47 protein-coding genes and 1 other annotated feature are annotated in these 50833 nt (G+C 41.8%); of the genes, 2 read left to right on the top strand and 45 right to left on the bottom strand.

Translation table 11 applies throughout. The features are described from left to right. Positions 1–143 precede the first annotated feature (143 nt). Entirely contained in the window at positions 144–1859 is a 1716-nt protein-coding gene (locus CHI10_RS00235) for an Rqc2 family fibronectin-binding protein (protein ID WP_095242304.1), read from the top strand. A gap of 42 nt (positions 1860–1901) precedes the next feature. Here the strand turns inward: CHI10_RS00235 and pyrE are convergent, their stop codons facing one another. From pyrE to spoIIGA, 24 genes are all read right to left on the bottom strand, one after another. Next, the gene (pyrE, locus tag CHI10_RS00230) at positions 1902–2537 is read right to left on the bottom strand and encodes an orotate phosphoribosyltransferase (protein WP_095242303.1); all 636 of its coding nucleotides are present in this window, start codon (positions 2535–2537) and stop codon (positions 1902–1904) included. Continuing rightward, on the bottom strand, positions 2527–3243 hold the full coding sequence (gene pyrF, locus CHI10_RS00225) for an orotidine-5'-phosphate decarboxylase (RefSeq protein ID WP_095242302.1): 717 nt from the start codon (positions 3241–3243) through the stop codon (positions 2527–2529). Before pyrF ends, pyrE begins: the two co-directional genes overlap by 11 nt. Continuing rightward, positions 3215–4156, bottom strand: coding sequence for a dihydroorotate dehydrogenase (locus CHI10_RS00220; protein WP_095242301.1), 942 nt, complete (start codon positions 4154–4156; stop codon positions 3215–3217). The genes pyrF and CHI10_RS00220 overlap by 29 nt, the downstream gene beginning before the upstream one ends. Then, positions 4153–4929, bottom strand: coding sequence for a dihydroorotate dehydrogenase electron transfer subunit (locus tag CHI10_RS00215; protein ID WP_286136554.1), 777 nt, complete (start codon positions 4927–4929; stop codon positions 4153–4155). The genes CHI10_RS00220 and CHI10_RS00215 overlap by 4 nt, the downstream gene beginning before the upstream one ends. After that, positions 4929–8141 carry a carbamoyl-phosphate synthase large subunit gene (carB, locus tag CHI10_RS00210; protein ID WP_095242299.1) on the bottom strand — a complete coding sequence of 1071 codons (3213 nt, stop codon included), beginning with the start codon at positions 8139–8141 and terminating at the stop codon, positions 4929–4931. The genes CHI10_RS00215 and carB overlap by 1 nt, the downstream gene beginning before the upstream one ends. Then, positions 8120–9226: a carbamoyl phosphate synthase small subunit gene (locus CHI10_RS00205; protein WP_095242298.1), complete on the bottom strand. Its 1107-nt coding sequence runs from the start codon at positions 9224–9226 to the stop codon at positions 8120–8122. The genes carB and CHI10_RS00205 overlap by 22 nt, the downstream gene beginning before the upstream one ends. Next, on the bottom strand, positions 9223–10509 hold the full coding sequence (locus CHI10_RS00200) for a dihydroorotase (protein ID WP_095242297.1): 1287 nt from the start codon (positions 10507–10509) through the stop codon (positions 9223–9225). Before CHI10_RS00200 ends, CHI10_RS00205 begins: the two co-directional genes overlap by 4 nt. Continuing rightward, positions 10472–11410 carry an aspartate carbamoyltransferase catalytic subunit gene (locus CHI10_RS00195; protein ID WP_095242296.1) on the bottom strand — a complete coding sequence of 313 codons (939 nt, stop codon included), beginning with the start codon at positions 11408–11410 and terminating at the stop codon, positions 10472–10474. Before CHI10_RS00195 ends, CHI10_RS00200 begins: the two co-directional genes overlap by 38 nt. Before the next feature lie 150 nt (positions 11411–11560). Further along, on the bottom strand, positions 11561–12865 hold the full coding sequence (locus CHI10_RS00190) for a solute carrier family 23 protein (protein WP_095242295.1): 1305 nt from the start codon (positions 12863–12865) through the stop codon (positions 11561–11563). 138 nt (positions 12866–13003) lie between these two features. Further along, positions 13004–13549, bottom strand: coding sequence for a bifunctional pyr operon transcriptional regulator/uracil phosphoribosyltransferase PyrR (gene pyrR / locus CHI10_RS00185; RefSeq protein ID WP_076255660.1), 546 nt, complete (start codon positions 13547–13549; stop codon positions 13004–13006). 190 nt (positions 13550–13739) lie between these two features. Beyond that, positions 13740–14651 (bottom strand): RluA family pseudouridine synthase, encoded by a 912-nt coding sequence (locus CHI10_RS00180; RefSeq protein WP_095242294.1) that lies wholly within the window; start codon positions 14649–14651, stop codon positions 13740–13742. Further along, entirely contained in the window at positions 14623–15120 is a 498-nt protein-coding gene (gene lspA, locus CHI10_RS00175; protein ID WP_095242293.1) for a signal peptidase II, read from the bottom strand. Before lspA ends, CHI10_RS00180 begins: the two co-directional genes overlap by 29 nt. 79 nt (positions 15121–15199) lie before the next feature. Further along, positions 15200–15487 carry a hypothetical protein gene (locus CHI10_RS00170; RefSeq protein WP_095242292.1) on the bottom strand — a complete coding sequence of 96 codons (288 nt, stop codon included), beginning with the start codon at positions 15485–15487 and terminating at the stop codon, positions 15200–15202. A gap of 173 nt (positions 15488–15660) precedes the next feature. Further along, a complete protein-coding gene (ileS, locus tag CHI10_RS00165; RefSeq protein WP_095242291.1) occupies positions 15661–18432 on the bottom strand; it encodes an isoleucine--tRNA ligase in 2772 nt (923 codons plus the stop codon). 94 nt (positions 18433–18526) lie between these two features. Further along, positions 18527–18792: a binding site (T-box leader), on the bottom strand. 50 nt (positions 18793–18842) lie between these two features. After that, the gene (locus CHI10_RS00160; RefSeq protein WP_035328829.1) at positions 18843–19361 is read right to left on the bottom strand and encodes a DivIVA domain-containing protein; all 519 of its coding nucleotides are present in this window, start codon (positions 19359–19361) and stop codon (positions 18843–18845) included. A 397-nt stretch (positions 19362–19758) separates the two neighbouring features. Next, positions 19759–20532 (bottom strand): YlmH family RNA-binding protein, encoded by a 774-nt coding sequence (locus tag CHI10_RS00155; RefSeq protein ID WP_095242290.1) that lies wholly within the window; start codon positions 20530–20532, stop codon positions 19759–19761. Between the two features lie 65 nt (positions 20533–20597). Further along, positions 20598–20861: a YggT family protein gene (locus CHI10_RS00150; RefSeq protein WP_095242289.1), complete on the bottom strand. Its 264-nt coding sequence runs from the start codon at positions 20859–20861 to the stop codon at positions 20598–20600. A gap of 6 nt (positions 20862–20867) precedes the next feature. Then, entirely contained in the window at positions 20868–21314 is a 447-nt protein-coding gene (locus tag CHI10_RS00145; RefSeq protein ID WP_048007904.1) for a cell division protein SepF, read from the bottom strand. 1 nt (position 21315) lies between these two features. After that, positions 21316–22005, bottom strand: a complete 690-nt coding sequence (locus CHI10_RS00140) for a YggS family pyridoxal phosphate-dependent enzyme (protein WP_095242288.1) — start codon at positions 22003–22005, stop codon at positions 21316–21318. After that, entirely contained in the window at positions 22006–22833 is an 828-nt protein-coding gene (pgeF, locus tag CHI10_RS00135; protein ID WP_095242287.1) for a peptidoglycan editing factor PgeF, read from the bottom strand. It lies immediately after the preceding gene. Positions 22834–22902: 69 nt separating this feature from the next. Then, complete coding sequence (locus tag CHI10_RS00130) at positions 22903–23172, bottom strand: YlmC/YmxH family sporulation protein (protein WP_095242286.1); 270 nt, start codon at positions 23170–23172, stop codon at positions 22903–22905. A gap of 94 nt (positions 23173–23266) precedes the next feature. Beyond that, positions 23267–24046: an RNA polymerase sporulation sigma factor SigG gene (gene sigG / locus CHI10_RS00125; protein ID WP_026041699.1), complete on the bottom strand. Its 780-nt coding sequence runs from the start codon at positions 24044–24046 to the stop codon at positions 23267–23269. Positions 24047–24214: 168 nt separating this feature from the next. Then, positions 24215–24934, bottom strand: a complete 720-nt coding sequence (sigE, locus tag CHI10_RS00120; RefSeq protein WP_095242285.1) for an RNA polymerase sporulation sigma factor SigE — start codon at positions 24932–24934, stop codon at positions 24215–24217. A 44-nt stretch (positions 24935–24978) separates the two neighbouring features. Further along, complete coding sequence (gene spoIIGA / locus CHI10_RS00115) at positions 24979–25917, bottom strand: sigma-E processing peptidase SpoIIGA (RefSeq protein ID WP_095242284.1); 939 nt, start codon at positions 25915–25917, stop codon at positions 24979–24981. A gap of 296 nt (positions 25918–26213) precedes the next feature. Here spoIIGA and hmpA point away from each other — a divergent pair, with 296 nt between their 5' ends. Beyond that, positions 26214–27443: an NO-inducible flavohemoprotein gene (hmpA, locus tag CHI10_RS00110; RefSeq protein WP_095242283.1), complete on the top strand. Its 1230-nt coding sequence runs from the start codon at positions 26214–26216 to the stop codon at positions 27441–27443. 118 nt (positions 27444–27561) lie between these two features. Here the strand turns inward: hmpA and ftsZ are convergent, their stop codons facing one another. The 21 genes from ftsZ to CHI10_RS00005 all read right to left on the bottom strand — a co-directional run bounded on the left by ftsZ (position 27562) and on the right by CHI10_RS00005 (position 50668). Further along, complete coding sequence (ftsZ, locus tag CHI10_RS00105) at positions 27562–28707, bottom strand: cell division protein FtsZ (protein WP_095242282.1); 1146 nt, start codon at positions 28705–28707, stop codon at positions 27562–27564. 148 nt (positions 28708–28855) lie between these two features. Further along, entirely contained in the window at positions 28856–30142 is a 1287-nt protein-coding gene (ftsA, locus tag CHI10_RS00100) for a cell division protein FtsA (protein WP_095242281.1), read from the bottom strand. Between the two features lie 123 nt (positions 30143–30265). Continuing rightward, positions 30266–30634 carry a small basic family protein gene (locus CHI10_RS00095; protein WP_019381715.1) on the bottom strand — a complete coding sequence of 123 codons (369 nt, stop codon included), beginning with the start codon at positions 30632–30634 and terminating at the stop codon, positions 30266–30268. Beyond that, on the bottom strand, positions 30634–31365 hold the full coding sequence (locus CHI10_RS00090) for a DUF881 domain-containing protein (protein ID WP_095242280.1): 732 nt from the start codon (positions 31363–31365) through the stop codon (positions 30634–30636). Before CHI10_RS00090 ends, CHI10_RS00095 begins: the two co-directional genes overlap by 1 nt. A gap of 69 nt (positions 31366–31434) precedes the next feature. Further along, the gene (locus CHI10_RS00085; RefSeq protein ID WP_095242279.1) at positions 31435–32166 is read right to left on the bottom strand and encodes a DUF881 domain-containing protein; all 732 of its coding nucleotides are present in this window, start codon (positions 32164–32166) and stop codon (positions 31435–31437) included. After that, the gene (locus CHI10_RS00080) at positions 32114–32905 is read right to left on the bottom strand and encodes a cell division protein FtsQ/DivIB (protein WP_076255631.1); all 792 of its coding nucleotides are present in this window, start codon (positions 32903–32905) and stop codon (positions 32114–32116) included. The genes CHI10_RS00085 and CHI10_RS00080 overlap by 53 nt, the downstream gene beginning before the upstream one ends. 192 nt (positions 32906–33097) lie before the next feature. Next, a complete protein-coding gene (gene murB, locus CHI10_RS00075; RefSeq protein WP_095242278.1) occupies positions 33098–34006 on the bottom strand; it encodes a UDP-N-acetylmuramate dehydrogenase in 909 nt (302 codons plus the stop codon). Positions 34007–34072: 66 nt separating this feature from the next. Continuing rightward, positions 34073–35176 (bottom strand): undecaprenyldiphospho-muramoylpentapeptide beta-N-acetylglucosaminyltransferase, encoded by a 1104-nt coding sequence (gene murG, locus CHI10_RS00070; RefSeq protein ID WP_095242277.1) that lies wholly within the window; start codon positions 35174–35176, stop codon positions 34073–34075. A 284-nt stretch (positions 35177–35460) separates the two neighbouring features. Next, a complete protein-coding gene (spoVE, locus tag CHI10_RS00065; protein WP_048007890.1) occupies positions 35461–36561 on the bottom strand; it encodes a stage V sporulation protein E in 1101 nt (366 codons plus the stop codon). Between the two features lie 170 nt (positions 36562–36731). Then, on the bottom strand, positions 36732–38084 hold the full coding sequence (murD, locus tag CHI10_RS00060) for a UDP-N-acetylmuramoyl-L-alanine--D-glutamate ligase (protein ID WP_095242276.1): 1353 nt from the start codon (positions 38082–38084) through the stop codon (positions 36732–36734). Continuing rightward, a complete protein-coding gene (gene mraY / locus CHI10_RS00055; protein WP_095242275.1) occupies positions 38085–39059 on the bottom strand; it encodes a phospho-N-acetylmuramoyl-pentapeptide-transferase in 975 nt (324 codons plus the stop codon). It abuts the gene before it with no gap. A gap of 2 nt (positions 39060–39061) precedes the next feature. Continuing rightward, positions 39062–39511 carry a hypothetical protein gene (locus CHI10_RS00050; protein WP_095242274.1) on the bottom strand — a complete coding sequence of 150 codons (450 nt, stop codon included), beginning with the start codon at positions 39509–39511 and terminating at the stop codon, positions 39062–39064. A 1-nt stretch (position 39512) separates the two neighbouring features. Further along, entirely contained in the window at positions 39513–40973 is a 1461-nt protein-coding gene (locus tag CHI10_RS00045) for a UDP-N-acetylmuramoyl-L-alanyl-D-glutamate--2,6-diaminopimelate ligase (protein ID WP_095242273.1), read from the bottom strand. A 236-nt stretch (positions 40974–41209) separates the two neighbouring features. Continuing rightward, positions 41210–43126, bottom strand: coding sequence for a stage V sporulation protein D (locus CHI10_RS00040; RefSeq protein ID WP_095242272.1), 1917 nt, complete (start codon positions 43124–43126; stop codon positions 41210–41212). A gap of 98 nt (positions 43127–43224) precedes the next feature. Further along, positions 43225–45447 carry a penicillin-binding protein gene (locus CHI10_RS00035; RefSeq protein WP_095242271.1) on the bottom strand — a complete coding sequence of 741 codons (2223 nt, stop codon included), beginning with the start codon at positions 45445–45447 and terminating at the stop codon, positions 43225–43227. Then, entirely contained in the window at positions 45447–45812 is a 366-nt protein-coding gene (ftsL, locus tag CHI10_RS00030) for a cell division protein FtsL (protein WP_095242270.1), read from the bottom strand. The genes CHI10_RS00035 and ftsL overlap by 1 nt, the downstream gene beginning before the upstream one ends. Positions 45813–45845: 33 nt before the next feature. Further along, the gene (rsmH, locus tag CHI10_RS00025; RefSeq protein WP_095242269.1) at positions 45846–46778 is read right to left on the bottom strand and encodes a 16S rRNA (cytosine(1402)-N(4))-methyltransferase RsmH; all 933 of its coding nucleotides are present in this window, start codon (positions 46776–46778) and stop codon (positions 45846–45848) included. A gap of 111 nt (positions 46779–46889) precedes the next feature. Beyond that, a complete protein-coding gene (gene mraZ / locus CHI10_RS00020; protein WP_009330903.1) occupies positions 46890–47321 on the bottom strand; it encodes a division/cell wall cluster transcriptional repressor MraZ in 432 nt (143 codons plus the stop codon). Between the two features lie 278 nt (positions 47322–47599). Beyond that, a complete protein-coding gene (bshC, locus tag CHI10_RS00015) occupies positions 47600–49234 on the bottom strand; it encodes a bacillithiol biosynthesis cysteine-adding enzyme BshC (RefSeq protein WP_095242268.1) in 1635 nt (544 codons plus the stop codon). A gap of 143 nt (positions 49235–49377) precedes the next feature. Continuing rightward, positions 49378–49764, bottom strand: a complete 387-nt coding sequence (locus tag CHI10_RS00010; RefSeq protein ID WP_311315724.1) for a DUF3397 domain-containing protein — start codon at positions 49762–49764, stop codon at positions 49378–49380. A gap of 10 nt (positions 49765–49774) precedes the next feature. Next, on the bottom strand, positions 49775–50668 hold the full coding sequence (locus CHI10_RS00005; protein ID WP_095242267.1) for a 2-dehydropantoate 2-reductase: 894 nt from the start codon (positions 50666–50668) through the stop codon (positions 49775–49777). Positions 50669–50833: the final 165 nt, after the last annotated feature.

Here is a 50833-nt window from a genome sequence, read left to right as displayed (position 1 = left end):
AGACAGCATTAGAAAAGCGGAAGGCGCCTTGTAAAGGTCAAAGCTAAGTCTAAAAACTTGATTTTTATTATTTAAATGAAAGAATAATGTATATCTAAAACAAGAAATAAGCTGTAATTTATAATAGAAGAGGATGTTCCGATATGTCATTTGATGGTTTGTTCACAAGAGCTATGACGAAAGAGCTCATAGATACTTTAAAGGGTGGCAGAATCAATAAGATTCAGCAGCCATATAAAAATGAAATTATTTTAGTTGTGAGGGCAAACGGGAAGAATCACAGGCTTTTGCTGTCAGCCCATCCAAGCTATGCGAGAGTGCAACTGACGAATGAAACACATGAAAACCCTTCAGAGCCGCCGATGTTCTGCATGCTTTTAAGAAAGCACCTGGAAGGCTACATACTTGAAGATGTCCATCAAATCGGGCTTGACCGTATTATCGTGTTTGAGGTGAAAGGCAGGAATGAGATTGGCGATACATCTTATAAACAGCTGATTGTTGAGATTATGGGCAGGCACAGCAATATTACGCTCGTGGATAAATCCCGCAATATTATTCTCGACAGCATCAAGCATGTTTCTTTTGCCGTTAATAGCCATCGTGCGATTTTGCCCGGACAGGAGTACTTACTCCCTCCATCTCAGGATAAAATGAATCCTTTCGAGGCGGATGAAGAAGCTATACTGCGTAAGATTGATTTTAACAGCGGGAAAGTTGATAAACAGCTTGTGGCGGGTTTCTCCGGAATCTCACCGCTTTTTGCAAAAGAAGTGATGCACCATGCAGGCCTTGTAAACAGGACAACTGTTCCTAAGAGTTTCCAGCATTTTATTGACTTGCTGAAAATCCATAGAATAAGGCCGGCCATTACAGAAGGGGAAAATAAAGAAAGCTTTTATTTATTGCCCCTCCAGCATTTAAAAGGGGAAAGCCGGGAGTTTAATTCCCTAAGTGAAATGCTGGACCGCTTTTATTTTGGCAAAGCCGAAAGAGACCGGGTCAAACAGCAATCCAATGATCTTGAACGGTTTATAGTAAATGAGAAAGAAAAGAATGAAAAGAAAATTGATAAGCTGAAAATAACCCTTCATGAAGCGGAAAATGCCGATAAACATCAATTATATGGGGAATTGATCACGGCGAATATTTATGCGATTCAAAAGGGAATGAAGGAAGCAGAAGTCATCAATTATTACGATGAAAATGGCGCTTCAGTCATCATTCCATTGGATCCTCAGAAGACTCCTTCCGAGAATGCACAAAAATATTTTACAAGATACCAAAAAGCAAAAAATGCCATAATTGCAGTAAAAGAGCAAATCAAGAAAGCAGAAGAGGAAGCGGCATACTTCGAGTCTCTACTTCAGCAAGTAGAAACGGCATCTACAAGAGACATTGCCGAAATAAGAGAAGAGCTTACTGAAGGCGGTTATATCCGTGAAAGGCAGAAACGGGGAAACAAGAAACAGCAAAACCTAAAGCCTGTTTTGGACCGTTATACTGCCACTGACGGAACGGAAATTCTAGTTGGGAAAAACAACAAGCAAAATGACTATTTAACGAACAAATTAGCCGGAAGGGATGAAATCTGGCTGCATACAAAAGATATCCCCGGTTCACATGTGGTGATTCGAAGCAAGGAGCCGGCAGAAGATACAATTCTTGAAGCTGCATCCCTCGCAGCTTACTTCAGCAAAGCACGCAATTCAAGTTCCGTACCTGTTGACTTCACCCAAGTCAGGCATGTGAAAAAACCAAGCGGTGCTAAACCCGGATTTGTCATATATGACAATCAGCAGACAGTTTACGTTACACCTGATGAAGAAACGGTCCTGTCCTTAAAACAAAATCTTTAAAGAAATGAAAAAGCAAGCTCCGATGCTTGCTTTTTTCATTGACTAAAACTGAATTGCTTTGCCCCACTCAGCTGGGTCTTTTCGCCATTCAATCAGCTTATTCATATCCTCTTCCTGGATATAGCCCTTTTCAACAGCTACCTCTGTCAGAGCTTCAATATCAGTCAGAGTATATGCTTCTATGTGCTCTTCGGCCAGCATTTCTTTTCCTTTTTGAAGCTGGTATGTGAAGATGGCCGCCACACCCAGCACTTCACAGCCTGCTTCTCTTAAAGCCTTGACAGCAGTAATGGCACTTCCACCAGTTGAGATCAGATCTTCAACAACAACAACCTTCTGGCCTTTATCAGCTTTGCCTTCAATTTGCTTTCCTTTTCCATGGCCCTTGGCCTTGGAGCGGACATAGCACATTGGCAGTTCCATATTGTCACTGACCCAGGCTGCATGCGGAATGCCCGCTGTGGCTGTCCCTGCAATTAGTTCTGCTTCAGGAAATTTATCTAAAATGATAGCCTGAAGGCCGGCAGCAATTTCTTTTCTGATTTCAGGAAAAGACAGTGTCAAACGGTTATCGCAATAAATGGGGGAACGAAGTCCTGAGGACCATGTAAACGGATCGTTTGGGTTTAATGCTACAGCCTTTATATCCAGTAATTTTTCTGCTATTTTATGCTTCATTCAGAACACCCTCCCATGATTGCTTGCATTGAATATACTTTTCGAATGGATTTTCAGCTCCGGTAATCGACCTTCCCACCACAATGGCTGAAGCCCCTTCTTTTCTTGCGAATTCAGGTGTGGCCACTCTCTTCTGATCTCCATGATCGTCTGATGACAGGCGTATTCCCGGTGTTACAGTCAAAAAGGCAGAGCCTATTTTCGAACCTATCGTTCTTGCCTCAAAGCTTGAACATACTACACCATCAAGTCCGGCTTCTTTGGCGAGTTTTGCATAATGAAGAACAGATTGGTTTAATGAAACAGGAATTAATTGCTCTGAATTCATTTGCTGTTCCGATGTACTTGTCAGCTGTGTCACAGCAATACAAGATGGCCTTTTTCCGGTGCTGCCTGCCTCCAGTCCTTCACAGGCTGCTTCCATCATGGCTTTTCCTCCTGCGGCATGCACATTAACCATATCGCATCCTATTCCCGCAAGACGCTTCATGGCACTTTTTACTGTATTCGGAATATCATGAAGCTTGAGATCAAGGAAAATATCGTGCCCTTGTTCTTTTAAATCGTGAACAATGGAAGGTCCCTCCTGGTAAAATAACTCCATGCCGACCTTAAGAAATAACTTTTCATTTTCAAAGTTTTTCAGAAAATGATGAACTTCCTGTTTTCCTGGAAAATCAAGAGCAATAATGAGCGGCTTTTTCATGTTTCTTCCAGCTCCTTCCTGTGCATTCGCTAATATGTTCATAGCCGAGCTTCTCAATAAGTTCCGGCAGCTCTCTGATAATTTTCGGACACACAAAGGGATCTACGAAGTTAGCTGTTCCAACCGCTACTGCACTTGCCCCTGCGTAGAAGTATTCGATGACATCCTCTGCAGATTCAATTCCTCCCATACCGATGATCGGAAGGGATACCTGCTGGCTCACTTCATAGATCATCCGGAGGGCTACTGGCTTAATAGCTGGTCCTGAAAGCCCGCCTGATTTATTTGCCAGAATCGGATTGCCGGTTTTTAGATCGATTCTCATGCCAACAAGCGTGTTGATCATTGTCAAACCGTCCGCTCCGCCATCTTCTGCTGCTTTAGCCATTTCTACAATATTTGTGACATTTGGCGAAAGCTTCACATAGACAGGTACTTCAGAAACCTCTTTTACTTTTTTCGTTAGATTTTTTGCAATTTCCGGAATAGTGCCAAATGCAATTCCGCCTGTTTTCACATTTGGGCATGAGATGTTGAGTTCAAGTGCATGTACATTTGGGCTTGCAGAAATTTTCCTGGCAACCGCAATATAATCCTCTTCCTGCGAACCGGCTACATTGGCAATGATCGGTACATCGTATTGTTCAAGCCATACTAATTCTTCATTTACCACTTTTTCCAGGCCGGGATTCTGCAGACCAATTGCATTTAGCATCCCTGCAGATGTCTCAGCCACTCTTGGTGTCGGATTTCCAAATCGGGGCTCTAAAGTCGTCGCCTTTATCATAATTGCGCCCAATTGGCTCAAATCATACAGCTGGCTGAATTCCCTTCCGAAGCCAAAGCATCCTGATGCAGGCATGATTGGATTTTTCAATTCCAGACCAGGCAGACTGACGTTTAATGAATTCATAGGACTACCTCCCCTGCTTTAAAGACCGGTCCGTCACTGCAGACTTTTTTATAACTGTAACCTTCCGGGTCATCCCCTGTATGGCAGACACATGCAAAGCATGCCCCGATGCCGCACCCCATCCGTTCTTCCAATGACAGGAATACCTTTTTATGAGGGAACTGATTTTCAAGCGCCTTCAGCATCGGCGTCGGGCCGCAGGAATATAAAACATCGAAATCAATATTCAACCGATTAATAACATCTGTAACAAAACCCTTCATTCCTACGCTTCCATCAACTGTAGCCAGGTAGGTCTCGCCCAGCCGGGAAAACTTTTCCTCATAAAATACCGCGCCGGCCGATTGAAAACCCAGGACGTGAATCACCTTAACGCCGCGGTTAACAAGCTGATTGGATAGTTCATATAAAGGGGGGACTCCGATTCCTCCCCCTACAAGAAGTGCCGTCTCTCCCCGGCCAGCTTCACTGATCGGAAACCCATTTCCAAGCGGTCCCAGTACATCAGTGTAATCACCAGGTTTTTTTTCTGAAAGCAATGCCGTTCCTCTGCCTTCAGCACGGTAAATCATTTTAAACTGGCTTTCATCAGGTGAAATTTCTGCAATGCTGATAGGCCTTCTCAGCATGGGATCATAGCCCTCCGATATTTTTAAATGGACAAATTGCCCGGGCTCTTTCATTTCATGAACAAGCTCACCTTGAAGGGTGAGCTCGTAAATGTTTTCGGCCAGTTTAATTTGTGTTATTACTTTACATTGTTCCTGTCTGATCAAGATAAAACCGCCTCCCGGACTTCTTCTGGTTTATCCATCGCGTCTGCTGAAAAATTCATTGATTCGATTACTTGAAGGATTGCTTCTGCCGTATCAAGTGAAGTTAGGCATGGCACGCCATTTTCCACTGATTCACGGCGGATGCGGAAGCCATCTCTGGCAGGCTGTTTTCCTTTTGTTAAAGTATTAATAACAAATTGCGCTTCGCCATTTTTTATGACATCCAGAAGGTTAGGACCTTCCGAGCCGATTTTCCCAGTCACTTTTACAGGTATGCCTTCAGTTTTCAGGAATAAAGCCGTTCCGCTTGTCGCCATTAGCCTGTAACCGATGGATACAAATCTTTTTGCCAGCTGCAGAGCTTCTTCCTTATCCTTGTCGGCGACAGTCATTAGTACAGTTCCAAACGGCTGGATTTTCATGCCGGAAGCAACAAGACCTTTATAAAGGGCTTTTTCAAGCGTGGAATCTTTCCCCATAACTTCACCAGTTGACTTCATTTCTGGCCCTAAAGTGATGTCTACTCTTCTTAATTTTGCGAAAGAGAACACAGGCACTTTTACGAACACGCCTTTTCTCTCCGGAATAAGGCCGGACCCAAAGCCCTGCTGAGCAAGAGTTTGGCCCATGATAACCTTTGTGGCGATCTTAGCCATTGGCACATTTGTAATCTTGCTCAAAAAAGGAACTGTCCGGCTTGAACGCGGGTTGACTTCCAGGACATATACTTGTCCTTTAGCCACTACATACTGGATATTTAGCAGACCTATAATGCCAAGTCCTTTGGCCATCTTCTCCGTGTACTCAACAAGCTTGTTTTTGATTGCTTCTGATATATTTTGCGGAGGATAGACTGCAATGGAATCTCCTGAGTGTACTCCAGCTCTTTCTATATGCTCCATGATGCCTGGAATGAGCACATTTTCCCCATCCGAGATAGCGTCCACTTCAATTTCCTTTCCAGTCAAATATCGGTCAATTAATACTGGATGCTCCGGGTTAACTTTTACAGCATTTTCCATATAGTATAGAAGCTCATCTTCTTTATAAACGATTTCCATGGCTCTTCCGCCAAGTACATATGATGGCCGGACGACCACTGGATATCCGATTTCACCGGCAATCGCTACTGCCTGTTCCACTGACAGGGCAGTCTTTCCTTTAGGCATTGGGATGCCAAGCTCTGCAAGAGCTTGCTCAAATTTATCCCGGTCTTCTGCCCGGTCTAAACTTTCAAGTGAAGTTCCCAGAATTTTTACGCCTCTTTCAACCAGATCTGCTGCAAGGTTAATAGCCGTTTGACCGCCAAATTGCACAACTACACCTTCCGGTTTCTCAAGATCGATAATGTGCATGACATCTTCAATTGTTAGCGGCTCAAAATAGAGCTTATCGGAGATGCTGAAGTCAGTAGACACTGTTTCAGGATTATTATTAATGATGATTGCTTCATATCCTGCTTCCTTGATGGCCCATACCGCGTGTACAGTTGAGTAATCAAACTCCACTCCCTGCCCGATCCGGATTGGTCCTGAGCCCAGAACGACAACACTTTTTCGGCCAGTTACTTCCGATTCGTTCTCATCTTCATAAGTTCCATAGAAATACGGGGTTTCCGATTCAAATTCCGCTGCACATGTATCAACCATTTTATAAACCGGTACAATATCATGTTCTTTTCTCCAGCTGTATACTTCCATCTCATTTGAATCCCACAGCCTGGCAATTACCAGATCGGCAAAGCCCATTTCCTTTGCAGCTTTCCCTGTTTCAGGGTCAAAAGGATTTTCAGTTAGTACATTCTCAAAATCTATGATTTTCTTAATCTTATAAAGGAAGAATAAATCAATTTTGCTCCATTCATGGATCGTCTCGATAGTGATTCCCCTTCTGATGGCTTCACCGATATAAAACAGACGTTCATCTCCAGCTTTACGGATTCGCTTTTCGATCAATTCATCAGAAATTTGGCCGGCATCCTTCAGTTCAAGATGATATATGTTTGCTTCAAGTGAACGTACTGCTTTCAGGAGAGATTCTTCAAAAGTCCGCCCTATCGCCATTACTTCTCCTGTAGCCTTCATTTGGGTGCCAAGCGAACGGTTTGCAGATTCGAACTTATCAAACGGCCAGCGCGGGATTTTTGAGACAATATAATCCAATGCCGGTTCAAAGCAGGCATATGTTTTTCCTGTCACAGGATTCATCATTTCATCAAGTGTCAGCCCTACCGCTATCTTGGCTGCCAGTTTGGCAATCGGATAACCTGTCGCCTTTGAAGCTAGTGCAGATGAGCGGCTTACACGCGGGTTGACTTCGATAATGTAATAATTGAAGCTATCCGGATCAAGCGCCAGCTGCACATTGCATCCTCCTTCAATCTCGAGGGCGCGGATAATTTTTAATGAAGTGTTTCTCAGCAGCTGATATTCACGATCACTCAAAGTTTGGCTTGGCGCTACAACGATTGAATCTCCCGTATGAACACCTACCGGGTCAAAGTTTTCCATATTACAGACAACAATCGCATTGTCATTGGAATCCCTCATCACTTCATACTCAATCTCCTTAAAGCCTGCAATACTCTTTTCAAGCAAACACTGTGTAACAGGGCTATTCTTTAAGCCGCTGGTCACAATTTCGATTAGCTCTTCTTCATCATGGCAAATTCCCCCGCCTGTTCCCCCCAATGTGAAAGCAGGGCGTACAATGACCGGATAGCCAATCCTGTTTACAAATTCATATGCTTCATCCAGGTTATGAATAATTTCACTTTCAGGCACTGGTTCGCCAAGCTCATTCATCAAGTTTCTAAAAAGGTCCCGGTCTTCCGCCTTTTGGATAGCAGATAATTTTGTACCCAGGATTTCAACCCCGCATTCTTCCAAAACACCTGATTCAGCAAGCTCTACTGCCAGGTTTAATCCCGTCTGTCCCCCAAGAGTTGGAACAAGCGCATCAGGACGTTCTTTCCGGATAATGCGGCTGACGAATTCCAGCGTAAGCGGCTCTATATATACCGCATCAGCAATCTCGGTATCTGTCATAATGGTAGCAGGATTTGAGTTTACAAGAATTACGCGGTAGCCTTCCTCTTTCAAAGCAATGCAGGCCTGTGTTCCGGCATAATCAAACTCTGCTGCCTGCCCGATGACAATTGGTCCTGATCCGATTACTAAAATGCTTTTTATATCTGTACGCTTTGGCATGCTGCAGCACCTTCCTCTTTATGTGATTCAATCATTTGCAAGAATTGTTCAAATAATCCGTTTGCATCCTCCGGACCCGGTGAAGCTTCAGGATGATATTGCACAGTGAATGCAGGGACTTCTTTATGCTTTAAGCCTTCAATTGTTCCATCGTTTAAGGCGATATGTGTTACTTCAAGCGGAGTACCAGTAATTGAACTTTCTTCTACTGAGTATCCATGGTTTTGAGATGTTAAAGCGACTTTTCCGGTTTGCAGATCTTTTACCGGATGGTTTGAACCGCGATGGCCGAATTTTAGTTTTTCTGTATTGGCACCGCAAGCAAGGGCAAAAAGCTGATGTCCCAGACAAATTCCGAAAATCGGTACTTTTCCTAGCAGTCCTTTAATCATTGTGATGGCTTCAGGAACATCTTTCGGGTCTCCAGGGCCATTTGAAAGCATAACACCATCCGGGCTCATGCTGAGTATTTCTTCAGCTCCTGTGTTATAAGGCACAACAATTACATCACAATCCCGTTTGTTCAATTCTCTTAAGATCCCGTGTTTCATGCCGAAATCTACAAGGACTACCCTTCTGCCGCGGCCAGGGCTCGGATAAGGTGTCCCAGTAGACACTTGCTTAACCTGATCGTTTCGCAGCTTGGTTGCCCGCAGTTTTTCAATGATTACTTCGGGGTTTTCACTTATGCTGCAAATTGCGCCTTTCAGCGTACCATGCTGCCTGATAATTCTTGTTAATTTCCTGGTATCAATGCCAGCAATTCCAGGGATGTTTTTCATCTTAAAATATTCTTCAATCGATTGTTCATTTCTCCAGTTTGAAGGAAACTCGCAGGCTTCTTTCACAATGAAACCTGAAATTGCCGGGGAGATCGATTCAAAATCGTCTCTGTTAATCCCATAATTTCCGATTAAAGGGTATGTCAAGGTTACGATTTGGCCGCAGTAGGATGGGTCAGACAGGATTTCCTGATAACCCGTCATTCCAGTATTGAATACTACTTCTCCAATCGAATTCGCATCACTTCCGAATCCCTTTCCAATAAAAATTGTTCCGTCTTCCAGAATCAGCTGTTTTTTCATGCTTTTACACTCCCTCTGTTCCAAACAATTTTTCCGCCTGCTATTGTCACTACCGGCCAGCCTTTACAATCCCAGCCGGTAAATGGCGTATTTTTCCCTTTTGATAAAAACTGAGCAGGATCTATCTTTTCCTGATGGTTCAGGTCAAGCAGGACAAGATCTGCTAATTCACCAGCTTCCAATTTTCCTGATTGAATGCCGAATGCCTCTGCCGGCTTGATTGTTAAGTAGTCAATCAGCTGCTTTAGTGTGAATATCCCCTTCTCAACGAAGTGGGTGTAAAGAAGCGGAAAGGCAGTTTCAAGTCCGACAATCCCGAAAGGCGCCAGCTCCATCCCTTCTTCTTTTTCTGCTGCTGTATGTGGTGCATGGTCAGTTGCGATGAAATCAATCGTGCCGTCCAGCAAGCCTTCGATTAAGGCAGATCGGTCGTCTGCTCCTCTTAGAGGAGGATTCATTTTAAAGTTGGCATCAAGGCCTGGAATATCCTCTTCACTAAGAAGGAGATGATGAGGCGTCACCTCAGCTGTAACCTTAATGCCTGCACGCTTTGCATCTCTCACCACCCTGACGGACTCTTTTGTGCTGATATGGCACACATGATAGTGGCAGCCAGCTGCTTCGGCAAGAAGCACATCCCTTGCGATTTGCACTGATTCACAGACGGAAGGAATACCATTTAAACCATTCTCTTTAGCAAAAACTCCATCATGTACAGAACCTTTGTTAATGAGGGTATTTTCTTCGCAGTGGGCCACAATCGGCATGCCGATCTCTGCCGCATTTTTCATTGCCTGCAGCATCATCGCTGCTGATTGCACCCCGACTCCATCATCTGTAAAAGCAAACGCTCCAGTTTCTTTCAGCGCTTTAAAATCGGTCAATTCCTGGCCAAGCTCGCGGATTGTAATCGATGCATACGGCAAAACCTTGACCGCCGCAGTCTCTTCAATTCGGCTGTTCAATTTTTCAAGCTGTTCTTTTGTATCTGGTACTGGACGAGTATTTGGCATCGCAGCAACTGTTGTGAAACCACCTTTAGCAGCTGCCTTTGTGCCAGTTTCAATGGTTTCTTTCTTTTCACCGCCAGGTTCACGCAAGTGCACGTGCAGATCTATAAATCCTGGTGCAATGAGCAATCCCTCTGCGTCAATTACTTCCTGTGCCTCATTCCCAACGCCTGCACCTATCTCAGCGATTTTTCCTGACTTTATGTAAATGTCCGTTTTTTCAAGGTTCCCTTCTTTAGTAAGCAACTGGCCATTTTTTATTAATGTTGACATGTTTAGCTCCCCCTTCAATATGTTCAATTGATCTTTTTAATACAGCCATTCGAATGTACACACCATTTTGCATCTGCTTGAAGATTCTGGAGCGCCCGCATTCTACTAAACAATCTGCTATTTCAACACCCCGGTTTACAGGTGCCGGATGCATAATTATGCTGTTTGGCTTCATTGTTCTTTCACGCTCTTCTGTAAGGCCGTATGCCAGGTGATATTCTTCAGCAGTTTGTTCAGCTTTCGATTCATGCCGCTCATGCTGGATTCTCAGCAGCATGACAACATCAGAAGTTTCTATAGCTGTGTCAACATCTTCATACATTCCATTCTCAAGCAATTCTTCATTAAACCATTCTTTTGGACCTGAAAAAACAACCTTTGCACCGAGCCGGACAAGTGCATCTGCATTGGATCTTGCGACACGGCTATGTGCGATATCACCAATAATGGCTACTTTTAATCCTTCAAAGGATCCGTATTCCTGCTTAATCGTCAGCAGATCCAGCAGTGATTGTGTTGGATGGTGCCCGCAGCCATCCCCAGCATTCAAGATGGACACACCGCTTTTATCTGCCAATTCGTCAAAGTAGCGATCCTCGCTATGGCGGATGACGACTGCATGCACACCGATCGCTTCCAGCGTTTTGACTGTGTCGTATAATGACTCACCCTTGGATACACTTGATGTGCTTACTTCAAAAGGAATTATGTCCAACCCAAGTCGCCTTTCCGCCACTTCAAAGCTGCATTTAGTTCTTGTGCTATTCTCAAAGAAGAGGTTAGCGACAAAAACCTTTTGTTCAGGAGTCCATGTTCCGCCGTTTAAAAAATATTGCGCATCTTCAAGAATTTTATTGATTTCTTTAATTTCCAACTCTGAGGTAGTGAGCAAATGTTTCATTTTTTATCCTCCTCTTCAAAAAAAGCACCCTGCCGATTTGGTCAGGGTGCTGCAAAGTTGAGGCAGCCGGATATACGGATTCACTGATACCGTATAGCCAGGTTTGCCGCCAACACCCTTTTAAGCCTCTCGGGACTTAGTTAAAAAGCATTAAGCTACATTATTTTTTTTTTCGTTTTCTGTTTCAAACATATCTTCCTTAGCCTCTTCCCTGCCAGGGAGAATCAGGTTCAAGAGAACACCGCTTATAGCTGCCAGTGCCATTCCTTCCAGTTTGAATGCCCAAATCTCGATATGAGCTCCGCCAATTCCCAGGACAAGGATGACTGATGCGATAACCAGATTGCGGTTGTTTCCAAAATCCACTTTGCTGTCAACCAGCATTCTTAATCCTGATGAAGCGATGATCCCGAACAGCAGGATCGATACGCCGCCCATTACTGGAGTAGGGATCGAGCTGATCAGTGCTGTCACCTTGCCGATGAATCCGAAGATGATGGCGATGACTGCAGCACCCGCAAGTACATAGACACTGTAAATTTTCGTAATGGCGAGTACACCTATGTTTTCACCGTATGTTGTCTTTGGCGGACCCCCGATTAATGCCGAGATCATTGTTCCTGTTCCATCAGCAAGTATGGAGCGGTGAAGACCCGGTTCTTTAATGTAATCTTTACCAACTACTTTTCCAAGGACAAGCTGATGACCGATATGTTCTGAGATTGTGACAACAGCTACTGGAATCATTAGAAGCGCTAGATCCAGGGTTATCCTCACTTCATAATCAGCGAACGGGAATAAGAATTCCGGCATTTCGAACCAGGCTGCCTGCTGTACAAGCGAGAAGTCGATCAGGCCCACAGCCAGTGAGTAAACATAGCCGATGATGATCCCCGCCAGAATCGGCACCATACTGAGCATACCTTTTGCATAGATGGAAAAGATGATGGTTGCACCTAAAGTGATAAGCGCTGCTGAAAAATGAAGCATGCTGTATTCACCAGTTTCAGGATTGTTCATAGCCATCCCGACTGCTGTCCCTGCTAATGCCAATCCGATTACAATGATCACAGGTCCTACCACAATTGGCGGAAGCAAATTCATAATCCAGCGGTAGCCTGCTTTTTTGATGATCAGGGCTACTGCCCCATACACAAGTCCAGCCATGAAGCTGCCGATCATGGCAGCACCCGGGCCACCGGCTGCTTTGGCAGCTATGATCGGGGCAATGAATGCGAAAGATGAACCAAGGTATGCCGGCACCTGCCATTTTGTAATGATTAGAAAGGCTATCGTTGCCAGTCCGCTTGAGATTAGCGCAATGGCAGGATTTAATCCTACTAAGTATGGTACAAGTATAGTGGCTCCGAACATTGCGAATAAATGCTGTAAACTTAATGTCAGCCAATGGGCTGGTTTTGGAATATCCTTTATATCTAAGATAGGTTTATTCATTACGATCTCTCCTCTGCATTTTATTAAAAAACCCTCTTTGCAGGAGTGCAAAGAGGGTGCAAGAGCACAGCAAAAGACAGACCGATTCTGCTGTGTTCCCCTTTGCCAGCCTCTCTGGACTGCATTTAAAAGGGCTATTTAATTTTCAAATATACTTACCTGGTCGTTTTCATCCACTTCCTTCAGCTCGACCACAATTTTTTCCGAACTGGATGTTGGAATGTTTTTTCCTACATAATCAGCTCTGATCGGAAGCTCCCTATGGCCGCGGTCCACAAGGACTGCAAGCTGAATCTGAGATGGCCTCCCTATATCGATCAGCGCATCAAGGGCAGCTCTAACTGTTCTTCCTGTATAAAGAACATCATCGATCAGGATCACCTTCTGATCGTTAATATCTTTTGGAACATCCGAGCCTTTGACAAGCGGCTCCTGATTTTCAGTCTTTTTCGTAAGATCATCTCTATAGAGAGTGATATCAAGTTCGCCTACATCAATTTTGGCTCCCTCGATTTGTTCAATTCTTTCCGCCAGGCGGTTCGCCAGGTAAATCCCCCTGGTCCGGATGCCAATCAGAATACAATTTTCTATTCCTTTATTTTTCTCTATGATTTCATGAGCAATCCTGGTCAGCGCTCTCCTGATTGCCTGGTCATCCAAAACAATTGCTTTTTGCTGCGGCATCATGATCACCCCTATTATCAGATTTTATATGCAAAAAACCTCTCACCGATCAGGTGAGAGGGTAAACGACTTCTTTCTGCAGAATAAGGACACAATTCTCCTTATTCAATCCGTTTCCTTCCCAGCCTCACGGGACTGTTTTAAAGGACTTATTCAACTATAGTCATCATATAGCACAATTGGACAATTGTCAACGGTTATTTGCCAGGCTCTCTACCAGTTCCTTAAAATAAGCAGGTGCAGGTGCTTCAAATTCAAGGTACTCGCCAGAACGTGGATGTTCAAAGCCAAGAACGCCTGCATGAAGTGCCTGTCCCCCGATACCAATTGTTTTTCTGGGACCGTATTTAGGATCTCCTGCAAGAGGATAGCCAATGTATTTCATATGAACACGGATTTGATGTGTTCTTCCCGTTTCCAGCTGGCATTCCACCAATGTGAAATCCCTGAATCGCTCAATGACCTGAAAATGCGTAACCGCATGTTTTCCATTGTCCACAACGCTCATACTTTGACGATCTTTGGGATCGCGGGCGATTGGTGCATCAATAGTACCGTAGTCGTGTGGAATAACTCCATGGACAATAGCCCGGTACTTACGTGTAACAGTTTTGTTCATCAGCTGATTCACAAGACTCTCATGTGCCATATCATTCTTTGCAACCATGAGAAGCCCTGACGTATCTTTATCGATTCTATGAACTATTCCGGGCCGCATGACCCCATTAATTCCTGATAAGTCTTTGCAATGAGCCATAAGACCATTTACAAGTGTTCCTGTTCCGTGCCCGGCTGCAGGATGGACAACCATTCCTTTCGGTTTATTTACTACGAGGACATCCAGGTCTTCATAATAAATATCCAAATTCATTTCTTCAGGCACTACATCCAGCTCTTCTGGTTCAGGAATTGATATTTCAATTTTATCGTTTATGGAACATTTGTAATTAGTTTTAGGCTTTTGGCCATTCACTAAAACATTGCCATCCTTGATCCATTGCTGTACCTGAGTTCTTGACCAATCCGCATTCAATGTGGATAACACTTTATCTATTCTTTCTCCTGCCTGTTCATCAGGAATGATGTGTTCCATTTTCTCCATAAGATTTCTCCTTTTTCTTTGCTTCTCTCTCTTCAAGCAGCATCTGAATCATCAATAGTCCTACACCAATGACCAGCGCCGAGTCAGCAATATTGAAAACGGGAAAGTCATAGCCAAAAATATAAGTGTTTACGAAATCCACCACTTCTTTTCGAAATACCCTGTCAATAAAGTTTCCAATTGCTCCGCCCAGCATCAGGCCCAAAGAGACTCCAAGAAGCAATTTGCCTTTGGCTGCTTTTTGAATGTAATAAATGATACCAATTATGACAATAACGGTTATAACGTAGAAAAACCACATTTGCCCCTGCAGGATGCCCCAGGCAGCGCCACGGTTGCGGTGTGATGTAATATAAAGAAAGTCCTCAATAACTTTAACACTTTCCCCTAATTCAAAGTTCTTTACAATCAGCCACTTCGTTAACTGATCAAGTGCAATAACGAACAATGCAATTATGTAATAAAACACAAAGGCAACCCCCATATCTCATATCATTACCTTTGCATTTTAGCACAATCTGAATAAAAAACACAGCACACGCTTAAACTCAGTGGAAAATAGACTTTCTGTAGAAATTCCCCAGTCTGCTGCAATCCTCCATTGTTTTTAAAGTAGGAATCATCTGCAGCAAATCCTCAGGCAGCAGCTCACCCGAAATTTCACACTTTCCGAAATTTCCTGATTCCATTTTGGTAAGTGTTTGTTCAATATCATGCAGCTCTTCCAATAAAATAGGCTTTATCAGCGGGGAACTGTTGCCTTCCATAAGCTTTTCCAATATTTCCTGTCTTGTATTACGGAGTTCTGTATATAGCCCTTCTGCTTTTGCATCCATGCTTTTTCCTCCGTTCTGAGATGTTTACTTTATTATTTTCTCGGAACGGAATTCAGACACGGACAAACTTTTAGCAAACGGCACAACATTTAGTGAAGGTGGAATTATTTATAAAAAAGGATTTGAAGAAGGTAATTAAAAACAGTCCCCCAAATTTGAGGGACTGCCGGTATTTAAGCCAAGTGGCTATAATTATTTTTTACAACATCAGCACAGCGGGGGCAAAGCGTGTCATATCCTTCTGTCTTGCCAACTTCTGGAGTGACTGTCCAGCAGCGGTCGCATGTTTCGCCTTCTGCTTTGGAAACAATAATAGCAGTGTTTTCAAATTTCACGGCATTTTCAGGAGCATCTGAAAGGCTGCCTGCTACTTCGAATCCAGATACGATAAAGAGCTGCTGAAGATTTTCCTGAATTGAATCCAGAAGGCTCTTGGCTTGATCATTTACATAAAGGGTTACTTTAGCAGTAAGTGATTTGCCGATCACCTTCTCATTACGTGCTTCTTCCAATGCCTTAAGGACATCATTGCGAAGCTTCATGAATGAAGTCCATTTATCTTCCAGCTGTTTAGCGTTCGGAAGCTCTGTATATTCAGGCATATCTGTTAATTGAACACTTTCTTCTTTCACATTCGGTATAAAGTTCCAAACTTCATCAGATGTGTGGGAAAGAATAGGTGCAACAAGCTTCGTAAGAGCAATCAGGCTCTCATAAAGAACCGTTTGGATTGCACGGCGTTCTGCATTATCTTTTGCTTCAATATAAAGGACATCTTTTGCAAAATCAAGGTAAAATGCACTAAGGTCCAATGTGCAGAAATTGTTAACAGCGTGGTAGATGCTGGCAAATTCATAGCGATCATAGGACTCGCGAACACTCTTGATCAGCTTGTTCAGCTTCACTAGCATAAACTGATCCACTTCACGCAGGTTCTCAAAGGATACCAAGTCTGCTTCAGGATTAAAATCATCCAGATTTCCAAGCAAGAAACGGAAAGTATTGCGAATCTTTCTATACACTTCTGCAACCTGCTTCAGAATAGCATCAGATACCCGGACATCAGCCTGATAATCAACTGAAGCCACCCATAAACGCAAAATGTCAGCACCAAGCTGGTTCATAACTTTTGCCGGAACAACTACATTTCCGATGGATTTACTCATTTTCCTTCCTTCACCATCAAGGGTGAAACCGTGGCTCAGTACTCCTTTGTAAGGCGCTTTCCCTGTCACTGCTACCGCAGTTGAAAGCGAAGAGTTAAACCAGCCTCTGTATTGGTCAGAACCTTCTAGGTATAGATCTGCTGGACGCTGTAAATCGTCGCGCTCTAAAAGAACTGCCTGGTGGGAAGAACCGGAATCAAACCAAACATCCATGATATCCGTTTCTTTTGAAAACTGGCCATTCGGGCTTCCTGGATGTGTAAAACCTTCAGGCAGCAACTCTTTCGCTTCTTTCTCGAACCAGATGTTTGAACCTTGTTCACGGAAAAGATTTGATACATGTTCAATCGTCTCATCTGTGATAATTTCTTCGCCATTTTCCGCATAAAAGACCGGAATAGGCACTCCCCATACACGCTGGCGGGAGATGCACCAATCTCCGCGATCCCGGACCATATTAAATAGTCTGGTCTCACCCCATGCAGGATACCAATTTGTTTCTTTAACAGCTTCCAAAAGCTCATTGCGGAAATCCTTAATGGATGCAAACCATTGGGCAGTAGCACGGAAAATAACAGGCTTTTTCGTTCTCCAGTCATGCGGATATGAGTGAGTAATAAAAGTCAGTTTTAATAATGCTCCTGCTTCCTCAAGTTTCTCAGTTATCGGCTTATTGGCTGCATCATAGAATAACCCTTCAAAGCCGGGAGCTTCATTTGTCATGTTTCCTTTATCATCTACCGGGCATAATACGTCAAGCCCGTACTTCATGCCGACTTGGAAATCATCTTCCCCATGTCCGGGAGCAGTATGAACACATCCTGTACCGGCATCAGTTGTAACATGATCACCAAGCATTACAAGGGAATCACGGCCATAAAGCGGATGTTCAGCAATTACATTCTCAAGGTCAGTCCCCTTAACTGTCTGGACAACTTGATAACCTTCCCATTCGAACTCTTTAGCCACAGCTGCCAATAAGTCTTCTGCAACCATAAACTTTTTGCCGTTTGCCTCCACTACAGTATAAGAAAGGTCCGGATGAACTGAAATTCCAAGGTTTGCTGGAATGGTCCATGGAGTTGTAGTCCAAATGACGATATGAGTATCTTGATCCAATACTTCTTTGCCATCTTTTACTTTAAATGCAACATAAATGGATGGCGAACGTTTGTCTTTATATTCAATTTCCGCTTCTGCCAAAGCAGATTCAGATGATGGAGACCAATAAACAGGCTTTTTGCCTTTATAGATATAGCCTTTTTTCGCCATTTCCCCGAAGACCTTAATTTGCTGAGCTTCATACTCCGGCTTAAGTGTGATGTATGGGTTCTCCCAATCACCGCGGACACCTAAGCGCTTAAATTGTCCGCGCTGGCTGTCGATCTGCTCATATGCATATTCTTCACAAAGCTCGCGGAACTCAGCAACACTCATTTCTTTACGCTTTACGCCTTTGTTTGTCAGCGCCTGCTCAATTGGCAGACCATGAGTATCCCAGCCAGGAACATAAGGAGCATTATAGCCAGTCATCGACTTAGAGCGTACGATGAAATCCTTTAAGATCTTATTTAGCGCATGGCCGATGTGGATGTCGCCATTTGCATATGGAGGGCCATCATGCAGCACAAACATCGGACGCCCTTTTGTCCGTTCCTGGACCTTTTCATAAATGTTCATTTCTTCCCATTTCGCCTGGATTTCAGGTTCTCGCTTTGGAAGATTGCCGCGCATTGGGAATTCAGTTTTTGGCATTAATAAACTATCTTTGTAATCCATTCCTTTTCCTCCTGTTTGTAACTCATTAAATACCATGATAGCCAATGAGAGCTTAGAAAAACCTCGGGAAAATACAAAAAACCCTCTCATCCCAAAAAGGGACGAGAAGGTTTTATTCTCCCGCGGTACCACCCTTGTAGATGAAATATAATGAAATTTCATCCGCTCAAAGCATTCTTAACGTGAATGATCCGCCTTGGTCTACTGATTTTTGTACGTTCGGCAAGGAACTAAAGGGTGATTTTCCAGCTTTTGCTTATACCCGGGCTTCCACCATCCCCGGCTCGCTTTCAGAGTGAGTATGCGCCTCTGATCATAAGCTTTTTGAAAAGACTGTACTGTCCCTCTCATTGTTGATAAACATTGTATTTACTTTGTTTTAAAATTATATGCGATATTTCCGGCTTTCGTCAAGCCAGTGATTCTTCTTCTTCTCTTAATGATTTCAGCTCAGTGGAATCCAGCTTATATTCCATTAAATGATCCCAATCATCGTTATTCAGCATATCAAGCTGTGCTTCAACAAGCATTTTAAAGCGTGTCCGGAATACTTTGGACTGTTTCTTTAAATCTTCAATATCCAGTGCGATTTTTCTTGCTTTGGATAGGGATTCATTCACAATCCTGTCAGCATTTTTTTCAGCTTCTTTGATGATAAGCTTTGCTTCTTTGTGGGCATTGCGTTTTAATTCTTCTGCAGCTTCCTGTGCAACCACAATAGATTTATTAAGTGTTTCTTCAATTGTGGTAAAGTGGCCAATGCGGTCATTCGTTTCGTTGAGCTTTTCTTCCAGCTCTTTTTTTTCCCTGATCAGGATTTCATAGTCCTTTATGATTTGGTCGAGGAATTCGTTCACTTCATCTTCGTCATAACCGCGGAATCCTTTGCTGAATTCCTTGTTATGAATATCTAACGGTGTTAATGGCATGAGTGCCACCTCCCAGGTCTGTTGATCTTATGTAAATTGGTTTGAGCCTGCTGGTTCTATTTAATTATAGCAGACTCCGTTGTCTTTTGATTATTTATTCGACAGGTTGTTTCAAAATCCTTCAAATTTAAATTATTTCTTTTAACTGTCTTTTAATTGTTTTTGGCTTTTAAATGTAGCCCGTTGATTTCCGCTGCGGACACTTGCTTTCCGCGGGGCGGGCGGTGAGCCTCCTCGGTGCTTTGCACCTGTGGGGTCTCACCTGTCCCGCTGCTCCCGCCGGAGTCAAGTGCCCTACGCTCCAATCAACTCAGCAGATGAACAATATGTTGCATTTTGAACGACAAACTTAAAAAACAGCCTCAAAATAGGTTTGTTAAAACCCTCTCCTACTTTACTATCTCTGTCTCCCGGCAATAATTCTCCATTTGTCCTTTTTTGTTTTCCCATCTATTTCTATGATTTTGGATCGGCCTTGTCCCCTGACTGAGATGATGTCGCTTTGCTGGCATTCAAATGAGGGGTTTTCTATTTGCGTCCAATTGACTTTAACGTGTCCCTGTTGGATATAGAGCTGGGATTTCTGTCTTGAGATATTGTAGATGGATGAGATGACTGTGTCCAACCTCAGGGATGAAGAGGTGATGGAGCTTTCTTTCCACACTTCTGGTGATTGAATCGCCTTTGAAAAAGGCTGTATTTTCAACGATACGGAAGCTCTGCCAATTGACTGAAGCTGCAGGCTGATGTACTCTTCAATTTCTTGAGCAGCAAAAAACTGGATTCTGTCCTCTTCAAACAGGATGTCACCAAATTTCCCTCTTTTTAGTCCCAGTGACATCAGGCTGCCGAGGACTTGCGGGTGTTCAATGGTAACAAACTTCTTTGGATATTCCAATTCAAACAGCCGAATTTTAAAATCTTCTTCATCGCTTTCATAATAATCCGGAAATAACAGTGCTCTCTTTCTCTCAGACCCTGTTGTTCCGCCAAATAAAGCAAATAAGATTCCCGAATCCTGTCCTATGATGCTTTTTAGGATATGCTGCTCCCTTGGATCAAGAAAATCAGTAAGCTTTGGTGCATATGTATTTTCCACAAGATTTTTCCAGTTAAGGACCTGGTCAATAAATTCTCTTTCTTCCGGCCGGAAGTGCTGATAAATAGACAAATTTTTGCGGGCCTCCTTTTACACAAATAAAAAAGGGCCATTATGATAGCCCAGTTTTGTCAGTCTTATGAAATCCAATAAAAAAGCTGCTGCAAGCCTCCCGTGGCAAATCGCAAAACTAAGATAGCCACAATCGGAGAAATATCAATCATTCCAAGCGGTGGAATGATTTTGCGGAAAGGCTCAAGGTATGGTTCACAAATCCTTGCCAGAAACTGGCCAAAAGCCGATTCCTTTGCATTAGGGAACCAGGACAGCAGAATATAAATAATCAGTGCCCATGAGTAATAATAAATTGCAGATGACAATATTCCAAATACTAATTCCATTAAGTGCTACCACCTCGTATTTTCTAATTCTTGTTCTTTCATCAGCTGAGAGATGTTCCCTGATACTTCAACATTGTCAGGTGTACATAAGAAAATATCAGTACCAATCTTCTGAATGTCTCCACCGATGGCATAAACGGTCCCGCTAAGGAAGTCAACAATGCGCTTTGCCTGATCTTTTTCTATTCTCTGCAGATTGACTACAACAGCTCTTCTGTTCTTCAGCTGATCCGCAATATCCTGCGCTTCTGCATATACCCGCGGTTCAACAAGAACTACTTTAGAAGACTTCTGCACACTTTGAAGGCTGACAATATTCTGTTTTTGAACTGGCTGCTGCTGTTTCTGCACCTGCTTCACCGGCTCTCTTTCTTCTTCGATGATTTCCTCTTCCTTATAGTCATATTCATCATCCAGGAAGAAAAATGTTTTAAATTTTGATTTTATACTCATTTTATTTAACCTCCTGACCCTCTTGGCCTACTAAAGCTGTCCCAATCCTAACCATTGTGGCACCTTCTTCAATTGCCAGAGAAAAATCATTGGACATACCCATTGAAAGCTCAGTGCAGGGAGCAAAATCAAATCCCAGATCTTTAACCTGTTTTTGAAGGTCCTTGAGCTTCCGGAAACAGGCACGCAGCAGATCTTTGTCTGATGTATGCGGCGCCATTGTCATCAGGCCAATGATATTGATATTTTTATATTCAGCCAGGCTTGAAATAAAGTCAGCTGTCTCTTCAGGGTTTATTCCCTGTTTCGACTCTTCGCCTGAGACATTGACCTGTACAAAGCAATTTATCTTTCGGTCTGCCCGCTTGTCGATTTCCTTTGCAAGGGATAGCCTGTCCAGTGAATGAATATAGTCAACTTTATCAATAATATTCTTTACTTTGCGCGTTTGCAGTGTTCCGATAAAATGCCAGGTTGGAATGCCCTTTAAAACTTCCCATTTAGCAAGAAGTCCTTCATCCCTGTTTTCACCTAAATGATGAATACCTGCTTCTAAGGCTTCTTGTGCCCTTTCCGCTGAAACGTACTTAGTAACAGCAATTACGGTAATTTCTTCCGGCTCGCGGTTCGCCTTTATGCACGCTTCGTGGATGGCTGTCTTTATGTGCTTTAAATTATCCTCTACTCTCATTTAGTTCCCTGCTTCCTCCTTCCAGCCAATAAAACTCATCATCCTGCCGGTATTCCCCTTATTTCTTCGGTGGGAGAAAAAATAGTCTGCATGACAGCTTGTGCAAAAATCAGTCATCATGATATTTTCAAAAGGTATCCCCGCATTTGCAAGGATTTTTTTATTTAGTTCTTTTAGGTCAAGCTGGAATTGATTGTCACTAATTTGATTATATGGCTTTATATCGACATCTTCTAGTATTTTTTGCACTTTTGAAATAACACGATCATCAACAATATAACAGTTACCGCAAATGGAAGGGCCAATCACGGCTTGGACCTCTCTTAAGTTTATGCCTTCACCTGCAAACAGTTCAGCCATATTCCTGCCGATCCCGCCAACAGTGCCTTTCCAGCCGGCATGGGCAATGCCTATGGCTCCTGTCTTCTCATGCAGGAAATAAAGGGGCACACAATCGGCATAACACAGGGTCATCAGGACACCTTTAGAATATGTGAAAAAACCGTCGGTACCTGAAAAGGAATCCTCGTAAACTAGAGCTCCTTTTCCTTTATCATTTTCAGTAACTTTTTTTATATTTACCTCATGTGTTTGTTCAGCACCGACCCAATTTTCGATAGAAAAGCCAAGCAAGTCAGCCACATGCTGCCGATTTTGGCTGACTGCTTCATAGCTGTCATTCACATGTAATCCTACATTTAGAGTTTCATATTGATTGCGGCTGAAGCCGCCATTTTTTGTTGTAAAACCAGCCAACATATTAGGAAAACGATCCGCCCAATCTTTTATGACAAAATACTCTTCCTTTTTTAAAGAAAATGGTTCCATACGATTAACCCCATTTTATTTTTCTATAGTTTACCACAAGGAAGGCAGTGATGACACCATTAACAACTCTTATGCTTCATCCTCTATATATTTAGGCTCAATCGCATCCTGATAGCGGACAAGTATGACATCTTCACCGATTTTTATAATATTTTTCCAGGGAATGACAATATCTGCGTCCCTGCCAAAGAAGCCTAATACTTTCCCCGCTCCTCCGATAATGACCGCTTCAATTTTTCCTGTATTAATATTAATATCTATATCCCCAATATTTCCAAGTTTTTTGCCGTCAGCTACATTTACAACATCCTTCATTTGAAATTCAGATATTTTCACCATCGACACTTCACTCCCAATTTATGTTCTAATTCAATATATGTTTGCTTCTATGAGAAAAATGTTTAGTAAATATAAAAAGCAGCCAATTTGGCTGCTAGCTTTGAATATTCTTATTCATTTGTTTGATGGCCGCTTTTTCAAGCCTTGAAACTTGTGCCTGGGAAATGCCGATTTCCTCCGCCACTTCCATTTGAGTTTTGCCCTGGAAGAAGCGTTTTCTGAGAATCAGTTTTTCCCGTTCATTCAGTCTCCTCATTCCTTCTTTGAGCGCTATTTCCTCAATCCATTGAATATCTTTGTTTCGTTCATCGCTAAGCTGATCCATCACATAAATTGGATCCCCGCCATCATTATAAATCGGCTCAAATAAGGAAACAGGATCCTGGATGGCATCCAATGCAAAAACGATTTCTTCATGAGGCACATCCAGCTCTTTAGCTATTTCTTCAGCTGTAGGCTCTCTGGACGTTTTACTCATGAGACGTTCCCTTACTTGCAGAGCTTTATAAGCAATGTCCCTTAAAGAACGAGAAACACGGATCGGATTATTATCACGCAGATACCTGCGTATTTCCCCAATAATCATCGGAACGGCATAGGTGGAAAACTTAACGTTTTGACTTAAATCAAAATTATCAATAGATTTCATCAGACCGATACAGCCGACCTGGAAAAGGTCATCAACAAATTCGCCTCTGTTGTTAAAACGCTGAATCACACTCAATACGAGACGCAAATTGCCGTTGACGAGTTTTTCCCGTGCGGTTATATCCCCCTTATGCATTTGCTTGAAGAGCTCTCTCATTTCTTCGTTTTTTAAAACTGGAAGCTTTGAAGTATCAACACCGCAAATTTCTACTTTATTTCGAGTCAATCCATTTCCCTCCTCACAGGAGCTGCTGTACAAAAAACAGTATCTCCTTGGAAAGGAAAAATATGCACCGGCTAATCCGGATGAAAGATGGGGAAATGGTCAAAGCATTATTAATACTAGGTTTTCACCTTGCAAAATTTTGTAAAAAATATTGCCAGCTTTAATATTCTAAACCATCTTATTAAATTCTTTTTTTAGTCTTTTTATTATTCTTTTTTCCAGGCGTGAAATATAGGATTGGGAAATACCCAGCATATCTGCCACATCCTTTTGAGTTTTTTCTTCGCCTGATCCGAGGCCAAACCTGAGTTCCATGATCTGTTTTTCACGATCTGAAAGCTGATACAATGCCTTTAACAGCAGCTTTTTATCAACATTCGCTTCGAGATCTTTTGTTATGATGTCATCCTCAGTGCCCAGAACATCAGATAGAAGAAGTTCATTGCCATCCCAATCAATATTTAGGGGTTCGTCAAAGGAAACTTCAGAACGAATTTTATTGTTCCTTCTTAAATACATGAGAATTTCATTCTCAATACAGCGGGATGCATATGTAGCCAGTTTGATTTTCTTCTCCGGGTTAAAAGTATTTACTGCTTTAATAAGCCCAATCGTTCCAATACTGATTAAGTCCTCTATATTAATGCCTGTATTTTCAAACTTTCTGGCAATATACACAACAAGTCGAAGATTTCTTTCAATTAAAATGGACCTTGCCGCTTTATCACCTTTTGGAAGCTTAATCAGGAGCATTTCTTCTTCTTCCTTACTGAGTGGAGGAGGTAATGCTTCGCTGCCGCCTATATAATATACTTCATCTGTTTTGATCCCCAGCTTAATCAACAATTTATACCAATAGTAGGATAAGCGAAGTTTTAACTTTTTCATGAATTGTCCTCCTTCTAAATTAAGTTCGTGCAGAGTATAGTATATTAACTTACTTTTGTATCGGGCTTTATTGTACTTCTGCCTGTAAGCATCTTGGGGTGCACGATGCACTGAAACGAATCGTCTGATGAAAGCTGCTGCATGGAAAATGATATTAACCCGCGTTCTGCTTCGATTATTTCATTCTCTTTTTCAAAGAGAATCCGGTCAGGCTTGAACCCTATGATTAATTGGTGTTCTTGTCCAACAACCTTACATGGAATGACCCTCATTTTATGCTCCCAATCCGCTCCAATTGACTCGCTGCCCACAATGATATCCTCCGGGTTTCCTGCCATTTTACTGATTTCAGGCGGAAACTCATCCAGCCTGTCTTTTATGGATATGAACATAACAGGCATTTTCGAAATAGGATCGTATAACTGGTTGCCGCTGTCAATCAGGCCCTTGAAGCAATATTCTGTTTCATTGATCACAACACGCACCAGGATTAAAGAGTCATACTGAATTTTTGTCATCTCAATTCCCTCAACATTTCTCTTTGAAAAATGCCAGGCAAGGGGAAACCCAATAACCACGAACAGCCAGCTGATTGGATCACCAAAGCCTTTTATGCTTGCCATCATGACAGATGAAGAAAGCTTAAAATCAAAATTGATAAAATAATGAATGCCTATTAAGGAGCCTCCAACTAAAAAAGTAGCAAAATAAAAAGTCATGAGAGCTTTTACAAAATAACGTAAACGCTTAAAGCCGAAAACAACCAATACCATTACAATCGAGAAGAGCAGCTTAGTGAACGGATGACCTGAATATTCTTGAAAAGGTGTAAATGCTAATAAAATAATGATGGAACCTATGAAGCCGCCCGCAAAAATTTTCCATAGTCCGGTTTCTCTTTTTAGAATTATGGCTGTTAAATAAAGGAGCAGGCTGTCAAACATAAAATTCAATGCCCAGATAACATCCAAATAGACCGTCAATTATCTTCCTCCTTTAAAAAAATCAGAATCTGATAGATTGACGTGAGGTTCCAATTCTCTCATATAGTTAAAGTGCTATGATTCTGTTAGAAAATAGTATAGCGCATTTCAGTAATGAAAGTGTGTCGCTTTCTGTATGCAAAAAGATAGAAATTTTCCCTATTCCCAACGGATTTTGTCATTATTTTTCTTTTCATTGCCTCTCCTATTTTCACTGGGTGTGATTTATATCACATTTTTTGTTTTCATTATGAACTATAATGACAGTGAAAATATTAAAAAGGAGTTTTGCTGATATGTTAGACACAAAAACAATTGAAATTATTAAAAGCACCGTACCTGTACTTGAAAAACACGGTGAAGATATTACGAAAACCTTCTATAAACTATTGTTTACAAATCACCCTGAACTGCTGAACATTTTCAATCACGCAAATCAAAAACAGGGCCGTCAGCAAAGAGCACTTGCCAACTCAGTATATGCGGCTGCAAAATATATCGATAATCTCGAGGCTATTATTCCGGTTGTCACACAAATCGCACATAAACACAGATCATTGGGGATTAAACCTGAACATTATCCAATTGTGGGAGAGCACTTAATTCTTGCAATTAAGGAAGTACTGCAAGAGGCTGCAACTGAAGAAATTATTGAGGCGTGGGTTAAAGCATATGGTGTGATATCTGATGCATTCATCGGATTGGAAAAAAATCTTTATGAGGATACATCAAATAAGCCAGGAGGCTGGGATGACTTCAGAACTTTCACTGTGGCCAAAAAGGTGAAAGAAAGTGATGTGGTTACATCCTTCTACTTTACACCGGCTGATGGAGGAAATATTTCCACTTACCTTCCTGGTCAATATATTAGTGTAAAATTAACGATTCCTGGCGAAGAATACACACAAATCCGCCAATACAGCCTGTCTGATTCCCCGGAAAAGACTTATTACCGGATTTCTGTAAAGAAAGAAGAAGGCTTCTCGGAAAAGCCGGACGGAAAGGTTTCCAACTATCTTCATAATGATCTTAACGAAGGCGATCAAATAGATATTAGTGCTCCTGCTGGAGAATTTGTTCTGGAGAATGTGGATAAGCCTGTGGTTCTGCTTAGCGGCGGGGTAGGCATTACACCAATGCACAGCATGTTGCGTCATCTTGATGCAACAGGAGTAAATCATGAAACTATTTTTGTACATGCTGCACTTAATGGAAATGTACATGCCTTTACCGGCGAAGTTCAGGAGATTGAAAAGAATAATCCATTAGTTAAAACATATTTCTGCTATGAAAAGCCAACAGAAAAAGATAAAACCGAAAAAGTCTACAGCAAAGAAGGCTATATTACTTCTGAGTGGTTAAAAACAATCGTGCCAAATAAAGAAAGTATGGTTTATATGTGCGGTCCAGTTCCTTTCATGCAGGCTATGTATGAAGCATTACTTGATGCTGGTTTTAAAAAGGAAAATATCCGCTATGAATTCTTCGGTCCATCAATGCAATTAAAGGAAACTCAATCAGTTTAAAAATGTTATAAGCATGGCTCATTATTTTGAGCCATGCTTTAATGTGAAAAAACATTTATGACAACTGTAAAAAACACCTGGAATCGAGGCTGATTCCAGGTGTTTTTTCATTCATATATTATCTTCTGCGGTTGCGATTACGCAGGAACGTCGGGATATCCAACGTTTCTTCCGGCTGATGAGATTGGCTGCTTCTTACAGTTTCCTGTTGAGCTTCCTCTCTCTTTGGCTCACGCTTCATACTACTTCCCATATTTGGAGCAGATTTAGGCTGGCCGAATGATGGCCTCGTGGGCTTAGGCTGGATCACTTCTTCATTAAATCCCGTTGCAATGACCGTCACGACGATCTCATCTTTTAGATTTTCATTTATAACGGAACCGAAGATCATATTTACGTCCTGATCTGATGCCGAAGCAACAATGTCAGCAGCCTCCTGTACTTCATAAAGGCTTAGATTCGACCCGCCGGTAATATTCATTAAGACGCCTTGTGCTCCATCAATGGATGTCTCAAGTAAAGGAGATGAAATCGCTTTTTTCGCGGCTTCTGCTGCACGGTTTTCTCCTGCAGCAACACCAATTCCCATTAAGGCTGAACCTTTATTTGACATGATTGTTTTCACATCTGCAAAGTCAAGGTTAATTAATCCCGGGACAGCGATTAAATCGGAAATACCCTGAACACCCTGGCGAAGAACATTATCCGCTTCGCGGAATGCTTCAAGCATTGGAGTGCTTTTATCAACGATTTCTAATAGCCTGTCATTTGGAATGACGATCAGCGTATCAACCGCTTCCTTCATAGCAGCAATTCCGCCGGCTGCCTGAGTGGAACGCTTGCGGCCTTCAAAGGTGAATGGACGTGTAACGACACCAACAGTAAGAGCTCCTAAATCGCGTGCGATCTGGGCAATGACTGGCGCCGCTCCTGTTCCAGTTCCTCCTCCCATACCAGCAGTAACGAATACCATATCCGCACCTTTAAGAGCTTCTTCTACCTGCTCTTTACTTTCTTCTGCTGCTTTTTTGCCTACCTCAGGGTTGGCACCAGCCCCAAGTCCCCTTGTAAGCTTGCCTCCGATTTGCATTTTCACTTCTGCTTTTGATAAATTCAGCGCCTGTGCATCCGTGTTAACTGCAATAAACTCGACCCCTTGAACACCATGCTCAATCATTCTGTTTACTGCATTGTTACCGCCGCCTCCAACGCCGATGACTTTTATAGTTGCTAATGAATCCAAATTTGTATCAAATTCCAACATGACTTATCCTCCTAATTCGTCGACATTCCTAAGAACACCCTTATTTGATTCGCTTTTTAACGCACTCCCATAATGGGGCTGCAGTGCTTTTTCTATCCGCCGTTTGGCTTTCGATTCCGTTTCCCTAACCCTTGCGAATCAAATCAAGTTATTCGAAAAAGTATCCGAGGAACTTTTTAACTCTTGATGTGATCTTTTCTTCCGGCTGTTTTTCCGGCTTTGTTTTCGGTTGCGGTTGCGGTTTTTGCACTCGGTTATCTTTTGCTTCAGGGACAGTCACTGGCTGCTCCATTTTTCTGCCCTGTATTTTAGCATTCTTATATGCGAACTTAATCAATCCAACAGCAGTTGTGTACTGCGGTTCCCTTACTCCAATATAATCTGGAATGGCAATGCGGACTCTGTTCTGGAAAACATCCTGTGCCAGTTCAAGGATCCCCTGAGTGTTCGCAACCCCCCCAGATAATACATAGCCGCCAGGAAGATCTTTTGCACCCAGACGTTTCACTTCGTGCTGGATAAGATCAAAAATCTCTTCCATTCGCGCTTCAATAATATCTGAAATTTCCAGCTGATTAAATTGCTGATGCTGATCGCTTCCGATGATGGGCACACTGAATACCTCATCTTCAGATGCATGATCATAGAAAGCATAGCCATACTTTGTTTTAATTTTTTCTGCATCTTCTGTAGAAGTACGGAGCCCGATTGATAAGTCTTTTGTAATGTGGTCTCCACCTACAGGAAGGACACTGGTTGCTTTTAAATAACCATTTTCGAATATGGCAATGGTTGTGGAGCCGCCCCCAATATCAACAAGTGCAACTCCAAGATTTTTCTCATCCTTGGATAATGCGAATGCACCTGCCGCCAGTGGCTGAAGTGTAATATCCATGATTTCAAGGCCAGCGCGTTCCACACACCGCAGAGTGTTATGTAAGATCGTTTTTGATCCGGTAATAATGGTGCCTTCCATTTCCAGACGCACACCAATCATTCCTCGGGGATCACTGATCTCGTCCAATCCGTCGACAATAAACTGTTTTGGAATGACATCAATGATATCCCTTTCCGGCGGGATCGATACAACTTGTGCCGCATCTATAACTCTAGCAACATCTTCGTCTGTTATTTCCCTATTTTCACTCGAGACCGCGACAACACCATGGGATGGCTGAAGCATAACATGATTGCCTGTTATTCCCACAATCACATTTTTTATTTCCATACCTATCATTCTCTCAGCCTGTTCGATTGCCTTTTTAATAGAATGAACTGTTTCGTCTATATCAACAATAGAGCCCTTGCGCAGACCCTCTGAATGTACATTGCCAACACCAATAATATTTAAAGTGTCATTGACCATTTCCCCAATGATTACTTTCACACTGGATGTACCGATGTCAAGACTAACATATATTTCATTGCTGTTCATTCTCTGGCACCTCCTTTTTTTTGCTATTCCGAATATTGAACAACAATCATTTTTTGCTGTTATTTGTTTTAATAAGTTAGTTTATCTATAAAATTATTCGTCAAAACTAATATTTTCCCTTTTTTAAATATCATTTTTTTCTGTTTTTTCTCTGTTTTGAGACCATTTTGCAATCAATATTCTTCTGATGACTGCAATATTCTGGAATAGCCTGACCCCAAAAGCAAATACTGCTGCTAAATACAAGTCTACACCAAGATGCACACCCAGAAAAGCTAAACTTGCTGCCAGCAGGATGTTAAAAAAGAAACCGGAAACGAAAACTTTTTCATCATAAATGTTTTGAAGCTGCGCCCGAATGCCGCCAAATAGAGTATCCAATGCAGCAAGAACAGCGATGGACAGATAATTCGAGTATTCATCCGGCACTTTTATATCTGTCATAAGTCCAAGTATCACACCTATGATCAATCCTAAAACGGGAAGCCACATTATGATTTGCCTCCTTCATCAGGTTTCACAGGCTCCATATATCTGATTCTCAATGTCTCATCATATGCAGGAACAGTAATTGGCTCTGCAGACTTTTCCACCTTTACCCGGAGATTGTCAATAAAGAATTCTTCTGCAGATTTCGATACCTGCATGCGGTTAAAGAGCTTCTCTGCAGATTGAAAATTCTCAGTGATTACTTTCACTTCAATAGGCAGGGATTTTAAGGCATATCCGTCTATCATGGTCTCCCTGTTAATGTCCCTTATGACGGTAGTGTTGATGACCCTTCTGCCTCCAATGGATATGTGCATGGCATCATACATGTTTAACTCGTTGACCAGCCGCTTAAGTAAATCAGGGGAAACAGAATCAGCCTGCTTGCCCAGGAGCAGTTCTTCATGTACGGGTTCTATGGTTAAGATTATGCCAGGTCCAGACACTTCACTTAATCCGGCTTCCATTTTTAATTCCTCGAGCGTCTCACGAAGCACTTGTTCTTTGCTTTGCTTGCGCTTTGTTTCATATTGGGCAATTTTTTCTTCGTTTGAACTGATTTCACGCAAAAGTTTTAATTGCAGTTCCTTTTCTTTAAGGATGTCAGCTCTAAGCTCCCAAGTGTCTCTTGTATCCCGGACAGCAGGTTCCTTAACTGTTTGAAACTGTATGGCAATCATAAAGCCAATTACAACTGTTATAAAAGTAAAGCTGAACTTCTTTTTGCTGTCCACTTTAATTCCACCTTGCTTTCCCGAATAAATTATTCTGTGGACAAATTTTATACGAATGCTGGTTTGGCTTTACGAACCCAGTAAAGGTTCAATGATAATTTCGCCCTTTTCCTCTAAAGTGAATTGGATGTTTTCATCTACCAATGTATCTTTCACTCCGCCTGTCAGATTCAGGGCTGAAGAAAGAACTTCGGCATCACCAATAGCAGTAATGACAAAAGGGGCAGGGTGCTGATAGCCGTCTACTTCTATCACAGGCCCATTGCATACAATATATGAACTGTGAGAAAGCCTCTGCCCGTTTATGGCAACTGCGGAGGCACCGGAAATATAGAGCTCATTAATTACTTTAAAGACATGGTGTTCATGTACAATATAATTATTAATGTTATCTTCATCAGGATCATAATCGCCATCTGCAAGAGTAACTTCAACACCCTGGCCCTTTACTTTAACTTTCCCCAGATGCATCCTGTACTTCTCAGCATCCTCGGCTAGATTAAAATAAACCTGCGCTTCCTGTGATAGCTCCTTTTCAATATCAAGAACGTTTTCCTGCTTTTGATGTAATTCTTTTTGAAGAGCTCTGTTTTTTTCCTCCAGCTCAACAAGCTGATTACGGAGCTCCAGGTCTCTTTCCCATTGCTTCCCGCTTAATGCCGGCTTTTCTTCTTCTCCCTGTGTAAGGTGATAGGAAAAAGCCATCATGTAACCCAGCACGAGAAAGACCAGGGAGAATATTACATGATTACCCTTCACCTTCATTTTCTTCTTCAATCTCTTCAGCTCCCTCTTTTTCATAAGCTTTAAAATAAGAGCCTACTTCCAAGTCAATGACTCCCTTTTTTTCGGGATCCAGCTGGCTTATGATAGAAGGGTAGTGTGCCATTTTTTCTGAAAAACTTCTTAGTGTAGCGCTGACTTCAAAACCATCATTCATATACAAAGTAATATGATTAGAATCTGTCTTTTTTGGAGAGTGGTGGACTTCCGAAATTGAATTTAATACCTCTTCGGGCAGTGTTTCCAGTTCTCCGATCATCATATCAAGGATGTCACCCTCAGAAAAGCCATTTAGGATTGGTGCGTTAACAGGGATCTCTGCAGCTTTTTCATCCTTTAATATGCTCCCATTCTCCATAACAGGAAGGTAGTGCTTCTCTTTCGCTATGTAGGCAATGCGCTTTAATTCATCTACCTGTATAATTATTGTGCTAGGCAGCTGAATCTTAACAGTTGAAGATTTTATTTCAGGCAGCTCTTTAAGCTTACCCTCCATACCCTCTTCATCAACCTTCCAAATATTTGTTTTTTCAGTAACACCGCTGATTTGGATAATTTCTTCTTTATCATAAATTGAATTGCCGGATACTTTAATTTGTTTAATATGACTTAAGGGCGATTGAAAGTAGATAACTAAAACAATCAGCGAGAAAAAAAGCAGCAGCAAAAAGATCAGTCTTCTGTTCGCTTTCTTTTTTCTTTGCTGCTTAAGCTTCGGGATTCGATCCTCAAGCGAGACAACCTTACTTTTCTCCACATTTATCACCCCATCAAGAAAAGCGCAAGGACAATAAATTAAATTAATCAAATGGCTTGTCCAGCACAATTTATGCAACCAAAAAATTAGGGAAGAGAACGGCATGTGACACATGCCGTTAACACTGCATACACTGTTATCTAATTAATCATTATATCACAATAAATGGTATCTGTGAGGTATTATTTCCCGTTACTTTCGACCGATTATTTCCACTTCTGTCTCCATTTTTACTCCGTACATATCAAAGATTGTATCCTTAATATGCTGAATAAGCGCCAGGACATCTTCCGCTTTTGCATCTCCCGCATTCACGATGAAATTCCCATGCATATTGGAAATTTGAGCTCCTCCAATGGAGTGGCCTTTCAAGCCGGCTTTCTCAATGAGCTGACCGGCATATTCAGGGAGCGGGTTACGGAAAATACTGCCTGCACAAGGAAAGTTCCACGGCTGTGTTTCCTTCCTGTAATCCTTATTCTTTTGCATTGCGGAGGATATTTTTTCCCGGTCTCCCTCTGTAAGCTGAAAAACGGCCTCAAGAACAATTCCTGGACGCTTCTTTTGAAGAACGGAGGTTCTATAAGAAAATTCCATTTCTTCATTTGTGAGCCAGCCCATCTTCCCATCTTCAAAAAGAACATGTGCCTTTGTCAGAATTTGTGAAATATCTGAGCCGTGAGCACCTGCGTTCATATAAACTGCTCCGCCTACCGACCCGGGAATCCCGCTGGCAAACTCAAGTCCTGACAAGCCTTTTTTGCTGATTATGGTGGATAGAGCTACTAAAGAATAACCGCCGCCAGCTCTCAGCTCCGTTCCCTTAACATCCATGTGGTCCATCCCGCGGCCTAATTTAATGACCACGCCTTCTATGCCGCCATCAGATACGAGCAGATTCGATCCTCTTCCAATCGCTCTCCAGTTCAATTCAAATTGACGGATCAATTCCATCGCTTTTGCCAGGTTTTCTATGGAAGAAGGCTCAATAAACACATCGGCGGGACCGCCAATCTTCATTGTTGTATGATTAGCCATTGGTTCATTTTCTTTGATTGTTCCAATGTTTAATTCTTTAAGTTTGCTGATAAATTCGTCCATATTTACCTCCCTTTCTATTGATTCCAACCTAAATTTATTTATTCTATGCAAATTTACGATACAGGGCTACTTCCCGCTGCCTGAAACCAATTCTGCCATTAATTTGTAAAGTCTATTTGATGCATCGCGGATTCCCAGCTTTCTTGAAGCTTCCTTCATGCTATCCATTTTATCTTTATTGAGTATAATTCGGTCAATGCTATCAATAAGCTTTTTGCCTGTTAACTCTTTTTCAAGCAACAGCTCTGCAGCACCATGGTCACTAAGCGCCCTTGCATTTTTCTCCTGGTGGTTATTTGTAACATATGGGCTTGGGATTAATATGCTTGGTATGCCTAAAGAAGTTATTTCTGCCAATGTAGTGGCTCCTGCACGTGATACGACAAGGCTGGCTCCTGCCAGCACTTCTGGCATATTGTGAATAAATGGTTTGATTATCACGTTTTCAGGATTCCCCACGAGTTCTACTTCTTTTTGTACATCATCATAATGCACATCACCTGTTATATAAAGAACCTGATATGGCTTTTCACCAAGCTCAGCCAGTGTTTTTAATACTGCATCATTTATTGGTCTTGCTCCTCTGCTGCCGCCAAAAATTAACACAGCAGGAACACCTGTCTTTAATCCTGCAGACAGCCTTCCCCTGATTCCATCCTGTCCCAAAACCTCTGATGCACGCGGGTTCCCTGTCATGACGGTTTTAGTTTCCGGAAAAAAGGCCTTTGCTTCTTCAAAACAAACTGCAATTTTATCTACATACCTGCTTAAGAATTTATTGGTTAATCCAGGGACGCTGTTTTGCTCATGAATAATGGTTGGGACCCCAAGCTTGGAAGCAGCATATACCACAGGTCCGCATACATATCCGCCTGTTCCGATAACAACATCCGCCTTAAATTCCTTAAGCATCTTTTTGCTGTCACGAACGCCTTTCAGGAACCTTAAAACAGTTTTCACATTATCCAGAGAGATTTTTCTTTTAAAACCGGTTATATGTATTGATTTAAAAGGGATATTTTCACGATTCACAATCGTGTTTTCAAGCCCTTTTTCAGTTCCAATATATAAAAATTCAGCATCCTTATGTTCTTTCTGAATTTGTCTTATAAGCGCAAGTGCCGGATATATATGACCGCCAGTTCCTCCGCCGCTAACAGCAATTTTCATTCTTTCACCTCATAAAAGAGTAATAATCTATAGTATTCCTTTGTAAGCCCTCGGTAAATAATTATGAAGGCCAACAGCGCGTTGGAGTTCAAACACTCCCCCTCAATTCCCTATTCTACTATATTCAAAACAAATAGATAGGAACGAACATCATAATGTTAAAGAAATGTAATAAAGTGCAAAATTGCAAAGAAGTTTGATAATTCCACGTGCCGGATTTGTTGTTGCTTCCAAAAAAGAAACCCTGCTTCACAGGGTTTCCTAAAATGCATGTTATTAATGCGCTAGTACCTTGCATATCTGCTAATATTAAGCAGAACCCCTATAGCCATTAGCATCAGTGTCAGGGAAGACCCCCCGTAGCTCAGAAATGGAAGCGTGATTCCCGTAACAGGCATCAGACCTGTTACAACCCCTATGTTGATCATTACCTGTATAGCGACCATGGCTATAATCCCAACAGCCAAAAAACTCCCATATAAATCAGGGGCACCAAGAGCAATGCGGATGCCTCGCCATAAAAGAAGGGCAAATAACAATATGACAAAAGATCCGCCAATAAACCCAAGCTCCTCAGCTAAAATGGCAAAAATAAAATCTGTCTGCGGTTCAGGAAGATAGAAAAACTTTTGTCTGCTCTGTCCCAGACCAAGGCCAAACAGCCCTCCAGGCCCAATTGCATATAAGGATTGGATAATCTGGAAACCGCTGCCCAGCGGATCCTCCCATGGGTCAAGAAAGGATGTTATCCTCTTTATTCTGTAAGGGGCTGACAGAACCAGTGCCACAAATCCGGCCAGACCCGCAGCGGCAAACCAGACAAAGTGGCTGATTCTGGCCCCTGCAATGAAAATCATGACAACACAGGTCCCCACCATTACAGTTCCTGTCCCTAAATCAGGCTGCAGCATAATTAATCCAAATGCTAAAAACACCAGCCCTAAAGATGGTACAAGGCCTTTTCGGAAAGAAGTGATCAGCTTTTGTTTTTCGGAGAGGAATTTTGCCATAAACACAATCATGGCAAGCTTCATAAACTCCGAAGGCTGTATGGAAAATGCACCAACGCCAATCCAGCTCCTCGAACCGTTTCTCACGTTTCCTACACCCGGAACCAGCACCAGAAGCAAAAGCACAAAACAGATGATGATTAACACTTTTGCCCAAGTTCTCCAGGTCCAATAATCCACATTCATAATAAAAAACATCGCAATAATTCCAACTCCGGCAAAAAGCATTTGCCTTTTCGCAAAAAAGAAAGAATCGTCAAATTTATAATCCGCCCAAATTGCACTGGCACTGTATACCATAGTCAATCCTACAGCAAGCAGCGTTAAGGTGACGATCATTAATATAAAATCGGGAGTGGTTTTTTTAGCCGGCAACGAAAACACCTCGAATGCAAGTTTTAGGGCTGTCAAAATAGAACAATATGCCCTGCCAAAATAAGCTTATCCGCTTTCCGGCAGTCTTTTGTATCTATTTAAAGCTCTAAATGCCACGCGAGGAAGTTCAATGCCTTTGCTGAAAGTTTCTTAGTCCCGCAGACAAGCCCTTAACTAAGTTTATGCACCGCATCTATAAACATGTCTCCCCGAACCTCAAAAGTTTTATATTGGTCCCAGCTTGCACAGGCAGGAGAAAGAAGAATCACATCTCCCGGCTCCGAAAGCTTGAAGGCTGCAGGTACGGCGTTTTCAACATTATCGACACGCTCAATTGTTTTTATTCCCGCTTCCATTGCTGCTTTTTCAATCTTTTCAGCAGTTTGGCCAAAGGTTACCAGAGCCTTTACCTTTTTAAGAGATGGGATGAGTTCATCAAAGCTATTTCCGCGGTCAAGACCTCCTGCTAGAAGAAGAACAGGCTGATCAAATGCTGCGACCGCATTCTTCGTTGCAAGGATGTTCGTTGCTTTAGAATCATTATAAAATTTCCTGTTTTGATATTCCCCAACATATTGCAGGCGATGCTTTACACCTGTAAACGAACCCAGAACCCGCCTGATGGCTTCATTCCCGACTCCTGTCAGCTTGGCAGCTGCCACTGAGGACAGGATATTCTCTAAGTTGTGCTCCCCTGGCAATGAAACATCTTTTCTTTCGATCACTTGTTCATCATTAAAATAAATCCAGCCATCTTTCACATATGCACCTTCAGACAGCACTTTGGAAGTCGAAAAAGGAATGATCTGAGCCTTTGAGCGGGCAGCCGCTTCCAATACTTTATCCTGGTCGGCATTGACAATGAAATAATCCTGTTCAGTCTGATTCATCGTAATGTTTGCTTTGGCTGCATGGTATTCTTCTCTTGTGCCATGGTAATCCAAATGGGCATCATATAAATTGGTCAAAATGGCAATTCTCGGCCTGAAATCCCGAATGCCCATCAGCTGAAACGATGAAAGCTCAATCACGATATTGTTTTCTTCCGCGGCATCCTGGGCAACTTCGGAAGCTACTGTACCAATGTTTCCAGCGATCAGTGGCATCTTGCTCCCTTCCTGAAGCATTTCAAAAACAAGTGTTGTGGTTGTCGTTTTTCCGTTTGTGCCAGTAATCGCAATAAAAGGAGCTTCAGAAACCTGATAGGCAAGCTCCACTTCTGTAATAACCGGTATGCCCTTTTCAAGGGCTCCTTTTATCATTGGATTATGATATGGTATACCGGGATTTTTTACGATCAGCTCAAACCCCTCTTCAAGGAGTTCAATGGGATGCCCACCGCATATAACCGTAATCCCCTGCTCAAGCAGTCCTTGTGCTTCAGGATTCTCTGCAAGCGGCTTATAATCATTGACAGTCACAAATGCTCCTAGCTTATGTAAAAGGGAAGCTGCACTCACTCCGCTTTTCGCCAGTCCCAATACTAATATTTTCTTATGTCGATAGCGATTGATTTCTTTCACTTACACCCACACCTCAATATAAATTCCTAAGATTGCAAACAATAACCCAACCGTCCAGAACGTAACAACAACCCGCCATTCAGACCAGCCTACCAATTCATAATGATGGTGAAGCGGGCTCATGCGAAAAATCCGTCTGCCGGTGGTTTTAAAAGAGGCAACCTGCAGAATAACAGATAATGTTTCAATAACAAAAACCCCGCCGATAATAATCAGGATGATTTCAAGCTTTGTCAGGATGGCTATGGTCGCAATAGCACCCCCAAGAGCCAGTGAACCTGTGTCTCCCATAAACACTTTTGCAGGATGGGCGTTAAAGACAAGGAAACCCAATACTGCTCCAACTACTGCTACAGAAAAAATGGATACTTCAAATTGGGATTGATTCCAGGCCAGTACTGCAAATGCTCCAAAAGCGATTGCGGCCGTCCCGGAGACAAGTCCATCAAGTCCATCTGTCAGATTGACAGCATTCGAGAATCCGACCAGCCAGAAAATAATAAATAAAACATATCCCCAGCCCAAATCAACCGAAATATCTGTCAGTGGAATATGTACTTCTGTTGATAAGTCATTCTGCTTATAAACAAAATAAAAAATCACGGAAATAATAATCTGGCCCAGAAGCTTCTGTTTTGAAGTCAGGCCTAAATTACGCTTCAATACCACTTTAATAAAATCATCCAGAAAACCGAGGAGTCCAAACCCCAGGGTAACCAGAAGCAGCAAATATGTTTCTACTGCAGGCTGTGAAAATTTACCGGTCATAAATAAAGTGGTCACCGTGACGGATAGAAGAATCATAATTCCGCCCATTGTCGGAGTACCTGTCTTCTTCATATGGGATTTCGGGCCTTCTTCACGGATGCTTTGCCCAAATTTTAACCTTCTCAGGAAGGGAATAAATATGGGAGACAGCAATACCGTAATTAAAAAACCTGCCAATATTGTGAAAAAAATAACTTGCTCCATCATACTTATCCCCTCCTTTCGCGTTTGGCATTACCCGCAGTTTCCGCTAATCTTGCAGCCATTACAGCAATATCATATGTTGTTTCTTTTTCTTTAAGACTTTCTTCATCCGAAATAAGGAAATTAGTTGTGTTCATCTTTTCTTCTGCTTTACTTAATTTATTAATATATAATTCCATGATATCCTTTAAGCCTTTCGTTAAGTCGTTAGTATAAAAAATAGGGAAATGATTCGGGGTGTATGACGGCGTTTCGGCATTCTTATTCCAGATTGCAGCAACAGCCCCTCTTTCAATAGCTTCCTTCAGATTTCCGTCTTCCCCGAAAGGAATATAAATTCCTTTTGGCTGCAGGTCAGAAGAGGACGATGCCACGGTATGAAATTCCAGCTCATGATCCTTTATTCCTTTGACTGCCGGAAACAATTCCGCTAAATCCTGATACGTCAAATACATTTTATCGCTCCTCTATAGCCTCTTTTGCCACCAGACGGTCATCAAAATCAAAAACATGGCTGCCTACAATCTGATAGGTCTCATGACCCTTTCCTGCTATTAAAATAACGTCTCCTGCACTGGCTTTTTTCACCGCATAGTGAATGGCTTCTTTTCGATCGACGATTACTTTATAACTTTCTTCTTTTACTCCCTCTTCCATATCCCTCAGGATTTGGATCGGGTCTTCACTTCTCGGATTGTCTGAAGTAAAGATTGGGTCTGTACTGTACTGGCATGCAATTTCAGCCATAAGCGGACGTTTGGATCTGTCTCTGTCTCCTCCGCAGCCCACGATGGCGAAAATGCGCTTCTGTGCAAATTGCTTTACTGTTTCCAGTGCATTTTTCAGGCTGTCCGGAGTATGTGAATAATCAACGATCACAGAAAAATCCTGGCCTGCATCTACGGTTTCAAATCTGCCGGCTACACCTTTAACTTCTTCTGCAGATTTAATGATTTGAGAGATTGATATCCCTGCAGCGATACCTGCTCCAATACTGGCAAGGACGTTATAGATGCTGAACTTGCCTATCATTTTTAAAGAAACTTTATGCTTTCCGAATGGAGAGATTAAGTCAAATTCCGTACCGGCAGCAGTCATTTGAATATTAACGGCCCGCAGATTAGCTTCCTGATCAATTCCATAGGAAATGACATGAGCAGCCGTCGATTTTTCATATTCTGCAGAAGCAGGGTCATCTGAATTTAAAATGGCATACTTCGGTTCTCCATGATTATAGGAGCTTCCAAGCTGGGCAAACAACAGCCCTTTTGCTCTCCTGTATTCATCCATCGTTTTATGATAATCCAGGTGATCCTGTGTCAGGTTCGTAAATACGGCTATATTAAAATCACAGCCATGAACACGGCCTTCAACAAGTGCATGAGAAGACACTTCCATTACAGCTGAATCCACACCGGCATCTGCCATTTTTCTAAATGTGCTTTGCAGAGTCAGGCTTTCAGGAGTAGTATTTTTCACTTCAAAAGTTTCATCGGCAATCTTCGTATACATCGTGCCAATTAAGCCGGTCTTTCTTCCTGCGTCTGCAAGAATCTTTTCAATTAAATGACTTGTTGTTGTTTTGCCATTAGTCCCTGTTATGCCAATTAAATGAAGCTGCTTGCTCGGCTGTCCATAAAAAGCATCAGCCAGCACGGCCAACGCCCGTTTTGTATTTTTAACTACTATAACCGGGATATCCAAGTCCAGTTCTTTTTGGGCAACAACAGCTGCTGCACCTTTTTCGGCAGCAGAAGCTGCAAAATCATGGCCATCTACCGTATAGCCCTCAATGCAAACAAACAGACTTCCAGGCAGAACTTTCCGGTTATCGTTAACAATCGCTGTGATTTCAGGGTTTTCACCTTTATATGTCATATAAGGCTGTAAAAATCGCAGCAGTCTATGTAATTCCATCTTTACCATTCCTCTCATGTTAAAACAGAGCAAACTATTCCCTTTTTTAATGAAACTGGTCAAAATAAATAAATATAATCAAAACAACATTCTAAATGATGGCGATATATATTGTACAGGATAATTGCTTTTTTAGCTATTTTATATATAGAAGCAGAACCACGAAAGTATGTTACAGTTTCCTTACAAACAAAAAAATTCAGGCGGCGCAGAGGAAGCCGCCCTCATTCCTTATCTTATTTATTATCAAAATACAGGCGGATCGTTGAACCTTCTTTTAACTTAATGCCCGGCTGCGGCGTTTGTTTTACCACCGTATTCCCTGTCCCGCTGGCATCAATTTTCAGGTTAAGATATAGTTCCCCAAGGTCTTTCTTTGTCATACCTACCATATCAGGAACCTCAATCATTGGGGAATCCATCCATGTCAGCTCTTTTTCAATTTGATTTTTGCGGGGCTTTACACCCATCGCACGCAGGCTGTCCCCCATGATTTCCCCTACAATCGGAGCAGCAACAACACCCCCAAATTGAACGGTTCCTTTTGGATTATCCACAGCCACATACACGACGAGCTGAGGATCATCAGCAGGTGCAAACCCTATGAATGATACGATATGGTTATTTTCCAGGTACCGGCCATTTTGCGCTTTTTGTGCAGTCCCCGTTTTCCCCCCAACACGATATCCATCAACGAACGCTTTTTTTCCTGATCCTTTTGCCACAACTGACTCAAGCGCTTTGCGGATTTCATCAGATGTTTCCTTTGAAATTACTTTTCTTTTTGCATCAGGCGATTTTTTCATCAATACTTCACCTGTTGCTGGATTTATAAGCTCTTTTGCTATATAAGGCGTATATAATGTTCCCCCATTAACCGCAGCTGAAATGGCTGCTACCTGCTGAATCGGGGTAACGGAAACCCCCTGACCAAAAGCAGTGGTTGCCTGCTCGACTGGGCCAACCCGATCGAGATTAAACAGGATCCCTTTCCCCTCTCCCTGAAGGTCGATACCGGTCTTTTCGCCGAACCCGAAGTCCCGGATATATTTAAATAGTGACTCTTTGCCTAATCTTTCACCCAGCTCTACAAAGCCGGGATTGCAGGAATTCTGTACTACTTCAAGATAAGTCTGACTGCCATGTCCGCCTTTTTTCCAGCATCTCAGTCTGGCACCGCCAACTTCAACAGATCCCGGGTCGTGGAAATGATCTTTTTCCAAATTTACCTTTCCCTCTTCTAATGCAGCTGCCAGAGTAATGATTTTAAATGTTGAACCTGGCTCGTATGTACTCCATATCGGCAGATTACGGTTGTAGATCTCAGGAGGAACATTTTTAAAATTCGCCGGGTCAAAATCCGGTCTGCTGGACATCGCAAGAACCTCTCCATTATTTGGATTCATGGCAATTGCAATTATTCCATCAGGATTATATTCCGCCTGAGCTATATCAAGCTCCCTTTCTACAATAGTCTGTATCTTTGAATCGATGGTAAGCTTTAAGTCCATTCCATCAACCGGCGGTTTATAGTCATCCGCCATATCGTTCATGCGCTCTCCCTTTGCATTCGCATAAAACTTAACAGAACCCTTTTTCCCTTTTAGCTTTTCATCATAATATAACTCAAGGCCCATAAGACCCTGATTATCAATACCCGCAAACCCCAGAACATGCGATAGGTAATTACCGAAAGGATAATGGCGTTTTGAATCTTCACCAATGTAAATTCCTTCAATACCCAATGCACGGATTTCTTTCGCTTTTTCATGGGAAATCTTTCTGCCTTGAGGAATCTTCACACTTGATGCCTTTTTGGTGATAAGCTCGTAGGCTTTTTCCTTTGACATATTCAGTACTGCAGCCAATTTCTCTGCAGCATCTGCAGGATCTTTGATTTGTCTGGGTACAACATAGACAGTTGGAGCACTGACATTCGTAGCCAGTGGAACACCATTTCGGTCAACGATTTCTCCTCTTTCCGGTTCGAAGGGGATATCTCTGCTCCAGAGCTCCTTTGCGCCATCTGTAAGCATATTCCCCAGAAAAAACTGAACATATCCCAGACGCAAATCAATTATAAAAAAAACGAGAATACCAACAAACAACGCTGCAGTCAGCCGTTTTCGAACGGTTACATTTGAAACACGCATCTACGGACGAACCTCCTTAAATTATGGCTCGTTCCAATATATGCTTGTACCAAAACGAATAGAACGCACTGCCGCACATCCGGCAGTACGTTCCCCAATTAATCAAGCACTGTTTCCTCTTCTTCCTGCTGCTCTTCTGATTTGAGGTTCTCCTCATTATATTTCTCAGCAGGATGCTCTAGTTCGACTATTAAATAGTCACCTTCCCTAAGTACAGAACCGGCTTTTAGATTTTGTTTCACCACATATCCGCTTCCAACAGTATTAAGCTTTAAGTCAGCAAGCTTCGCTACCTTCATGACGTCCCTTAGAGACCATCCAGACATATCAGGCACTGTTAATTCACCATCTGTCTTTAAAATCACTCGTTCGCCTTCAAGCAAATTGTACATATTGCCAGGGACCTGCCTTTGTATCTTGGTGCCCTTTCCCAGCACTATTGCCTCAAATCCGGATTTTTTTAAATGTGCTTTTGCTTCCTCAACTGTTTTTCCTTCAACTTCAGGCGCATGTTCCGAGTTTGCCTTTAGTTCTTTTGCCGGTTCTATATTTAAATATTGCAGACTGCTTTTCATTACCGGTGTAAAAATCTTAGCAACAGGTTCTGCACCATTTGTACTGAGATCAATTTCCGGCTGCTGGACCGCTACATAGATGATCAGTTCAGGATCATCTTTTGGCGCCATTCCTAAAAACGAGAAGATGAAATTCTCATGACCTGTTAAATATCCCCCGCCATTTGGATCGGGGATTTGGGCAGTCCCCGTTTTTCCGGCAACCTCGTAGCCTTCGATATTATACCTTTTATAACCTGTTCCTTTTTCAGAAGACACAACTGTTTCAAGGATATCCCTGGCTTTCTTTGCCGTTTCTGCAGAAATAGGATTTCCCTTCACCTTCGGCTTTGTTTTTTTCACGACTTCCTTTTTATCGCTATCAACAATACTGCTGATTACATGCGGCTGCATCATTTTGCCGTCATTCGCGATGGCAGTGGCTGCCTGTATCTGCTGAATAGGCGTAATGGCCGAACCTTGTCCAAATCCCGTAGTTACCTTATCAAGCGGCCACTCATAAGCGATCTTTCCGCCCGTTTCATTCGGCAGGTCAATTCCCGTCGGACTTTCAAAACCAAACTTTGTTATATATTCCCTGTATTTTTCATACCCAAGTTTTTCTTTCACTATTTTGGCAAAAGCCACATTCGATGAACGCTGAACACCTTCAAGATAAGTAATCGATCCCCAGCCGCGTCCCTGATTATGGTCCCGTATAGCCGGTGAATTTTCGGTCACTTTATAACTTCCTGATTTATACCATTCATTCGGATCAAACTCACCCTCCTCAATGGCAGCAGCCAAAGTAAAAATCTTCATGGTTGATCCGGGTTCAAATGAGTTCTCAATCACTTCATTATGCCAGGTGTCTTCGATGCCTTCCTTTGTTTTAGGATGAAAGGATGGCCTCTGTCCCATAGCCAAAATTTCACCTGTTTTAGCATCAGCGACTACTGCAACCATTTTTTTCGGCTGATATTCCTCGTCTACTTTATTCATAGAATCTTCGAGAAAAGTCTGGATCTTCTTATCGATCGTAAGATACACATCTTTGCCATTTTGAGCAGGCTGGATTTTTTGATCTCCATTAGGAAGCAGATAGCCCCATATATCACTTTCATAGCTGAATTTCCCATCTTTTCCTGTGAGCACCTTATTTAAGCTCTGCTCGAGGCCCAGCATCCCGACTGTATCGGTCTTATTGGTTTTTGATTTTTTCTTTTCAACATACCCGACTAAATGCGAGGCGAAGACCCCATTTGGATAAAACCGCTTGGAATCTGTTATGAATGTAATCCCGGGCAATTTCATATCTTCTATTTCTCTTTTTGTCTTTAACGGAAGATCGCGGCCCTCTTTTCCAAATTCAACCTGGAATGGTTTATCTCCATCTTTTGTTTTCTTTGTTAAAATCCTGTAAATCTCTGACTCTTCCAGGTCAATAACTTTCGAAAGCGCGGCTGCTGTTTTTCCGGGGTCTTTCACATAATCAGGTTTCATGTCTTTGTCCAGGATTGCTACAAGCTTGTAAGAAATCGTATCCTCGGCAATGACCTCTCCATTCCGGTCATAAATGGTGCCCCTTTTGGCCTGAATGGTCTTTTCGCGTTCATATTTCTGCTGGGCTTTAGCCGCAAGTGCGTGGCCTGCTGCCTCACCTGTTGCCTGAATAGAAACAAAGCGAAAAATTAATACAAAAAAGAGCAGGCTGAATATTAAAAATAATATCGCTGCTCCAAAATTGATATTTGGCTGTTTCTTCATTAATCTTCCACGACCTTGACATTATTTCCGCTGAATTTGAGACCCATTGCTTCAGCTTTCGCTTTAATGCGTTCGTATGTACTTAATTCGCTCACTTGCATGCTAAGATCTGTATTCACTTTGGTCTGCGTTTGGATTGCTTCTTCTGTTTGCTGAATTTCTTTGTTTACTTCGTAAATGGCCGCCTGATTTGAAACCATTTGCACTGCACCAAAACAAACAATGCCAGTGAAAGCAAGTCCCAGTATTTTCTCGCCGGGGGAAAGCCAGGACTTTTTTGTTTTTAATTTCTTTGGGGCCTGTACGGGCTGGGTTTGAACATCAAATTGTTTTTCTTCCTGTATTTTTCGGGCTAAATTGCTCATAATTCCCCTCCTGTAATTTTATTCTCTATTCGATTAAAGCTTTTCTGCTATTCTCAGCTTTGCGGACCTTGCTCGATTATTATGTTCCAGCTCTTCCTCTGAAGGCAGAATCGGCTTTCTGTTAATTAACTTTAAGATTGGTTTATATTCATCTGGAATAATCGGCAGGCCAGGAGGCAGATTTGGTGTTTCGCTGGCTTTTTTTAAGGCAGCTTTACAAATTCGGTCCTCCAGTGAGTGAAACGTAATTACGCTGATTCTTCCATTGGGATTTAATATGTCAATAGCCTGGTGCAGAGAATCTTCAAATACACCTAGTTCATCATTAACAGCTATTCTGATTGCCTGAAAAACACGCTTGGCGGGATGTCCGCCTTTTCGCCTGGCAGGTGCAGGAATGGCCTCTTTAATAATTTCTACCAGCTGGCCTGTTGTTTCTATTGGAGAAACTTCCCTTGCCGCTTCAATTTTCCTCGCAATTTGCTTTGAGAATTTCTCTTCTCCATACCTGAAGAAGATTTTCACAAGTTCACCATATTCCCAGCTGTTTACCACATCATAAGCGGAAATATCAGCACCGGTATCCATTCTCATATCAAGCGGGGCATCATTATGATAACTGAATCCTCTTTCAGGTGTATCCAGCTGAGGTGAAGAAACGCCAAGATCATATAAAACACCATCCACTTTAGAAACACCAAGGTTTTCAAGCTCTTCTTGAAGATACTTAAAATTACTTTTGATAATCGTGATTCTGTCACCATATTCAGCCAGTTTTTCTTTCGCGTGTGCAATTGCTGTGTCATCCTGGTCAAATGCGTATAGCTTTCCTTTTTCAGACAGCTGGGAAAGAATTAATTTACTGTGGCCTGCTCCGCCCAGCGTACAATCCACATACACACCATCTGGATGGATGTTTAAGCCTTCTACTGTTTCTTTTAATAGTACTGTTGTATGTTCAAACATTGTTGAATGAATCCACCTTTCCAATCAGAGAAGCACAAGACGCAATGTAAGCATCCGGAGCTAAACAAGTATCTTTGTTTCACGGGAAATTATATTACTAAAACATTCCCATTATATATCAAACCCAATCATATTTTCCGCAATATCAGCAAAAGATTCCTCTGATTCTGCAAAATAATCTTCCCAAAGATTTTTGCTCCATATCTCGATCCGATTGGAAACGCCCAGCACTACACATTCTTTTTCCAATTTTGCATATTGCAGAAGTGGGGAAGCAATATTTATTCTTCCTTGCTTATCTATTTCACATTCAGTGGCACCTGAAAAGAAAAAACGGGTAAAAGCACGGGCATCTTTTTTAGTAAGGGGAAGGCCTTTTAATTTCTCTTCAAGCTGCCTCCACTCATCCATGGGGTAGCCAAACAAACATTGATCAAGCCCGCGTGTCAAAACAAATGTTTCACCCAGGTTATCACGAAACTTGGATGGCACGATGAGACGGCCTTTGTTATCAACGTTGTGATGGAACTCACCCATGAACATACCCACTGCACCCACTTTCTAACTCAAATGTACCACAATCCCCCACTTTCCTCCACATGTTTTTAATTATTCTACCACTACATTTAAAATCCTGCTTCCTATAAGGCATTCACGCATTTTCCGTTCGTCTTTTTATTACATTTTCTTTAAACTCTTTACTGTTTTTTCACAAGGTTTTTCAAGGGGTAAATGCCAGGCGATAAAGAGGTTTCACCTTCTTTTTCATATAGAAAAGGACCTTATCCGAATGGATAAGGTCCTTAGAATAATGGCGAATATTAAATTTTTATGACTTTGTGTGTCCCATCAAAATCAAACGAGAAATGGAGCAATTCTTCAAGAAAATCTGTCCCATATTTATTAAGGTAATACAGAATATTCCACACTCTCTCCTGAGGAATGCCGCCCGGTCTAAGGGAGTTTTCAGCTTTTTCATATTTTTTAATGACCACATCATATTTTTGCTGTATGGATTTCTGTATTTTATTCTCCATGAAATCTATCTGCTTTAATAAAAGCTCTTCATTTTTCTTCAACAGTGGAAGAAGGGCACTAACATCTTTTAATGTAAGCTCTTCAATAAGCTCATAATTTTGTTTTAACTGCTCTTTTGTTTTACGGAACTGGTCTTCTATGCTTTCATTTTTAGTACTCTCTAGATAAACTTCCTTCACTTCTTCTGTTCCTGAAATGAGCACAGACTGTAAATCAAGTCCTAATTCGTCCAAATCACTTTCTACAGACCTTTCTAAAAAAGTTATATTTAAACGTGGCATAATAGGAGGCATTTTCATCCCAAACCATTCAAATGCCATTTTCAGTTCTGCCCAATAAGCAATTTCGCCAGGCCCGGCTATAAAGCCAAGAACCGGAAACAGGCATTCCTGAGTGATCGGTCTTGTCACAACATTATTGCTGAGTCTTTCCGGATGAGTTTCTGCAATCTCCAGAAGCTCATTCATGGTAAATTCATGGAAGCATTCCTTACCTGTAAATACCTTTTTATCCTGATTGAACTCCAGTAGAATCCTTTCCTTATGCTTTTCATCATAATAGAACAGGTTGGCAGCATTATCACTTAAATCAATGGCATTTGGAAATCCCGAATTCTCCAGGTGTTGCTGCTGGCTTTTCACACGGTTTGTGATTTCTTCAAAGCCTTTGATCTGTTTGCCGAAAATACAGCTTTCAAGTTTGCGGAGCCTTTGGTCCCCGGAATCAACCAGAAGAAGCCCTGTTTCTTTAAATAGATGCATGATAATGCCTGCAAAGAAATCCACATACGTATGGGAGTGCATAATTATTTCTTCCAATATCAAAAGGATATTTTTTGTATGTTCGGTCTCTCCAAAAGTTTCAATGATGTCTTCCACCCATGCCCTGCACTTTTCACCGTTCAAAGGGACATTTGATACCATTTTCTTCTCCAGGACTTTTTCAGGATAAGTCATTTTTTCCAATTTATTATTCTTCTCGATGAAAATGTGATTTACTTCCTGATAGTCATGATCCTCGCCTGCAATCCAGAAAACAGGTACAACTGGAATACCCAGCTTACTTTCCTGCTGTTTTGCAAGATGAATGATTGAGATGATTTTATGTATAGTATAAAGAGGTCCCGTCAAAATCCCTGCCTGCTGCCCTCCGATAATCACAGCACTATTTTCTTGCTTAAGCTTATTTAGCGAGTCATGAACTGCCGGGGAAGAAGGAAAACGATCCATAAACTCTCCAATATATTGAGAAAGTTCTTTTCTCATAAACGAACGGCCCTTCAGTTCAGCTAACCTTGCTTTATAATCAGAATCCGAATTATAACGATAGTGGAAAAACTGCATAAGTTCTTCTGTTTGTGCAATATAATCTGTTGCAAACCGGTTTGTTGCCGGTAATGAGAGATTAAGAATCTCCATTAATGAACTTCCTTTCTCATAGCTGATCAATTTTGATTTTCATCTTATGAGTATAGCATTGTCTTAATTGAAAAGAAAAAAACTTTGCTTACCTAAATGCTTCAATTCTAAATGTTAAATCATAATGTTTATAAACCTGTTTATTAAGGTATGAAAACAACGGAAGTTACCCTTTGAACAAGACCGATTAGCATCAAAATGATATAAGCAGTTAAATAGAGCAGGAAATTAAATCTCCAGAATCCTTTAAATAAGATACGCATATTAATTTCATGCTTAATTCTCCAATGAATGATAATAAAAATGACAGCTGTAATGAGCAGGGATAGAATAATCATCCAGAGAAAAGATTTGTCCCAGATAACAATAATTAAATAGTGAACCGACAATATAAATAAAAAAGTGCTTACATCTAAGGCAATATGTACAGATTTTTTATGTTTTTTTGTAATTTGTTTGCTGATTATAAAAACAGCCAGATACCCGAGCAGCGGTATAGTCACCAGTGTTGCAATCAGGCTTGAGAACACAGTGTTCAACTTATTTCCCCCTCTCCCTGCCTTTAATCTGACAATAAAGACTTTCTGTATACGGAGCAGACATCTTCTTCATTTCAGCTTCCTTGAGGATATAGCCTAAAATAGCATCTATCTCAGTTTCCCTGCCTTCTTCAATATCCTTAAGCATCGAGGATCTGTTCATCGCTGTTTCCTCACAGACACTTTTCACGTGGCTTAAAGCAGCTGTCTTATCAGTGATATTTAATATGGCACTTACTTCGTCAAACAACTTTAAAAATAGCTGATAATAATATTTATTCGAAAGCAGTTCACCATTTCTAACACGGAGAACTGCAGTGAGAGGGTTGATCAGACTGTTGACGATTAATTTTTGAATTAGCATTTCCAGATGATCTCCGATGAAAGTAAATGGAAAAAAGCAAGATGCCGAATCGGATATTTTCCTCAAAAAATCCATATCTCCCTTTAATGCTGCCACTTTTGTGACTCCAACCCCCGTATGCAGCACAGTATCAGACTCCGTCTTTAAAGCACCATGCTCAACGCTGCCCACAAAAAGGTTATCAGCTTCCAGCATTTCTGCCCACTTCAAGTGCCCCATCCCATTTTGCAGAAACAAAAATGATCCGGATTTGCAAGCATTCATCTTCAATAAATCTTTTGTCAATTCAGGAATACTGTATTGCTTAACCGCAATGATTGTTAAATCCTCTTCCCCCTTCCACTCACTAAAATGGCACGCCTTAATGCGGGTATTGCTGAGGATTCCATTTCTCTCGATTGTAAGTCCATTTTCGCGAAGCATATTCAGCTGATCGCTGTTTCTAACATAGATAAGCACATCATGATTTTCATTTAAGTAATGGGCAAACAGAAGGCCGACAGCGCCTCCTCCGATAATAGCTATTTTCATAACAGACTCCACCATTTTTACTTTTTAAACATATTTTAACAAAATAAGATAAATTCATGGGTAAAATGGAATATATTTTTAACATGAAATCTAATAGTTATTTCTTAATTCCATTTTCCATCCTTTAAATCCTTTAAAAAAAACCCTTTTTCGAAAATCGAAAAT

This window comes from Bacillus sp. 7894-2, from assembly GCF_002272225.1.
GTDB lineage: Bacteria > Bacillota > Bacilli > Bacillales > Cytobacillaceae > Cytobacillus.
This window is presented reverse-complemented; position numbering and strand designations above follow the sequence as displayed.

Coding starts and splice junctions, on each gene's coding strand:
- mraY (WP_095242275.1), bottom strand. CDS start 39,059: ATGATGGAGCAAGTTATTTTTTTCACAATATTGGCAGGTTTTTTAATT.
- hmpA (WP_095242283.1), top strand. CDS start 26,214: ATGTTAGACACAAAAACAATTGAAATTATTAAAAGCACCGTACCTGTA.
- CHI10_RS00205 (WP_095242298.1), bottom strand. CDS start 9,226: ATGAAAAAACAGCTGATTCTGGAAGACGGAACAATTTTTATTGGAAAG.
- CHI10_RS00085 (WP_095242279.1), bottom strand. CDS start 32,166: ATGAAAAAGAGGGAGCTGAAGAGATTGAAGAAGAAAATGAAGGTGAAG.
- CHI10_RS00145 (WP_048007904.1), bottom strand. CDS start 21,314: ATGAGTATAAAATCAAAATTTAAAACATTTTTCTTCCTGGATGATGAA.
- mraZ (WP_009330903.1), bottom strand. CDS start 47,321: ATGTTCATGGGTGAGTTCCATCACAACGTTGATAACAAAGGCCGTCTC.
- rsmH (WP_095242269.1), bottom strand. CDS start 46,778: ATGTTTGAACATACAACAGTACTATTAAAAGAAACAGTAGAAGGCTTA.
- murG (WP_095242277.1), bottom strand. CDS start 35,176: ATGAAAATTGCTGTTAGCGGCGGAGGAACTGGCGGTCATATATATCCG.
- CHI10_RS00045 (WP_095242273.1), bottom strand. CDS start 40,973: ATGGAATTACATAGACTGCTGCGATTTTTACAGCCTTATATGACATAT.
- CHI10_RS00220 (WP_095242301.1), bottom strand. CDS start 4,156: ATGAATTCATTAAACGTCAGTCTGCCTGGTCTGGAATTGAAAAATCCA.
- carB (WP_095242299.1), bottom strand. CDS start 8,141: ATGCCAAAGCGTACAGATATAAAAAGCATTTTAGTAATCGGATCAGGA.
- CHI10_RS00150 (WP_095242289.1), bottom strand. CDS start 20,861: ATGGAATTAGTATTTGGAATATTGTCATCTGCAATTTATTATTACTCA.
- bshC (WP_095242268.1), bottom strand. CDS start 49,234: ATGGAGATTCTTAATCTCTCATTACCGGCAACAAACCGGTTTGCAACA.
- CHI10_RS00170 (WP_095242292.1), bottom strand. CDS start 15,487: ATGGATGCAAAAGCAGAAGGGCTATATACAGAACTCCGTAATACAAGA.
- pgeF (WP_095242287.1), bottom strand. CDS start 22,833: ATGGAACCATTTTCTTTAAAAAAGGAAGAGTATTTTGTCATAAAAGAT.
- CHI10_RS00005 (WP_095242267.1), bottom strand. CDS start 50,668: ATGAAAATAGCTATTATCGGAGGAGGCGCTGTCGGCCTTCTGTTTGCC.
- CHI10_RS00190 (WP_095242295.1), bottom strand. CDS start 12,865: ATGAATAAACCTATCTTAGATATAAAGGATATTCCAAAACCAGCCCAT.
- CHI10_RS00200 (WP_095242297.1), bottom strand. CDS start 10,509: ATGTCAACATTAATAAAAAATGGCCAGTTGCTTACTAAAGAAGGGAAC.
- CHI10_RS00050 (WP_095242274.1), bottom strand. CDS start 39,511: ATGTATTTGACGTATCAGGATTTAGCGGAATTGTTTCCGGCAGTCAAA.
- CHI10_RS00195 (WP_095242296.1), bottom strand. CDS start 11,410: ATGAAACATTTGCTCACTACCTCAGAGTTGGAAATTAAAGAAATCAAT.
- CHI10_RS00160 (WP_035328829.1), bottom strand. CDS start 19,361: ATGCCATTAACACCGTTAGATATTCATAACAAGGAATTCAGCAAAGGA.
- CHI10_RS00130 (WP_095242286.1), bottom strand. CDS start 23,172: ATGGTGAAAATATCTGAATTTCAAATGAAGGATGTTGTAAATGTAGCT.
- ftsA (WP_095242281.1), bottom strand. CDS start 30,142: ATGAACAGCAATGAAATATATGTTAGTCTTGACATCGGTACATCCAGT.
- pyrE (WP_095242303.1), bottom strand. CDS start 2,537: ATGAAGCATAAAATAGCAGAAAAATTACTGGATATAAAGGCTGTAGCA.
- pyrR (WP_076255660.1), bottom strand. CDS start 13,549: ATGCCGCAGCAAAAAGCAATTGTTTTGGATGACCAGGCAATCAGGAGA.
- CHI10_RS00035 (WP_095242271.1), bottom strand. CDS start 45,447: ATGAAGAAACAGCCAAATATCAATTTTGGAGCAGCGATATTATTTTTA.
- CHI10_RS00095 (WP_019381715.1), bottom strand. CDS start 30,634: ATGTGGCTTCCCGTTTTAGGATTGATCATAGGTGTGATACTTGGACTT.
- CHI10_RS00140 (WP_095242288.1), bottom strand. CDS start 22,005: ATGAGAGTAGAGGATAATTTAAAGCACATAAAGACAGCCATCCACGAA.
- CHI10_RS00235 (WP_095242304.1), top strand. CDS start 144: ATGTCATTTGATGGTTTGTTCACAAGAGCTATGACGAAAGAGCTCATA.
- CHI10_RS00040 (WP_095242272.1), bottom strand. CDS start 43,126: ATGCGTGTTTCAAATGTAACCGTTCGAAAACGGCTGACTGCAGCGTTG.
- ftsZ (WP_095242282.1), bottom strand. CDS start 28,707: ATGTTGGAATTTGATACAAATTTGGATTCATTAGCAACTATAAAAGTC.
- CHI10_RS00180 (WP_095242294.1), bottom strand. CDS start 14,651: ATGGAGAAAATGGAACACATCATTCCTGATGAACAGGCAGGAGAAAGA.
- murB (WP_095242278.1), bottom strand. CDS start 34,006: ATGGACGAATTTATCAGCAAACTTAAAGAATTAAACATTGGAACAATC.
- ileS (WP_095242291.1), bottom strand. CDS start 18,432: ATGGATTACAAAGATAGTTTATTAATGCCAAAAACTGAATTCCCAATG.
- pyrF (WP_095242302.1), bottom strand. CDS start 3,243: ATGAAAAAGCCGCTCATTATTGCTCTTGATTTTCCAGGAAAACAGGAA.
- sigE (WP_095242285.1), bottom strand. CDS start 24,934: ATGAAAAAGTTAAAACTTCGCTTATCCTACTATTGGTATAAATTGTTG.
- ftsL (WP_095242270.1), bottom strand. CDS start 45,812: ATGAGCAATTTAGCCCGAAAAATACAGGAAGAAAAACAATTTGATGTT.